Raw genomic sequence first — 56,052 nt, forward strand, 5'->3', positions numbered from 1 at the left:
GACTATCACTTAAATAAGTGATATTGGTTGTCTGGAGATTCAGGGGGCCAGTCTACACAGTATCCAGTGTATCAGCAGTACCAGCAGGTAATATCGTACTGAATACTAACTCTCAACTATTGGGCGTAGGTGACTTAGTACAGTTCACTAACCACACCAAACTATATCGAATCATTGACCGTACTAATACCAGTATTACAGTATTCCCAGCACTAAGAGCGGCAGTACAGGCAGGTGAAATCATCAAGTATAACAACCTAACACTATCGGCTGTACTGAATGCAGATAATGACTATACAGTACCTATTACTAACGTAATGATGATCAAACTAAAGGCGACGGAGAATTTATAATATGGATGATTTAAAAACAAATGCCAACCTCCTAAAATACTGGAACCTTACACGCGGTGGTAATCGTACATCTCTTACTATTCAGGAGATCATGAGTCTAGGGCAGCATGTAACATGTTTTGATGTTTTCCCCCGTGGACAAAATGCCATTCACTGGACTGATGCATTCATTAACATAAACCTAAATAGTGTAGTATACCAGTCCTTCCCAGATATTATACAGGATTCACTACCGAGCTTTAGTGAGGAAAAGGGAATTAGTAATAACTCTATCTCCTTTAAAGTTAGTAATATTGACAACTCAGTACAGATGCTTGCATTAGGTAATGGCCTATTCAAAGCGAAAGTTAATATTATTATGGTAATTCTAGATCCATACACTACTACACCAATCTATCAGATGTTGATGTTCTCTGGATTCATTGACTATTGTCAAGCAACAGCAGATCCAAACCAGAAAGTTACAGAACTAACGATTAACGTTAACAGTATCTACCAGAAGTTAGACGTACAAACGCGTACTATTGCTAGTGATTCAGTGTATCAATCGTATTACCCAGGCGATGCGTTTATGTCACTACTAGGACAGGTAAACCAAGCAAACCAAGAATGGAAGATGAAATAATGAATCTACACAACAGAATTATAAAACATATTGAAGATGCACTAGCTACAGACTACGCCTTCGGTACTAATGATTGCAATATCGTAGCTTTACGTATTGTTGATGAAATCAAAGGCACTAACTGGTCACAAGTTGCATCATATACATCACTAAAAGAAGGTGTAGCACAATTAAAAGAATTAGGATTCGAAAGTACACAAGATATTATTAGACAAGAATGCCAGGAAGTGAAAGTACCAGTCGATGGGGATATTTGGTTAGATCCAGAGAATCCATTAATTATGGCAATAGTAGTATCCGGTCGTATGTTAGGTATTAATTATGATCATACTTCTTTCGAACTAATCAATAAAAAGAAAATAGGCAAGTATTATAGGAGTGTTAAGAATGGGGAGTCAAAATAGTATTTTTGGTGCTCTAATAACTGCCGTGATGGTTGTAGCTGCCGTATATACGGGTGGGGCAACATTAACAGTAGCGGCATATTGGGGAGCGGCAGCAGGTGCACTATCATTAGTAGCTACCAGTATGCTGGGACAAGTAGGGGGACTAGCCGGATATTCCGATGTAGCAAGTGCATTACAGCGATCAACCAGTCCAACCAGTGGCCTACCTGTCATTTATGGCGGTAGTGCACCACACAAAAACGGCGTATCAGGCGGTAGCTTCGTATTAACGGGCGTAATCAATAACTGGTATAATGTCAAAGACGATAGCTCACAGTATTTCTTCAGTGAACAAGTAGTATCAATGTCCGGTACTGGAAATCACATTGAGCAGATTTACATGGATAACGAGCCAATTTTAGCAGTACCAGTTACTACCGATGGTATTATCCCAAAAGCTAATCTAGTTTCAAAATTCCAGCCATATCTACAAGTAGAAGTACGCTTTGGTGGTAATTACACAACTACAAAAGAACTAGCTAAAATATATGCGGGTCCGAAATGGACAGATAAATTCTTAGGTAAGGGTGTTGTATCAATCAGTACCGTAATATATAAAACCGAAGATTCTACTATGGATGGTATCTTAACAAATGATAACTTCAATATGACCGTAGAATTAAAAGGCCAGAAAATATATGATTTCAATTCCGGTACTGTATTTGCTACTTCATGTCCAGCAAGTCAGATTTATAATTATCTAACTGATACTACATATGGATTAGGACTTGAACCAGCTTTAGTAAATCAGGATTCATTCACTGAAGTAAGTCAGTATTGTTTTCAACAGGAATTATATTCTAATATAGGTATGTCTTATCAATCGACATATAAAGAGAATATAGAAACAATCCTACAATCATTTGGCGGTATTATGTATGTCCACGCAGGACAGGTACACGTAACAGTAGACCGTAAAACTCTATCAGTATATTCATTTGATGAAACTAATATCTATGGTGAAGCAAGTATTACAACTTCCGGTAATGCTGATTACTATAACGTAATTGATGCACAATATACGAACATCGATACACTCTATACTACAGATGTATTGCGTATTCCATCAAATATTAGTAATGACGATGTGGTTAATAGTGACGGACTGGTTATTACCTTATCCCGTGACTTTAAGGCCATCTATGATAAGGAAACCGTAGCACGTCTAGTTAACGCCGAACTACGTAAATCTAAGTTCGCCAAACGTACTGTAACCTTTACAACTGCCGAAGGTTGGGATCTTCGTGTCTGGGATAGTATCAATGTTAACTTTAAAGAATTAGCAGTCTCTGGAAAGTTCAAAGTATTATCTAAATCAGTTGCAACTGACCAACAGAACGTAGGCTATGTAACAGTAACTGCCGTAGAATATCCAGATGAAATCTTTGATGGTGATGATCTAGGTATATGGAGTCCAGGCGGTGTTATCTCTGGTGATGCACTACGTCAAATATTACCACCTTCAAACGTACAGATTACGCGTAAGGGTGATACTACTACTGGTAGTGTTGTTAATATTTCATGGGATGCAAGCCCGTCCGGTAACGTTCGCGGGTACTATGTCTATTATAAACTCAGTACAGCCCAAAACTGGACAATTGCAGGTCAAACGCCAGTAGGTAAACTTGAATTTGATCTATATGGTCTTGATACTGATTCACATTATGACTTTGCAGTTAGTGCATATAATATTCTAGGTGGTGTATCTGTCAAAGCTACTATCATGGGTATTAAACCAGAGTTTAACTTTACCCTACCTTCAATCACTGGACTAAAACTAGTTAACGCAACAAGTGGACTACTAATTACAAATGAAACAGATTTTAATCTACGATGGGATAGTCAGAAGAATTTAAAAGTAAATGGTAATTCATTTAGCGACTACTTCAAATATTACGTAATTAAGATTTACGACGGTGCGGTACTAAAAGATACTTTCTATACTCAGGAAAGTGGCTTTAATTTCTCACTGGACTTGAACAAGTACAAACTACGTAAACCAACTATTGGTATTATGGCACAGGGATTTTTATCTGGTACATTCTCTCAGGAAGTAACTATTACTCCCGAAAACTTGCAATGTGGTCTAGTACAGGGCGTAGAAGTTGGTGGCGGATTTGGTAACTTATTTGTTAGTTGGACTGAATCAACCGAACCAGATTATGCAGGTGCACACATCGTAATGCGTACTGATATTAACACTACTTCATATATTAGTAATAAACCAGAATTTGATAGTGTTCCAAATATTAAAGATGGTGACTATTGGGTAAAAGTGGGTCTATTCGATGCCTTCGGTATGGATGATATCCAGTACAGCCCAGAAGTGAATATTAATATTAAATCGAAGTATCAGTTTACTCAGGAAGACGCAGACGAAATCAATACAATCTTAGACCTTAATGATCGACTTGATGAAACATTGAACAATGCAGTAAATGAAAGTAATGAGTATACTAATACTAAGGTAGCAGTAGTACAGAATAGTGTAGATGGTAACACTGCAAAGATTACCACTCTTACACAGACAGTTGCAGATAACGATACGGCACAAACTACGGCAATCACTCAGCTTAAATCATCAACTGATGCAGGCTTTGCGAGTGTTAACCAGGAAATGAGTACAAAGGCAAATAAAGATTCTGTAAACGCTACGTATACATTATCCGTCAATGCTAACGGTACTGTAGCTGGTTTTAAATTAATTGCCGATGGTGCAACTAATACCAGTGCTGTGTATTTCGCCGCAGAAAAATTCGTAATATCTGGTACTTCAACTGCTACTGTAGGTGGTGCAGCACCCTTTACGGTGATAGGCGGTATTACTTATCTGAAAACTGCGATGATCCAGCAAGCTTCGATCGGCACCGGGTACATCGCTGACGCTGCCATCACCAATTTAAAGCTGGCTAATGGTTCAGTGAACACATTAAAGGTTGTTGACGGCACGATCACTACGGCCAAAATTGCAGATACTATTCAAAGTAATAACTATGTTCCAAATAGTCAGGGGTGGCAGATTAATAAAGCTGGTACTTTCTATATTAATGGATCTGGCGGTACTGGTCGCATGGTAATCAGTAATACTATGATTCAGGTTTTTGATGCAAATGGTACGTTACGTGTTCGTATGGGATTATGGTAATAAATAAAGGCGTAGGCGAGGGAATTATCCCCCGTCATTACTAAAGGATAATATTATGTTTCAATATCTAAAAGATGAAGACGGTACAATCAAAGCAATTCTACTTAATAATATTTGTGAAATTGCCGCATCTGGTGATGACTTTTTAATCATTAAATCAAATAACGTATCATGGGAAGAACTACCACAGCGACTAATGGTTAATATGGATGCACTATCAGGTAAAGATGAAGACATTCAGGAAGGGGATAAAGAGTAATGGCACAAGGTCTACAATGCTGGAATGCAGCAGGGCAGATAGTAGTAGATTTGGGCGATTATAATATGCGTTATATGGGGGCAACTTCATTAAGTATTGCATCCGGTACTACAAATACTTGGGGTGTTGCCTTCGGTGGTATGCGTACAACTGGCTGGTTAGCCGTTCCACGTTCCGTAGCGTGGGGTACTGAATTTTACTGTATTCCCGGTAATGACGCATTTACAGTACGTTATACACCTACTGGCTATATATCTGCCCGTACTGTTATTTTTGATGTTTACTCATTCGGATAAGGATTATCTATGTCAGGTTTTAATGTCTATAATGCATATGGGAAACTCACTGTAGATTCTGATAATAGAGCTACTCTAATTTCTCAAGTCAAAGATATGGGCGGTCTAATTGATGTCGGTGCTTTCAATATTCCATCTGCTTTTGGTAATGGCTCTACACTAGGTTATATTGGGCTTAATTTCTTTCCAGCCGATGGCCTACGCTGGTTTCAACTATACAGTGATGGTAGGTACTGCTTTCCGGGTGCATCACTCTATGAAGCTGGTACAGGCCGTTTTATGCTATCTAATAATACTAATGCAATGACGTCTGGTTATTTGGATGTGTTCAATACTGGTGGTGGTTTGATCTGGAGTGCTGCCAGTGCTGGTACTATGCCGCGTATACTGGACTTTTTCACAATTCCGGCTGGTCATGATCTGGCAAGTCCTATCACCTTCAATACTAACTTTGCTAATCCGTGGATCTGCATTAGTCAGTGTCCAGGTAACGTAACAGATGACGGTACTGTAGGTGGCTATTCCGGTATCATGATTCGTCGTAATAGTGCTACTTCATTTACAGTACAGTACGTTAATAAAAACCAGATGAACTACCCTACGGCAATGGGATCATCTCAGGTACAAATAGCCCTAGCTGCCTTTACTGGTTATTAACTGGTACTACCATCCAACCATAAATAAAAGTAACTATAAAATATAAAATAGGATCTATTATATGGCAGGATGGGAAAGTATAATTGCCGTCATAATAGCTTTGGGTGCTTTTATTTGGAATCTCATTAGAGATAAATCCGCAGACTTTAAAACACTTGAATCACGACTGGCTAAAATAGAATCAGATTTAGCACATACTAAATCGGACGTAGAAAGGTTAGAAAAGGGTCAGGATGATTTAGAATCAGCACTCAATGATTTACGTTCTCAGATTCATTCAATGGATCTAAAAATAGAACGAGTGATAGCAATATTAGAAAAAAAATAAGGGGCTTATTGCCCCTTTTCTTTTTGCTATTTGTTTACTAATTGATAAATCATATCTTTAACGCGGTTAGGTGTCTGACGATACCATAGACTATCTTTAGCCTGAATAATCGCCTCCTTCCAATCCTTGCGGTGTAGTGCTGCAATCATCTTCTTGAACTTCTTAACACCACCTAAACCCAACTGAAAGGCCATAATAACTAAGAAGTCTTGCCAGTCCTTCGGTAAGTCCAAGCCCAATGTTTTAACATCCTTGATAGTACGGTCAATATCCCATGCTAGTAGTAAATCTGCATCAATGGCACTGATACCGTTTTTAAATTTTTCACGCTCACTATCTAGGATCTTATGCCCATATCCCACTGTAGCGTACCCTTCGGTATCTACATATGGGTAGAACTTGTCTTGTCGATAGTATCCGCGTACTCGTTGGTATTCTTTAGTACCTTCATATAGTTTTAATCTTTCTTTAATGTCCATAAATAACCTTATAATAATAGTAATAGTTAAGGATATTTATGATATGGGATATGTTTGATCCAGAAGTCTGGAATATAAATGATGTAGATTCTGGCAACTATGCCGCATTTGTTTACTTGATTCAGTTTGAAAATTCTGGTTGGTATATTGGTATGAAGCAGATATATAAGGGCGTTAAAGATATTAAAAAATTAAAGTCCAGTACCAAACAATCGAATTGGAAGGACTACACATCAAGTAGTAAAACAGTAAATGCCTTAATTGACGCAGGGGAGAACTATAAAAAGTATGTTCTATGGTGTTTCCCTACTGCTAACCAAGCAGCACTAGTAGAAGCCACTCTAATCGGCTCATGTGGACTTAAACCGCATAATCTGAATAAAGCCATACTTGCAAAGGTGAGGCTGCCAGCGAGTGATACAGAGCGTTTAAAGCTATTTAAAATTGTAAAGGATCTAATAGGGACTCTCACATGAAAATCAATGCAAAAATAACTGGCCTATCCAGTGCAAAGGGCTATCTAAATCAACAGGGAAAATTATATGGTAATCAATTCCAAGATGAACTAATTAAACGTACTCGCCAACTAGCTAAGGAAATGCAAGCAGATTTAAATGATTCAATCGATAAAGGGGGCGTAGCCTTTACAAAGAATGCTGTACTGTACTTTTATAACAAGTCCGGTACTAGCGTAAGCTGTACTATCATGATTAAAGATATTCAAGCCGGATACCTTTATGATGTAATTGTACATCCCGATCCACTAAAGAAATTTGTACCTACATCTGCGGCACGTCTGACTAAACAGGGGAACATACCCCAGCTTAAAAGTAATATTGAAAAGGGTAAATATCGCGTAGTAGTTGAAAACGGGAAAAAGTACCTAATCGATACAACTAAGAAAGATACGAAGACAAAAACTAAACGTGTAATTGGTGTACGTGAAACGAAGAAGAGGAAGCTAATTTATGACTTCTATGAAGAAGCAGAAAAGGGAGTAACTACAATCGTTAGCGGCATGAAAGGACACTTTAAACTGAAGAAGGGGTAACATATGAATTTAGAAGATCATCACTATGGGGAAGAAGTTAACGAGATTACATTAGATGGGGTAACACCATTTGGTAACTCATATCAGTTCGAACTTTTTCAACTAGACAATAAGAAAATAAAAAAGAAAGTTAAAGCCTTTGCACCTGATATTAAAACTTATATGAATGTAGTTTTCTCCTATAAGCAATCACAGTGGACTGATGGGGATATACTAACATGGACGTATAAAGGTATACCCTTTGAAGTAGTGCTACTCGATTCACATTTTATCAGTGTTAAGGGTAAACATTTCTATCAATATGTAATAGGAGTAAAAAAATGATTAGTATCTTAGTAGAACTATTAAAATCTGGTATGGATTTTTTCATCAAGAAAAAAACAGTGGAAAAAGAAGTTCAGAAAACTAACGCCGAAGGTCAAATAGAAGTAAACAAAGAAGAAATTGAAAGAGTATCATTTCACTGGCGTAACACTCTTGGATTCGTGTTAACTATGATTGTAGCTTACAACTGGTTAATAGTACCGCTACTAGATGCGTTTGGAATTGTAGTTATTCAAGTCCCATTAGGGGAGCTTTTACAGGTGCTTTTGATTATGGTTGGTGGAAGCTAAGAAAGCCCCTTATGGGGCTTTTTTTATTCTACTGGTGGGGCATAAGAGAATGCACTTACGAAACGTTTATTTAATGCTCTGTGTTTTAATGAACATTTTGCTACTACTTTATCAAATTCGTCTTTAGATTTTATCCATGTTTTATGCCTAATGATATGACTCGTATGACCATCGATATCTAAATTAGATAGCTTTTCTTCAATAATTTCTCTTGCGTCCTCTAACACTTTTAAATATTTAACATATTCTTCTTGATAGTTGCACTTCATATCCCATGAGCTTAAGCTAAAAATTGCAACTAATAATTCAATTGCTTTTTTTCTGATATTAGTACATTGAACTAATAAGTTACTATGCTCTACTTTCATATTTTTTTGGAATTCTTTGTTTAGCTCAGATCCATCCATGTAATTCAAAGCAAAATTCTTATAATCTGACTGTAACTCAAATAATAGCTTGGTGATTAAATGCATACCGATTAATATTTCTTTTGCATGTTCAAAGCCTTTGTTTTTGACTTTATCTTTTAACCAGTTACGTACACTCCATGCGGCAAGTAATGCCGATGCGGCAATTACTGTATCCATAATTGCTGATACTGTACCACTATCAAATCCATGTAAGAATAGTACATCACAATATATTGGTATTAATACGCCAATGCATATGCACATTATATGTGAGAACCTTATTTTCATCATTATTTCTTTTATCTTCATTTTTATAGATACCTATACAACAACTGTACAAGGGTATTCTATGGTAAGAGTAACTAAAAAGAAATCACAACTACATTTGAAAGTAATGGAGTTAGTATATTCAGATAAGCAACTAACAGAAGATGATAAAGAGTTTATCTTCAATAACTACAAAGGTGATGGTATCGGTGCTATGGGGGCTTTGTTTACTTCCGAAATGCTAGCATGGGTTTTCATACCCCAGTGTGGGGATTGACACATCCATTTACCATGATGAATAGCATGGTACAGAGGTCATATGTGAATCAGTGATTGTCGATGATGGTGGTACTAATCTATAAAGCGTTCATAACCCATTGATTATTATAAATGTAAAAATATTCTCAACTTCTTCAAGCGTTGCGTACATAGTCATCACGACTCTCCCTTTGATTTGCTGAGGTGTTCAGGGAAAGAATAGCTGATTCTCCGCTTTTGCAAGTATGAAAGGCGAAAAATCAGTTCGATACCTGGGGGAGTCGGCGACGGCGCAGGCTGTTCCACGAATAGACCGTGTTAAACAAAACGACTCCGGCGGTAACCAGAAATACAGCACGAAAGCCGTAGTGTGCTGAAATAGCTGCGCCCATCAACGGCCCCGTAACGTTGCCAATATCGCGAAACGACTGGTTGTAGCTGAAAATGCGCCCGGCGATTTGGTTGGTCGAATTATAAACCAGCAACGTTTGTACGGCGGGGAGCAGAGCGCCGTCTGCGGCGCCGAGCAAAAAGCGTAAAATCCCCAGTTGCAGTGGTGTCTGGACATAAGACATTGGGATCAACAGCAGCACAGAAAAGATCAGCGCAGTTATCAGGATCTTTTCTGGCCCGATACGATCGCCAAGTTTACCGAGTCGTGGAGCACTTAGCAGTGCAGCCACGCCGGGCACGGAGGCGATCATGCCGCTAATAAAGGCGATATTACTGACATTTCCTGCCAGTTCGCGGACATACAGCGTCAGGATTGGCGCGATAGATCCAGTAGCAATCTGGATAATTAATGTTGTGACAAACAGGCTAAGTACCAGTTTCGGATTTTTAAGCGATGTTACGACTTCCCGCATGTGCAGCATCTCTTTTTTGCTGACGGGCTGGAATTTTTCTCTGATACAAAACAGGGTGACGAAAAAGCAGAGTATGAGCACACTGGCGGTAATAAAGAATACCGGACGTAAGCCGTAGTTATCAGCGAGTAAGCCACCAGCCATCGGGCCGAGCAACGCGCCGCTAACGCCGCCGGTGGAGAGCGTACCCAGCGCCCAGCCGCTTTTATTACGCGGTACTTGTGTGGCGATAAGAGCATTGGCGTTGGGGACAAATCCGCCAAGCAAACCAAGCAGCGCCCGCAGGATCAAAAACTGCCAGATATTTTGCGCCAGCCCCATCAGCACCATCACGATGCCCATGCCAAGAGCAGAGCGCAATAGCATGATTTTTCGGCCTTTGCGGTCGGCAAGTCCACCCCAGAAAGGGGAGGCGATAGCGGAAAATAAAAAGGTAATACTGAAGACAATTCCCGACCACATATTCAGCGCGCTGTGGCCAGTGACGCCAAGTTGCTCAACGTAGAGGGGTAAGAATGGCATCACCAGACTGAAGGCGGCACCGGTAAGAAAACAACCTAGCCAGGCAACGATCAGGTTTCGTTTCCAGTTTATGGGGGTGTCATTTTCACAGAGTGACATAGCAATCCGCTGTTGGTGCGCCAGGCGCGGTGAATAAAAGGAGAAAAAGTAAGCACACTAATTATGCGCCTGACTTATAGGTGACGCAATGTACAGAGCTTTTATCGCTAAATCAGGGGGGGGCAGCGGTAATGCCGGATGCAGTTCGAAACATCCGGCAAGGGAGATTTAATAGCGTGAAGGTACGCCTTCCGGGCGCGTTTTAAAGCGACGATGCAGCCACATGTACTGTTCCGGTGCCATCATGATGCATTTCTCGACCACTTTATTCATCCACGCTGCGGTGACTTCGGCGTTATCCAGAGGCGGTGAACACTCTGGCGGCAGCATGATCAACTGATAGCCTTTGCCGTCTGGCTTACGACGCGGAACAAACGGCACCAGGCACGCACCAGACATTCTCGCCAGCATCCAGGTGCCACTGGTGGTCGCCGCCTGCTCAACAGCAAACAGCGGCACGAAAACGCTCGAGCGCGGACCGTAATCGTGATCCGGCGCATACCAGACCACTTCGCCTTTCTTTAGTGCCCGGATCATGCCTTTTAAATCTTTGCGATCAAGCATCGACTTATTCGAACGCAGGCGCCCCCAGGTTTGCAGCCAGTCGAGCAACGGATTATCGTTTGGGCGATAGACGCCGATACCCGGCTCCTGCATACCAAATTGCCTTGCGCCCAGCTCCAGCGTCAGAAAATGGATGCCGACCAACAGAATGCCGCGCTTTTGCGCCTGCACGTCACGGATATGTTCCATGCCAATCACTTCCGTCCAGCGGGCAATTCGACGATCCGACCAGAACCACGCCATGCCGGTTTCCATCAACCCCATACCAACGGATTCGAAATTCTTCACCATCATTTCATGGCGTTCTTGTTCGCTCATCTCCGGGAAGCACAGTTCCAGGTTGCGATATACAATTTTGGCGCGACGTTTCATAACATGTAACGCCAGTCGTCCTGCCGCAATGCCAAGGCGGTAGATAATCGGGTAGGGTAACTGCACGACTAACCAAAGTACGCCAATACCCAACCAGGTTAACCAATAACGCGGATGAAGCAGTGCGGTGGAGAACTTGGGTAGATTCGTCATATCAATCCTGTCTTTCAACCTATACGGGCAATTGTATGTATTGTCGCATTTTTTCGTCCGCAACCAAAATTTGTGACCGAAGACTGGGCGAAATTACCGCGTATGTAAATCATTAATAATTTTTAATGCGCAAATGTAGCGTAAAATGTATGGATGTTAATTGTCGATAATTGCTATATCATGCTGCGGATTTTTACTTTCCCACCCCGCAGGAACCGTACACCATGCCAGTGTTACACAACCGCATTTCTAATGACGCGCTGAAAGCCAAAATGCTGGCCGAGAGCGAACCACGCACCACCATTTCGTTCTATAAATATTTCCACATTACCGATCCCAAAACGACCCGTGATGCTTTATATCAGCTATTTACCGCGTTGAATGTCTTTGGACGGGTCTATCTGGCGCATGAAGGGATCAACGCACAAATCAGCGTACCGGCGAGCAACGTAGAGACATTTCGCGCACAGCTTTATGCTTTTGATCCTGCTTTAAACGGTTTACGTCTGAATATTGCGCTGGATGATGACGGGAAATCCTTCTGGGTGCTGCGCATGAAGGTTCGCGACCGAATTGTTGCCGATGGTATTGACGATCCTCAATTTGATGCCAGTAACGTGGGGGAATACCTGCAAGCAGCGGAAGTGAACGCCATGCTTGATGATCCCGATGCGCTGTTTATCGACATGCGCAACCACTATGAATATGAAGTGGGGCATTTTGAAAACGCGCTGGAAATTCCGGCAGATACCTTTCGCGAACAACTGCCAAAAGCGGTTGAGATGATGCAGGCGCATAAAGATAAAAAGATCGTGATGTACTGCACCGGTGGTATTCGTTGCGAAAAGGCCAGTGCCTGGATGAAACATAACGGATTCAATAAAGTCTGGCATATTGAAGGCGGGATTATTGAATACGCTCGTAAGGCGCGTGAACAAGGTTTGCCTGTCCGCTTTGTTGGTAAAAATTTTGTTTTTGACGAGCGGATGGGCGAGCGGATCTCTGACGAAATTATTGCGCATTGTCATCAGTGTGGCACACCTTGTGACAGCCATACCAATTGTAGAAATGATGGCTGTCATCTGTTGTTTATCCAGTGTCCGGCGTGTGCCGAGAAATTCAAGGGCTGTTGTAGTGAGATTTGCTGTGAAGAAAGTGCATTACCGCCAGAAGAACAGCGCCGCCGTCGTGCTGGGCGAGAAAATGGCAATAAGATCTTTAATAAATCGCGTGGACGCCTGAACACGACGCTGATCATTCCTGATCCAACAGAATAAACATTCGTGCCGGATGTGCGTCATCCGGCAACATCTATGCATTACTTCTGCTGTACACCTTCCACCGAAATAATCAGATCAACCTCCTGCGAAGCTGAACCTAAATCAGTCTTAATGTTGAAGTCTTTCAGCTTAATTTTGCCTTCTGCCTCGAAGCCCGCACGTTTACCGCCCCACGGATCGTCACCCTGACCAATCAATTTTGCTTCCAGCGTTACTGGTTTGGTTACGCCATTTAGTGTCAGATCACCCGTAATATCCAGTTCATCACCGTCTTTCTTCACGCTGGTAGAAGTGAACGTCGCCTGCGGATATTTTGCGGTATTGAGGAAATCTGCGCTGCGAAGATGCTTATCACGTTCGGCGTGATTGGTATCGACGCTGGTGGTGTTAATTGTCACATTCACTTTATCAGCAGCTGGGTTCTTTTCATCAAAGGTAAAAGTACCGTCGAAATCTTTAAAGGTGCCATATAACCAGCTATAGCCAAGGTGCTGGATGCGGAAATTGACAAAGGCGTGCTGACCTTCTTTGTCAATTTTGTAATCGGCGGCGACAGCTGAACCGGCAGAGAACATCAGGGAAGCAAAGGTTAAAGCAAGCAGGCTTTTTTTCATTTTATACTCCATAGTCAGATGACGATTTTCCCAGCATACGCTTCAGGGTGTCGTCTTTATCGATGAAATGATGCTTCAGGGCCATAAATCCGTGCATAACGGACAGTACGACGACGCTCCACGCGAGCCAAAAATGCAGGGCACCGGCAAGGTCAGCCTGTGCGCCAGCATCGGCAAGGGTCGCGGGGATGTCAAACCAGCCAAAAATGCTGATCGGTTTGCCATCGGCGGTCGAGATGAGATAGCCGCTGATGCCAATGGCGAAGAGCAAAAAGTACAGCGCGAGATGTCCAATTTGTGCGCCGAGGCGCGTCATGGTCGAATAACTTTGCAACGGACCAGGCGGTGGGGATATAACGCGCCACAGAATGCGTATAACCAGCCCCATCATTAACAGAATACCGACGCTTTTATGCAGCTCTGGTGCTTTGTGATACCAACCATCGTAATAACTGAGCGTTACCATCCATAGTCCTAAAGCAAACATGCCGTAGATAATGATTGCACTCAGCCAATGAAAGGCCATCGATATAACACCATAGCGTTTGGGGGTATTTGTAAGGGGCATAAATGCATCCGAAACTTATTTGCGAAAGAATGAAAATGGCGCGTTGGAGAATGAATTGCAACTGAAAAATAACAATTCGAATGATATTTATTTTTATTTCAATAATTTTGATTTAATAATGAAAGAATCTTCATAAGTTTAGTGGTTTCAGGATGAGGTATGTCAGGGGAATGCTACCAGGACAGAAATAAAGTTATTCAATTTTTCACGCCAAATGAAAGAGAGATTAAGGTTTTGTCAATTTATGTCAGTGGGGTGCGGTTAAAAATAAAACACGTAGATCAGATCCATAATTGCCAATAATCCCCAGAGAAAAAGATATAGCATGAGATGCTCGCGGATATTATTAATGAGATAGTTCACCAGCCGACGCATTAAAAACTCCTATAAAAACGGCCTCATTTTTGAGGCCGTGATGATGATTATTTGAAGCGGGCAAGTCTGAATGGCGTCAAATCAAAATCGCTATTTATGCCTTGCGCAAAATCGGCGGCTATTTCCCCTAATACCGATGCAAATTTAAATCCGTGTCCACTCAGACCGGTAATCAGCAGCGTATTATCGTGACCGGGCAGGGTGTCGATAATAAAATCTTCATCAGGTGAATTATCGTAGGTGCAGGAAGCGCCGTACAGGCAGCAACCAATACCCGGCAGTATGCTACGTAAGAAGGGAAAGGCTTCAGAACCGTCACTGGCGATTTCAGCAAACGGAACGCGTTCATCTGCTGAATGAATCACCTGTCCACCATTGTGTTTGCCAATTTTCAGGGCGTCATTTTCGGCGGGAAAGCCGTAATATTGATCGCCATTGGGCAGCTCTCCGGTAAAGGCCGGAAATTTATTTTTCATACTATAACGACCATCGGCCTGATACCAGGCGAACACTTTGCGTACTGGCTGGACAGGGAGTTCTGGCAGCAGGTCTTTTACCCAGGTTCCCGCGCAGACGATCGCTTTTTTCGCCTGATACTCGCCGTCAGCTGTTGTAATGGTTACGCCGTTGTCATCATGGTGAATAGCGGTAACCGGGCAATTAAACAGTTGAGCACAGCCAGCTTCATTCGCCAGTTTGATCCAGGTTTTAATCGCCAGTTCGCTGCGCAGAAAGCCAGAATCAGCCTCAAACAAGCCGATGTAATTGTCAGGAACGCGTATTTCAGGCCAGCGAGCCATAATGGCCTGCGCATCCAGTTTTTCGACGTTGAGTTGCCATTGTTCCGCGCTGTGGGCGACATTGGCGAGGAATTCGGAGTCGGCAGAGCCGAGGTTGATGACGCCAGAGCGCACAAAAACGGGGTCTTCTTCGTTGTAACGGGTGAGTTCATCCCACAGGGTTTGCGCGCGAAGCACCAACGGAACATACTTTTCGCCTTCACCATAAGCATGGCGAATTAATCGTGTATCACCGTGGTGGCTGCCGTGTTGGTGCGGCGGCATATGGGCGTCGGTCATCAGCACTTTCAAACCGGCCCGAGTGGCATAATACCCGGCTGCAGCACCTACGGAACCGCTGCCAATAATGATGAGATCGTATTTCATTTTTTTCTCTCTGCTCTCATGATTTAAGCAGAGTAATTAAGTGAATGCAGATATACAACCCAGAAATAGTAAAGGCACCAATCTGGTGCCTTTTGGGTGGATGGTCATGTCAAGTTAATGACGACGATACTCATTTACATGGAAATCACCAGATTCAATTTTGGCTATTCCTGCTTCTAATATCGAAATAAATTGTCTGGCAACATCAGTAGTTAACCAGAGTGTCTGACCAACTTCAGTCCCTTCCTGCTCGGACTTATTTGGGGTCTGGTAGTGCAAACGCAACATCAGAGCATCATAGCTATCAACGGTGCTGATGTCCCACCCTACGAGCGGATGAGTCTGAATGACTTCATTGTTTTTTTCCATCATGGCCCCCTAATTCGTGTTACTAGACAACGTTATTCGAGGTTCAATGCATTTTTATCTGAAGCAACTTCAGTATACCAATAAGTAAGGGTATCCACAGAATTTTTAAAGGGGGAAAGAGATATTTTTTTGTTTTTAAGATTTATATGAACAATAAAACAGCATGTCATTCATATTTTTTTAGCATATCGTGCAATTATTTTGAGGAAGTGTAGAAATTTTGTGCTGAAAATAAAAAAGCCGGGGCGACCCGGCAAAAACAAACATTACTGCATATTATTCGCTAACGAACCAGTCATCTGCGCTTTCCCATGTTTCTTGCAGAATTTCGCTAATGCGCTGTTTATCTTCTTTTGTTGCGCCAATAACCGATAAATTATTGGCTGCGGCATAACGAACAGAAACATGACCTTCGTTATCAGGAAACGCATATTGAATACGGCGGGAAAGTTCACCGGCCAGGGCGTCAATGGCTCCGGCAGGTAATGGAGAAGTTTTTGCTATGGTGACTTCAATTCTCATAATAGCCCCCTGTTTTACATACTGGTTATTTATACAGGTAAAATAACCTAATGACAACAGGGAACTACGTTTTTTATTGTTTAACTGTCCAGCGTACCGTTTCTCCGGCCAGGAATGGCACCAACGTGTCGTCAGTCAGAGCGATGCTTTCAGCCACTTTCTGCTCTTCGCGTACCAGTTCAATAAACGATTCGTTGACCGGTAAACCATAGAACTGCGGGCCGTTTAAAGAACAGAACGCTTCAAAGTGCTGTAACGCATTCATTTCTTCAAAGACAGTGGCGTAACTGCCCAGCGCCGTTGGTGCATTAAAACAGCCGGCACAACCGCAACTACTCTCTTTGCGATGACGCGCATGTGGCGCGGAGTCAGTCCCAAGGAAAACGCGACTAAAGCCACTGGCGACCAGTTCACGCAGCGCCTGTTGATGCACATTACGTTTGAGAATGGGCAGGCAGTACAGGTGCGGACGTACACCACCAACCAGCATGTGGTTACGGTTAAACATCAAATGTTGAGGGGTAATGGTAGCAGCCAGTAGTTCATTACCATCACGAACATATTCAGCGGCATCTTTAGTCGTGATGTGCTCAAAAACCACTTTCAGCCCAGCCAGGCGTTGGCGTAGCGGTTCCATAACAGTTTCAATAAAGCGAGCTTCACGGTCAAAAATGTCAATGTCGGCGTGTGTCACTTCTCCGTGTACCAGCAGTGGCATACCCATTTTTTCCATTCGCTCCAGTACGGGCATGATAGCGTCAACCGACGTCACGCCGTGGCTGGAGTTGGTGGTCGCGTTTGCCGGGTAAAGTTTTGCAGCGGTGAACACGCCTTCGTTAAACCCTCGCTCCAGTTCGTCTGCATCCAGTGAATCAGTTAAGTAGCAGGTCATCAGCGGGGTGAAGTCGTGCCCGGCAGGGACGGCGTCAAGAATACGTTGACGATAAGCCACGGCAGCCTCAACGGTCGTCACGGGCGGTGCCAGATTGGGCATAACGATGGCCCGACCATAGGTTTGGCTGGTATACGGCACGACAGTTTTTAACATGTCGCCATCGCGGAGGTGAAGGTGCCAGTCGTCTGGGCGGCGGATCTTTAATACCTGGGATGGTGCAGTCATTAATCTCTATGCTCCGGCTGAAGGGATGTTTTTGCCGGACACAAAGGATAAGCGGAAACGTTTTCCTTTGCACGAAAAATAAAGGGCGCGAATGCGCCCTCGTGTTTAATCAGTAAACGGAATGACAATTTCGCCAGGTTTCACCTCAATACCTTTCGCCAGTTTTTTCGCCATTGCTTCACCTTTGCTGCCATCTTCGCGCAGAATGTAAGCCGGTTGCTGGTTAAAGTAGTTGCGTAATGTCTGATTCAAATAGGGGAGCAACGTTTGCATCACTGTCTGCATTTTTTCCGGTTGTACCGTCGCATCGACCACTTCCATTTCCTTCAGGAAGATAGCGCCTTTTTCTTTATCGAAAACCGGCAGTGCTTTCAGTTTTAGTTTCATGGTCGCTTTCTGGCTGCCGAACAGGGAGTTCATATCCAGATTTGCATCCCCGGTTAAGGTTATCTTATTCGGCTCTTCGCGACCAATTTGGCTGGTCAGGTTTGTCAGAACAATATGGGCGTCAGCTACGCCGGGCAAACCGATATCTTTCGAGAAATTATTATGTTTCTCAAGCGACTGGTTAATTTCTTGTTCGCTAATCGTGTACTGGGTGAGTTGATTACAGCCAACGAGCAGGCCGCTGACGAGCAATGCAGCGGCAAATAAAAACTTGTTCATGGTAGTCCTCGACATGAAATCTGCGTCAATATCCTGACACAACGCAGCATGTGCCACCAGCGTTAAACTCGCCAGCAGAAAAAACTGAATTCTGCGGCGGCTGGTAATAACAAGCTGTTAAGGCGCGTCAGGTTGACAGGACGAGCAATGGTAACAGAACGCATCGCGTTTTCAGGCATCGCGTTCCAGCAACCGACGCGCAGCGCGCTTCTGGCTAAATTGCCAACCCAGAGCAAGAAAGGTGATTATGCCAATAATGCCCAACATCATCCACGGTAGCTCTGGTTGTTGTGCCGACTTACCCAGATCAAACAGCCAACCGCCGCCGATATAACCGATAGCGCCGCCAATCGCCAGACCCAGACGACTAAACCCCATATAGCTGCCGCGCGCTCGCGCATCCGCCAGCGAGGCGCTTAAGGTTTCACGCGCAGGTTCGGCAATGATCGACCCGATATAAAACAGACAAATCAGGGTGAAGAGTTGTTGCAGACTGCTGACCATTCCAACTGGCATCATGCTTAACGACATGACTAACAGCCCAGCCATCAACCGATGTTCCAGACGAAAACGCTTTTCGCTCCAGCGAGCGATAGGGTAGAGCAAGGTTAAGGAGAGACATGCTTCAATGGCATACATCCATTTAACGGCAGAGGGTGCGCCAGCAACATCGTTGACCATAATCGGCAGCATCAGCATCACCTGAACGGCCAGCATGTAGTAGCCCGCCAGCGTCAGGACGTAAGTGACAAAACGTTTATCACGCATCACGCGAGCCATGCCTTCGCGGACTGGCGTGCGCACGGTAGAGAGTTTCCACGCCGGTAACAACCAGGCATTAAATGCTGCACACAGCACAAACAGAATCGCCCCCGTGGCGCAGACCAGGCGGAAATCATATTGCAACAGCCAGCTCCCCAACAATGCGCCAATGACCGCACCGGCACTGTCCTGCATCATTAACAACGAGAAAAAGCGGCCACGCTGCTGCGGGCGAATCAATTTGACCACCAGCGCCGAACGCGGCGGATCGAAAAGAGTGCCGCCAAGACCTGAGAGAAGGCAGGAAAACCACAGTAGCCAGGGCTCCTGAGCGATGCCCATGGTGGCGAATCCGGCGGCGCGCATCAGCATACCGGTGACAATCATCGGTTTAGCGCCAAAGCGGTCGGCAATTGCGCCGCCAAAAATACCCAACCCCTGCTGAATGAACTGACGCAGACCGAGGGCAATACCGACCATCACGGCGGCCCAGCCCATTTGATCAACGAAGCGGATGGAGATCAGCGGAAAGACAACAAAGAACCCCAGCACGACCAGCATATTATCGATGAGCAGGAAATATTTACCCAGGTTCCTCGCCTGCGACACGCGCGACATTTCCCCTCCCGGGAAATAAAAGATGAGCACTTTCTATTCTGCATGGTCGCTAATACTTTTCCCACAATTCCCGGGACAATATTTTTTTATCGAAAGCCCTCTTTGATAGAGAGTTTTTATCAAATATGTGAATAATGCAGGAAATGGTATTTGGGACTTTTCACAGGCTCTGGTTGCGCAGGTATAGTAATACTTACAGCGTATTAAAGACGTTACGGGAAGGAGTAGGTATAGAATGTTTGGCTATCGCAGTAACGTGCCAAAAGTGCGCTTAACCACGGACCGACTGGTCGTGCGTCTGGTGCATGATCGTGATGCCTGGCGGCTGGCGGACTATTACGCAGAGAATCGCCATTTCCTCAAGCCCTGGGAGCCAGTGCGCGACGAAAGCCACTGTTATCCTTCAGGCTGGCAGGCCAGGTTAAGCATGATTAATGAATTTCATAAACAAGGTTCTGCATTCTATTTTGGGTTGTTCGACCCGGATGAGAAAGAGATTATTGGCGTTGCCAATTTTTCTAATGTGGTGCGAGGATCTTTTCATGCCTGCTATCTCGGTTATTCAATTGGGCAAAAATGGCAGGGCAAAGGGCTAATGTTTGAAGCCCTGACCGCCGCCATTCGTTATATGCAGCGCACCCAACATATTCATCGCATTATGGCCAACTATATGCCGCACAATAAACGCAGCGGTGATTTACTGGCGCGACTGGGTTTTGAAAAAGAAGGCTATGCGAAAGACTATCTGTTGATTGATGGACAATGGCGCGATCACGTACTGACGGCATTAACCACCCCAGACTGGACGCCCGGCCGCTAAGGAGAATCTCATGAAATATCAACTTACTGCACTGGAAGCCCGCGTGATTGGCTGCTTGCTGGAAAAACAGGTGACAACGCCGGAGCAATATCCGCTTTCTGTAAATGGTGTAGTAACGGCCTGTAATCAGAAAACGAACCGTGAACCGGTAATGAATCTGAGTGAATCCGAGGTGCAGGAGCAGCTGGATAATCTGGTCAAACGTCATTATTTACGCACGGTGAGCGGTTTTGGTAATCGGGTCACCAAATATGAGCAACGCTTTTGTAATTCAGAATTTGGCGATCTAAAACTGAGCGCCGCAGAAGTGGCGTTGATAACCACTTTGCTGTTACGCGGTGCCCAGACGCCAGGCGAATTGCGCAGCCGCGCGGCGCGGATGTATGAATTTAGCGATATGGCGGAAGTGGAGTCCACGCTGGAACAACTGGCTAATCGTGAAGACGGTCCTTTTGTGGTTCGCCTGGCTCGCGAACCGGGTAAACGTGAAAGCCGCTATATGCATCTTTTCAGCGGTGAGGTTGAGGATCAGCCGGTGTTAACGGAGCCGTCGAACGCGGTTGACGGCGATTTACAGGCTCGTGTCGAAGCACTGGAAATCGAAGTGTCAGAACTGAAACAGCGTCTTGATTCATTGCTGGCCCATCTGGGAGATTAAAGTGAAAAAATTACGTATCGGCGTAGTGGGATTAGGCGGCATCGCGCAAAAAGCGTGGTTACCGGTGCTGGCGGCAGCATCAGACTGGACGTTACAAGGCGCGTGGTCGCCAACGCGTGAGAAAGCTCTGCCAGTTTGTGAAAGCTGGCGCATTCCCTACGCTGATTCGTTATCCAGCCTCGCCGCCAGTTGCGATGCAGTTTTCGTGCATTCAAGCACTGCCAGCCACTTTGAGGTTGTCAGTGCGCTGTTAAATGCGGGGGTGCATGTTTGTGTCGATAAACCGCTAGCGGAAAATCTGCGTGATGCCGAGCGGCTGGTGGAACTGGCAGCACGGAAAAAACTCACCCTGATGGTCGGTTTTAACCGCCGTTTCGCACCGCTCTACTGTGAGTTAAAAACGCAACTCGCTACGGCGGCCTCGCTAAGAATGGATAAGCATCGTAGCAATAGCGTCGGCCCGCACGATCTTTATTTCACGTTGCTGGATGATTATCTGCATGTGGTGGATACCGCGCTGTGGTTGTCTGGCGGCAAAGCCTCCCTGGATGGCGGCACGTTACTGACTAACGATGCTGGCGAAATGCTGTTTGCCGAGCACCATTTTTCTGCGGGTTCTTTGCAGATTACTACCAGTATGCATCGCCGTGCCGGAAGTCAGCGTGAAGCCGTGCAGGCCGTGACTGACGGTGCGCTCATCGACATTACGGATATGCGTGAATGGCGTGAGGAGCGCGGGCAGGGGGTAGTGCATAAACCGATTCCAGGCTGGCAGAGTACCCTTGAACAGCGTGGATTTGTTGGTTGCGCACGTCACTTCATTGAATGCGTGCAAAATCAGACAGTTCCGCAAACCGCCGGTGAACAGGCTGTGCTGGCGCAGCGCATCGTTGACAAGATCTGGCGCGACGCTATGAGTGAATAAACCCTGTAACATCTGGCGGTAGCAATTCACCATAATCCAGGTAGACTATTCGCCTCTTTCAGCGCCTGCCTTGCAGGCGTTTTGCCCGTGGGTCTGGATTAGAACACCGATGAATTTATTAAAATCGCTGGCCGCCGTCAGCTCGATGACCATGTTTTCGCGTGTGCTTGGCTTCGCACGTGACGCAATTGTCGCCAGAATCTTTGGCGCAGGGATGGCAACCGACGCCTTTTTTGTCGCTTTTAAACTGCCTAACTTGTTGCGCCGTATCTTTGCCGAAGGGGCATTTTCCCAGGCGTTTGTACCAATTCTGGCGGAATATAAAAGCAAGCAGGGTGAAGACGCCACGCGGGTCTTTGTCTCTTATGTTTCTGGTCTGCTGACTCTCGCGCTGGCGGTTGTGACGGTTGCCGGGATGCTCGCCGCGCCGTGGGTAATCATGGTGACCGCGCCGGGCTTTGCTGATACTGCCGACAAATTTGCCCTGACTACCCAGCTATTACAGATTACTTTTCCCTATATTTTGCTGATCTCCCTGGCGTCGCTGGTGGGGGCGATTCTCAATACCTGGAACCGTTTTTCGATTCCGGCATTTGCCCCGACGTTACTTAACATCAGCATGATTGGTTTTGCGCTGTTTGCCGCGCCGTACTTTAATCCGCCGGTGCTGGCGCTGGCGTGGGCTGTAACGGTGGGCGGTATCCTGCAACTGGTTTATCAGCTACCGCACCTCAAGAAGATAGGCATGTTGGTTTTGCCACGCATTAACTTCCACGATGCGGGTGCGATGCGCGTGGTGAAACAGATGGGACCGGCGATTCTTGGCGTCTCTGTCAGTCAGATCTCCTTGATCATCAACACCATTTTTGCTTCGTTTTTGGCATCCGGTTCAGTCTCCTGGATGTATTACGCTGACCGTTTAATGGAGTTCCCGTCTGGCGTACTGGGCGTGGCGCTTGGCACCATTTTGCTACCATCGCTGTCGAAAAGTTTTGCCAGCGGCAATCACGATGAATACAACCGCTTGATGGACTGGGGGCTGCGTCTTTGTTTCTTGCTGGCGCTGCCAAGCGCGGTGGCGCTGGGTATCCTTTCCGGGCCGTTGACCGTTTCACTGTTTCAATACGGTAAATTTACCGCCTTTGATGCGCTGATGACCCAGCGGGCGTTAATTGCTTACTCGGTGGGTTTGATTGGCCTGATTGTGGTGAAAGTGCTGGCTCCGGGCTTTTATTCCCGACAGGACATTAAAACACCGGTAAAAATAGCCATCGTCACGCTGATCCTGACGCAATTGATGAACCTGGCGTTTATCGGCCCTTTGAAACATGCCGGATTGTCGCTTTCCATTGGTCTGGCGGCTTGTCTGAATGCTTCGTTGCTGTACTGGCAGTTGCGTAAGCAGAAAATCTTCACCCCGCAGCCCGGCTGGACTGCGTTTCTGCTGCGTTTGTTGGTAGCCGTATTGGTGATGTCTGGCGTGCTGTTAGGCATGTTACACATCATGCCAGAGTGGTCATTGGGCACTATGCCCTGGCGCTTACTACGCTTGATGGCGGTTGTTGTCGCGGGGATCGCGGCATACTTTGCCGCGCTGGCGGTGCTGGGCTTCAAAGTTAAAGAGTTTGCCCGTCGGACGGTGTAATAATGCGTTCCGGCCTGCATTGCAGGCCGGAGAAAATCTTCAGATAGATATCTTTTTACTGCCGCGATAGGACGTTGAGGTTTGACCGTTAGCCCCGTACAGCGTCGGTTCCTGATGCGGTTTCAGCATCTCCAGCGCCTGTTGATTGCGCTCAATCTGTCCTTCCAGTAACCAGCCGTTATGTTGATTTAACTGGCGCAGTTTCTGCGTTTTCACGGTAATTTCCCGCCAACGCTGCGCGATATCGTCGCTGTTTGCAGTATCCAGTGTTTGCCGACGTAACTGCTCAAGGTAATCCAGCGTTGCCAGCAGTGAGCTTTTTTGTTCTGTAATCCATTGCAACTGGCTGCCGTTGATCTGCCCCATAGAGAGATGTTGTTGCTCTTGATCCATCACCATTTTAAGCTCGTTAAGCACTGCGGACATCTGGTCGAGGATCTCTGCAAGACGCGTCATAAGCCTATTTACTCAGTAAGTCTTGTTGTACTTCGCTGATCAGTGCGTCGGCAATTTTGCCGATATCCATTTTTAGCTCGCCGTTACGAATCGCCTGTCTCAACGCTTCTACGCGTTCAAGATTGATATCACTGCTGCCTGGTTGCATCAGTTTTGCCTGCGCATCGCTTAACGTGACGCTGGTGCTGGTGGCTGCGGTCGTTTTAGTCGAGCGGGTATTGGCTACCGGCGCGTCAGTGTTTTCGCGTGGCTGAACGGTGCTTACGGGCTTCAGAGGTGAAGTGCGGTCAATACTCATGGTTTATTCCTCATTGAGGGCGCTTTTATCATTTGTTGCTTATTTATCGGCAATAGTCGGTCAATCTTTAATAGCTTACAGGTTTATAAGAATATTCCCATCAGCATCCACCACGCCACTGACCACCTGACCCGACACCATGCGGACACGAGCATTTTGCGCGACGGCGGCATTGTTCAGTGCCTGACCTTCAGCATTGGCGCTGAATCCCTCGCCGCTGGCAATCACATTGACGCGTTGACCGGCTTTGACTCGCCAGGCCTGGCGCAGCATGGTTAGCTGTACAGGCTGTTCGGGCGCCAGATCGCGCAGGCTGACGGCATCAACAAGTTGATTGACATCCAGCACAGTACGCGGCGGTAAGGTATCCAGCCGTCCGCGCTTTAGTTTGACACTGCCAGATTCCAGCTTTCCTCCCCGCACAACGGGCATCGCAGCAACCACATAATTTCCCGTGGCCTGCACATTAACCTGCAAATATCGTTTGTCGTTGCCGCAGCGCGCCAGCACATTCACATTGCCCCACAGGCGAGAATTGCTGGTCATCGACAGCAACGGCTGTTCACACGGAGGCAGTAAATGGGGCGCAGTACGAATAGAGACCCGGACTTCATCACTCAACCCTGCCAGTTGTGCGGCAAAAAAGGTTTGCAATTGTGATGTGAGATCGCCAGCCGCACTCAGCGGACTGAACAGTATCGCGATGATCGCCATACAACGCTTCATTGCCAGCATTTTCGCCTCCAGCCATTTCTACGGGCCAAATTGTACCCGCGCGCTGTGACCATCAACGGCATAAATAGCGACCCATTTTGCGTTTATTCCGCCGATAACGCGCGCGTAAAGCCTTTAAGCTGACGGCAGAATTTTGATACCTGCGGAGGAGATATGCTCGACAAGCTCGATGCCGCCTTACGTTTTCAACAAGAGGCGCTCAATCTGCGCGCCCAGCGTCAGGAAGTGCTGGCGGCAAACATCGCCAATGCCGATACCCCTGGTTATCAGGCGCGCGATATAGATTTTGCCAGCGAACTTAAAAAAGTGATGCAGCGTGGACGGGATGAAACCAGCGTGGTCGCCCTGACTATGACCTCAACGCAACACATTCCGGCGCAGGCGCTGACGCCTCCTACCGCAGAACTGCAATACCGTATTCCGGACCAGCCTTCGCTGGACGGTAATACCGTCGATATGGATCGCGAACGTACCCAGTTTGCCGATAACAGCCTGCAATACCAGATGAGCCTTAGTGCGTTGAGCGGGCAAATCAAAGGCATGATGAACGTTTTACAGAGCGGAAATTAACGGATGGCACTGCTGAATATTTTTGATATCGCCGGATCGGCGTTAACTGCTCAGTCCCAGCGTCTGAACGTGGCGGCCAGTAATCTGGCGAATGCTGATAGCGTGACCGGTCCCGATGGACAGCCGTATCGGGCAAAACAGGTGGTGTTCCAGGTGAATGCCGCGCCAGGCGCTGCAACGGGCGGCGTAAAGGTTGCCGATGTTATTGAAAGTCAGGCTCCGGACAAACTGGTTTATGAGCCGGGTAATCCTCTGGCGGACGCGAAGGGCTACGTGAAAATGCCAAACGTTGATGTTGTCGGGGAAATGGTTAACACCATGTCGGCGTCGCGCAGCTATCAGGCCAACGTGGAAGTGCTCAACACGGTGAAAAGCATGATGCTGAAAACCCTCACGCTCGGTCAATAAAGGAGAAAGCCATGTCCATTGCGGTAACCACCACCGATCCGATAAATACCGGCGTCAGCACTACCAGCAGTAGTTCGATCACGGGCAGCAACGCCGCAGATTTACAAAGCAGTTTTCTGACTTTGCTGGTGGCACAGCTGAAAAACCAGGATCCGACCAATCCAATGGAAAACAACGAGCTGACGTCGCAACTGGCGCAAATCAGCACGGTCAGCGGGATTGAAAAACTCAATACAACGCTCGGTTCGATTTCCGGGCAGATAGACAACAGTCAGTCGCTACAGGCCAGTAACCTGATTGGTCATGGTGTGATGATCCCCGGCACCACCATTCTTGCCGGAACCGGCAGTGAAGAAGGCGCGGTAACCACGACCACACCGTTCGGTGTTGAACTGCAACAGGCGGCAGATAAAGTCACTGCCACTATCACTGATAAAAACGGCGCGGTTGTGCGCACTATTGATATCGGTGAACTGACCGCCGGCGTCCACAGTTTCACCTGGGACGGCACGTTAACTGACGGCACAACCGCTCCAAATGGTTCTTATAACGTGGCGATTAGCGCCAGTAACGGTGGTTCGCAGTTAGTGGCTCAACCGCTGCAGTTTGCTCTGGTGCAGGGCGTGATTCGCGGCAACAACGGGAACACGCTGGATCTTGGTACTTACGGCACCACCACGCTCGACGAAGTACGGCAGATAATCTAAGCCTTCACATTTCAGGAGTCAGTCATGGCCTTTTCTCAAGCGGTAAGCGGATTAAACGCTGCCGCCACCAACCTCGATGTCATTGGCAACAATATCGCCAACTCCGCCACCTATGGCTTTAAATCCGGCACGGCTTCATTTGCTGATATGTTCGCGGGTTCTAAAGTGGGACTGGGGGTAAAAGTTGCCGGTATCACCCAGGATTTTACCGATGGCACGACCACCAATACCGGACGTGGTCTTGACGTTGCTATCAGCCAGAACGGTTTTTTTCGCCTGGTAGACAGCAACGGCTCGGTGTTTTACAGCCGTAACGGGCAATTCAAACTCGATGAAAACCGCAACCTGGTGAATATGCAAGGTTTGCAATTGACGGGCTATCCGGCAACCGGTACGCCACCGACCATTCAGCAAGGGGCGAATCCGACCAATATTTCGATTCCAAATACCCTGATGGCGGCAAAAACCACCACCACGGCGTCGATGCAGATCAACCTGAACTCCAGTGATCCGCTTCCGTCAGTGACTACCTTCGATGCCAGTAATGCGGATAGCTATAACAAAAAAGGCTCGGTGACTGTTTTCGATAGTCAGGGCAATGCTCACGACATGAACGTCTTTTTTGTGAAGACCGGGGATAATAACTGGGATGTTTACACCCAGGACAGCAGTGATCCAACAGGCACAGCGAACCACGCAACGACGCTAGCGTTTAATGCCAATGGCATATTGACTTCGGGGGGGACAGCGAACATTACCACTGGCGCAATTAACGGCGCAGATCCTGCCTCATTCTCGTTAAGTTTCCTCAATTCTATGCAGCAAAACACCGGCGCGAACAACATTGTGGCAACCACCCAGGATGGCTACAAACCTGGCGATTTGGTGAGCTATCAAATCAACGATGACGGCACGGTAGTCGGTAACTATTCCAACGAACAAACCCAGTTGCTAGGGCAGATTGTACTGGCGAACTTCGCTAACAACGAAGGTCTGGCATCCGAAGGCGATAACGTCTGGTCTGCGACACAATCTTCTGGCGTGGCGCTGCTGGGCACTGCCGGAACGGGTAATTTTGGCAGTCTGACCAACGGCGCGCTGGAAGCGTCCAACGTCGATCTCAGCAAAGAACTGGTCAATATGATTGTCGCCCAGCGTAACTATCAGTCTAACGCCCAGACCATCAAAACCCAGGATCAGATCCTTAACACGCTGGTTAACTTACGCTAATCGCTGACGGGATAGCTCAATGGATCACGCAATCTATACCGCAATGGGCGCCGCCAGCCAGACGCTGAATCAACAGGCGGTAACCGCCAGTAATCTGGCCAATGCCTCTACGCCCGGTTTTCGCGCGCAGTTAAACGCCTTGCGCGCAGTGCCGGTGGAAGGGCTTTCTCTGCCCACGCGCACGTTGGTAACGGCGTCAACGCCGGGTGCAGACATGACACCCGGCAAGATGGATTACACCTCGCGCCCGCTGGACGTTGCATTACAGCAGGACGGCTGGCTGGCCGTGCAGACTACTGACGGCAGCGAAGGGTATACGCGTAATGGCAGCATTCAGGTTGATCCCACCGGGCAACTGACTATTCAGGGGCATCCGGTGATTGGCGAAGCGGGGCCAATTGCTGTGCCGGAAGGGGCAGAAATCACTATTGCCGCCGATGGCACTATTTCGGCGCTGAATCCCGGCGATCCGGCAAATACCGTCGCGCCAGTGGGTCGTCTGAAACTGGTGAAAGCCACGGGCAGTGAAGTACTGCGTGGTGATGACGGTATTTTTCGTTTAAGTGCGGAAAGCCAGGCAACGCGTGGCACGGTGCTGCAGACGGACCCGACGTTGCGCGTGATGTCGGGCGTACTGGAAGGCAGTAACGTCAATGCCGTTGCGGCAATGAGCGACATGATTGCCAGTGCGCGGCGTTTTGAAATGCAGATGAAGGTGATCAGCAGCGTCGATGATAACGCAGGCCGTGCCAACCAACTGCTGTCGATGAGTTAATTGAACGATTGATGACATTGCAATAAAAGCGCGCGGACTGTTCCCTCGCCCCTTTGGGGAGAGGGTTAGGGAGAGGGGAAATTCGCACCGCCGCGTGCTTTTGCTCTGCTTGTCAGCAATCCACCACAGGACATTTTATGATCAGTTCATTATGGATCGCTAAAACGGGTCTCGACGCCCAGCAAACCAATATGGACGTTATTGCCAACAACCTGGCAAACGTCAGCACCAACGGTTTTAAGCGCCAGCGGGCGGTGTTTGAAGATCTGCTTTATCAAACTATTCGCCAGCCTGGCGCACAGTCTTCCGAACAAACTACCTTACCATCCGGGTTGCAAATTGGCACCGGTGTGCGTCCGGTCGCCACTGAGCGTTTACACAGTCAGGGCAATCTGTCGCAAACCAATAACAGCAAAGATGTTGCCATCAAAGGGCAGGGTTTTTTTCAGGTCATGCTGCCGGATGGTTCATCAGCCTATACCCGTGACGGCTCTTTCCAGGTGGATCAGAACGGGCAACTGGTGACGGCCGGTGGCTTTCAGGTGCAGCCAGCAATCACCATTCCGGCGAATGCGTTAAGTATCACCATTGGTCGTGATGGCGTGGTAAGCGTTACCCAGCAAGGTCAGGCCGCTCCGGTTCAGGTTGGGCAACTCAATCTCACTACCTTTATGAACGACACCGGGCTGGAGAGTATTGGTGAAAACCTCTACACCGAAACGCAATCCTCCGGCGCGCCGAATGAAAGCACGCCAGGCCTGAACGGTGCAGGGCTGTTGTATCAAGGGTATGTTGAAACGTCTAACGTCAACGTGGCGGAAGAACTGGTCAATATGATTCAGGTGCAACGCGCTTACGAAATCAACAGTAAAGCGGTATCCACCACCGATCAGATGCTGCAAAAACTGACGCAACTCTAAGGCATAACCGGTGGCAGGTTCACCGGTTTACTGATTTTTGAAGATGATAGCCATGCAAAAAAACGCTGTGCACACTTACGCCATTTCCAGCTTGTTGGTGCTTTCACTATCCGGCTGTGCCTGGATACCATCCACGCCGCTGGTACAGGGGGCGACCAGTGCACAGCCGGTTCCCGGACCGACGCCCGTTGCCAACGGTTCTATTTTTCAGTCTGCCCAGCCGATCAACTATGGCTATCAACCGCTGTTTGAAGATCGCCGGCCGCGCAATATTGGTGACACGCTGACCATTGTGTTGCAGGAGAACGTCAGCGCCAGCAAGAGTTCCTCCGCTAATGCCAGCCGCGATGGCAAAACCAGCTTCGGTTTTGATACCGTGCCACGCTATTTGCAGGGACTGTTTGGTAACGCCCGCGCCGATGTCGATGCCTCTGGCGGCAATAGTTTCAACGGCAAAGGCGGTGCTAATGCCAGCAATACCTTTAGCGGCACATTAACAGTGACGGTCGATCAGGTACTGGTCAACGGTAACCTGCATGTAGTGGGCGAAAAACAGATCGCCATTAATCAGGGCACCGAATTTATTCGCTTCTCCGGCGTGGTCAATCCACGCACCATCAGCGGCAGCAATACCGTACCGTCTACTCAGGTGGCGGATGCGCGCATTGAGTACGTGGGTAACGGCTACATTAACGAAGCGCAAAATATGGGCTGGTTACAGCGTTTCTTCCTTAACCTGTCGCCAATGTAAGTGAGGCTGTGGTGATTAAATTTCTCTCTGCGTTCATTCTTCTGCTGGTTGCGACGGTGGCGCAGGCCGACCGTATTCGCGATCTCACCAGCGTTCAGGGCGTACGGCAAAACTCGCTGATCGGTTATGGCCTGGTCGTTGGCCTGGATGGTACAGGCGACCAGACGACCCAGACGCCGTTTACCACTCAAACGCTTAATAACATGCTCTCGCAGTTGGGAATTACCGTTCCGACTGGTACCAATATGCAACTCAAAAACGTGGCTGCGGTAATGGTGACGGCGTCGCTTCCGCCATTTGGTCGCCAGGGGCAAACCATTGACGTGGTGGTTTCCTCTATGGGGAACGCCAAAAGTTTGCGTGGCGGCACGTTGTTAATGACCCCGCTTAAGGGCGTTGATAGCCAGGTGTATGCGCTGGCGCAGGGCAACATTCTGGTTGGCGGCGCGGGCGCATCGGCGGGAGGCAGCAGTGTCCAGGTTAACCAACTGAACGGCGGACGGATCACTAATGGTGCGATTATTGAGCGCGAATTGCCCAGCCAGTTTGGCGCTGGCAATACCCTCAATTTGCAGCTCAATGAGGAAGATTTCACCATGGCGCAGGAAATTGCCGATACCATCAACCGCACACGTGGATACGGTAACGCTACGGCGTTAGATGCGCGAACCATTCAGGTGCGCGTGCCGAGTGGCAACAGTTCCCAGGTGCGTTTCCTTGCCGAAATCCAGAATATGCAGGTTAATGTCATCCCGCAGGACGCCAAAGTGATTATTAACTCGCGTACTGGTTCAGTGGTGATGAACCGTGAAGTGACGCTGGACAGTTGCGCGGTAGCGCAGGGGAATCTCTCGGTTACGGTAAATCGTCAGGCTAACGTGAGCCAACCAGACACACCGTTTGGTGGCGGGCAGACCGTGGTAACGCCACAAACCCAGATCGACTTACGCCAGAGCGGTGGTTCGCTGCAAAGCGTACGTTCCAGCGCCAGCCTCAATAACGTGGTGCGCGCGCTCAATGCGCTGGGCGCTACGCCGATGGATCTGATGTCCATACTGCAATCAATGCAAAGCGCGGGATGTCTGCGGGCAAAACTGGAAATCATCTGATGATTAGCGACAGCAAACTACTGGCGAGTGCCGCCTGGGATGCGCAATCGCTTAACGATCTGAAAGCGAAAGCGGGCGAAGATCCTGCGGCAAATATTCGCCCGGTTGCCCGCCAGGTGGAAGGGATGTTCGTGCAGATGATGCTGAAAAGTATGCGTGAAGCCCTACCGAAAGAGGGGCTGTTCAGCAGCGAGCACACTCGCCTCTACACCAGTATGTATGACCAGCAGATTGCCCAACAGATGACGGCGGGAAAAGGTCTGGGACTGGCGGAGATGATGGTTAAACAGATGACGCCAGAACAACCACTGCCAGATGAAGCGACGCCAGCGGCACCGATGAAATTCCCGCTCGAAACCGTGGTGCGTTATCAAAATCAGACGATTACGCAGCTGGTGCAAAAAGCCGTGCCACGCAACTACGATGATTCGCTGCCTGGCGACAGTAAAACATTCCTTGCCCAACTCTCATTGCCCGCCCAACTGGCAAGCCAGCAAAGTGGTGTGCCACATCATCTGATCCTCGCCCAGGCTGCGCTGGAATCAGGCTGGGGTCAACGGCAAATTCGTCGTGAAAATGGTGAACCAAGCTATAACCTGTTTGGCGTCAAAGCCTCCGGCAACTGGAAAGGACCGGTGACTGAAATTACCACCACCGAATATGAAAACGGCGAAGCGAAAAAAGTGAAGGCGAAGTTTCGGGTTTACAGCTCTTATCTTGAAGCATTGTCGGATTATGTTGGACTGTTAACGCGTAATCCGCGTTACGCTGCCGTGACGACCGCCGCAAGCGCCGAGCAGGGGGCGCAGGCATTACAGGACGCGGGCTATGCTACCGATCCTCACTATGCCCGCAAACTCACCAATATGATTCAACAGATGAAATCGGTAAGCGACAAGGTGAGTAAAACCTACAACATGAGTATCGATAATCTGTTCTGAACAACTCAAGTCCGGCGGGTGTCTGCCGATAATGCTCTGTAATTGAAAGCTTATAAGGAACCTCCATGTCCAGCTTGATCAATAACGCCATGAGCGGACTTAACGCGGCTCAGGCGGCGTTAAATACGGCGAGTAATAATATTTCCAGCTATAACGTTGCCGGATATACCCGTCAAACGACCATTATGGCGCAGGCCAATAGCACTTTGGGTGCAGGCGGCTGGGTTGGCAATGGCGTCTACGTTTCTGGCGTGCAGCGTGAGTACGACGCCTTTATTACCAACCAGTTACGTGCGGCGCAGACCCAGAGTAGCGGCCTGACTTCCCGCTATGAACAGATGTCGAAAATCGACAATATGCTCTCTGGTAGCACCACGTCGCTGGCAACACAGATGCAGGACTTCTTCACCAGTCTGCAAACGCTGGTCAGCAACGCGGAAGATCCAGCAGCACGTCAGGCGCTGATTGGTAAATCAGAAGGGCTGGTGAATCAGTTTAAAACCACCGATCAGTATCTGCGCGACCAGGACAAACAGGTCAATATCGCGATAGGTGCAAGTGTTGACCAGATCAACAATTACGCTAAACAAATCGCCAGCCTGAACGATCAAATCTCACGCCTGACAGGTGTAGGGGCAGGGGCGTCACCCAACGATCTCCTGGATCAACGCGATCAACTGGTTAGTGAATTAAACCAGATTGTTGGTGTAGAAGTCAGCGTTCAGGATGGCGGCACTTATAACATCACGATGGCCAATGGTTACTCGCTGGTACAAGGTAGCACGGCGCGCCAGCTTGCGGCAGTACCGTCCAGCGCCGATCCTTCTCGTACCACTGTCGCTTATGTTGATGGGACAGCAGGCAATATTGAGATCCCGGAGAAGTTACTGAATACCGGGTCGCTGGGCGGCATTCTGACATTCCGTTCTCAGGATCTTGACCAGACGCGCAATACGCTCGGGCAACTGGCGCTGGCATTTGCCGAGGCTTTCAATACCCAACATAACAAGGGATTTGATGCCAATGGTAAGGAAGGCCAGGATTTCTTTGCCGTCGGGAAGCCGGCTGTACTGGAGAATACTAAAAACCAGGGTAACAGCGCGATTAGCGCCACCGTGACCGATGGCTCCGCCGTGCTGGCGACAGATTACAAAATCTCCTTTAGCAACGATCAGTGGCAGGTCACCCGCCTTGCCAGCAATACCACTTTTACGGTGACGCCTGATGCTGACGGTAAAGTCACGTTTGATGGTCTGGAGTTGACGTTTACTGGCACACCAGACGCTAACGACAGCTTTACGCTGAAACCGGTAAGCGATGCCATCGTCAACATGGATGTTTTAATCACCGATGAAGCAGAAATCGCCATGGCGAGTGATAAAACGGCTGGTGAGAGCGACAACCGCAATGGTCAGGCGCTGCTGGATTTGCAAAGCAACAGTAAAACGGTGGGCGGGGCGAAATCCTTTAACGACGCCTATGCCTCGTTGGTCAGCGACATCGGTAATAAAACCGCTACCTTGAAAACCAGCAGTACTACGCAGGGTAATGTGGTGACGCAGCTTTCTAATCAGCAGCAATCTATTTCCGGCGTCAACCTCGACGAAGAGTACGGCAACCTGCAACGTTTTCAACAGTATTACCTGGCGAATGCGCAGGTTTTGCAGACGGCGAACGCCATTTTTGATGCGCTGATTAACATTCGCTAAGGGAGAGAAAAAATGCGTTTCAGTACTCAAATGATGTACCAGCAGAATATGCGCGGTATCACCAGTTCTCAGGCTGAATGGATGAAGTATGGCGAACAGATGTCGACGGGTAAGCGAGTCGTTAACCCTTCAGATGATCCCATTGCTGCATCACAAGCCGTAGTGCTCTCACAAGCGCAGGCGCAAAACAGCCAGTACACGCTGGCGCGTACTTTTGCCACTCAAAAAGTGTCACTGGAAGAGAGTGTGCTTAGCCAGGTGACCACTGCTATCCAGAATGCTCAGGAGAAAATTGTCTATGCCAGCAACGGCACCTTGAGTGACGATGACCGGGCATCGCTGGCAACGGATATTCAGGGGCTACGTGACCAGTTGTTGAATCTGGCGAATACTACTGACGGTAACGGGCGCTACATTTTTGCGGGTTATAAAACAGAAACCGCGCCGTTTAGCGAAGAGAAAGGTAAATATGTCGGCGGAACAGAAAGTATTAAGCAACAGGTCGATGCTTCGCGTTCGATGGTGATAGGGCATACCGGCGACAAAATTTTTAATAGCATTACCAGTAATGCTGTAGCGGAACCAGACGGTAGCGATTCTGAAACCAATCTTTTTGCCATGCTGGATAGCGCCATTGCGGCGCTTAAAACACCGATTGCGGATAGTGAAGCGGATAAAGAAACCTCCGCTGCGGCGTTAGATAAAACCAACCGTGGCCTGAAAAACTCGCTGAATAATGTGCTCACCGTACGCGCGGAATTAGGCACACAGCTGAACGAGCTGGAGTCGCTTGATTCTTTAGGTAGCGATCGCGCTTTAGGCCAAACGCAGCAGATGAGTGATTTGGTTGATGTGGACTGGAACGCGACTATTTCATCTTACATCATGCAGCAAACGGCGTTGCAGGCCTCGTACAAAGCGTTTACTGATATGCAGGGGTTATCACTTTTCCAGCTCAACAAATAAGCACTTTTTCAAACATATCATGAAACTGGGTATGTTTTGTCTGCCTGCTCTGGGATCGCCGGGGCGGGCATTTTTTTGCCTGATTTGAGTAGTTGGCTAGCAAGAATGCCATTTGATGAATTTGAATCTGTTGATTCAAAGATGAAATAAAAAGCCCCAGCGATTGCCAGGGCTTGATTACTTTGAGCTAATGATTACTCAACAGGTTGCGGACGCGCAGGAGCGGCAGAGGCATGATGCGTTGCCGTATGACCACCTGCGGCACCTTTACCTTCGAAGGCAAAAGTAGGGCGCTGCCAGTCACTGTGACGCGGTGCTTCCGGAACATATTCCGGAGCCGGAGCGCGTGTCATCGGCGCGGTAGCGTGGTTATGCTCAGCTGCGACCTCAGGTTCAACAGCGGCTACCGTTTCAACTTCTGCTGCGACTTCAGCGACCACAGGTGCGGCAGGTTGAGCGACAACTTCAGGTTCGGCAACCACAACCTCGGCAGTTTCAGCCACTTCTTCAATATCTGCCGTCTCTTCCTGTGGTTCAACCACTGGCTCCGCATGTTCTGCAACGTCCTGTGCTACAGCAACATCAGCCTCGGCAATCACCTGTGGCTGTTCAGTTACCGCTGCGGCAATCACTTCAGGATGCGTCGTTTCAACCACTTCCGGTTGCGCTTGCGCAACCTGAACTGGTGCTTCTACGGTTTCGGTCACTTCTTCAATAACCGGCGCAGTAACGACGGGTTCGACGGCGGCGGCGACAGGAACTTCAGTCACCATCGGCTGCATCTGTACTTCTTCCTGTTCGCGTTGCTCTTCAACCTGTACATCTTGCGGACGTACTACCGGATAGCGAATCCAGACTTTGCCAGAGGCCAGTTCAGGAGACGCACACGCTACGGTTAATGGCATTGGTGACTGAACCGGATAACGCTCATCACGATAGCGGCGACGACGCTGACCACTCACGCGCAGGTGGCGCGGCGAGCGGCGAGAACGACGCGGCATACCACCGTTGTCACGGTTATCGGCATTGTTCTCTTCTTGTTGTTGTTCCGGCGCAGTTTGTGCAACGACTGGCAATGGTACTTTCACCAGTTCAGTACGCTGGGCAGGCGCTTCCGGCATAACAGGTTCGGCGGCGACGGTTTCTTCAACCACCGGTGCGGCTACTACTTCTTCCGCAACGCTTTGCTCGTAACGCACTTTCTGATTTAGCTGGCGCTGTTTACGACGCGGCTGAACCGGACGTACACGCTCCTCCTGTTCGGTTTCCTGAACAGATTGCTCTTCAACATTCAGTGCCTTCGCTTCTTGTTGTACCTGACGTTTATCATCGTTGCGGCGACGACTACGCTCACGACGCGGTGCTTGTTGCTCGTCGGTGGTACGCGCTTTTTCTGTTACATCAGTCTGCTGACGGCTCTCTCGAGTTTCGGCAGTCTGCTGTTGCGCCTGGCGACGATTACGACGGTTCTCTTCGCGATTATCGCTACCCTCTGTACGTTCGCTACGGGTGTCGCGGCGTTCATTACGGTCACGGCGATTATTCTGACGAGGCTTACGGCGATCCTGTTGACGTTCCGGTTTCGCTTCTGCTTTCGGTGCAGGCTGCTCGGTTGGTTTGGTTTCTTCACCACCGCTGAACAGCGATTTCAGGGCGCTGAATAGACGGCTTAACAGGCCTGGTTGGGCAGGAGCCGCAGGCGTAGTCGGCGCTGCTTTAGGCGCCGGAGCTGCTGCAGGTGCTACAGGTTCAGCCGGGGCTGGAGCAGGTGGCACATCCGGCATGGCAAAAGTTGCCAGTGCAGGTTGTTCCGGACGTTTACGCTCCGCAAACTCTTCTTCTGACGGCAGCGCCATTGCTTCTTCATGCAGCTTCGGCAGCATGTAGCTTAAGGTCGGCGTCTCTTCCCCTTTACGCACGCGCAGTACGTGGTAGTGCGGAGTTTCCATCTGATCGTTTGGTACAATCACACAGCGCACGCCGTCCTGACGGGTTTCAATTGCATTTACCGCAGAACGTTTTTCGTTCAGCAGGTAAGAGGCAATAGGGACAGGAACAATAGCGTGGACTTCCTGAGTGTTCTCTTTTAGGGCTTCTTCTTCAATCAGACGCAGAATAGAGAGCGACAGGGATTCATTATCACGCACGGTGCCAGTACCAGAGCAACGCGGGCAGACGTGATGGCTGGATTCACCCAGCGACGGGCTCAGGCGCTGACGGGACATCTCCAGCAGGCCAAAGCGAGAGATATGACTGATTTGAATACGCGCACGATCCTGACGTACTGCTTCACGCAGACGGTTTTCTACTGCACGCTGGTGGCGTACTGGCGTCATGTCGATGAAGTCGATAACAATCAGACCGCCGAGGTCACGCAGGCGTAGCTGACGAGCAATTTCATCGGCAGCTTCCAGGTTGGTGTTAAACGCGGTTTCTTCGATATCGCCGCCGCGAGTTGCACGAGCGGAGTTGATGTCGATGGCGGTTAACGCTTCGGTGCTGTCGATAACAATGGAGCCACCAGACGGCAGACGGACTTCACGCTGGAAAGCGGACTCGATCTGCGATTCGATCTGGTAGTGGCTGAACAGTGGAATTTCACCCGTGTACAGTTTGATTTTGCTGCTGAAATCCGGGCGACCTAATGCAGCGATATGCTGACGCGCCAGTTCGAGTACTTTCGGGTTATCGATAAGGATTTCGCCGATGTCCTGGCGTAAGTAATCGCGGAATGCGCGAACGATAACATTGCTCTCCTGATGGATCAGGAACGGAGCAGGGCGACTTTCAGCGGCTTTTTTGATTGCTTCCCAGTGTTTCAGACGGAAGCTTAAATCCCATTGCAGCGCCTCAGCAGATTTGCCGACGCCTGCGGTGCGCACGATAAGCCCCATGCCTTCAGGCAGTTCGAGGCTCGCCAGTGCTTCTTTTAATTCGGTACGGTCGTCGCCTTCAATACGGCGAGAAATGCCACCCGCGCGCGGGTTGTTCGGCATCAGAACCAGATAGCTACCCGCCAGACTGATAAAGGTGGTTAATGCCGCGCCTTTGTTGCCGCGCTCTTCTTTATCGATCTGAACAATGACTTCCTGACCTTCACGCAACACATCTTTAATGTTGGGACGACCATGAGCACTGTAGTTAGCAGGGAAATATTCGCGGGCAATTTCTTTTAGTGGGAGGAAACCATGACGTTCAGCGCCGTAATCAACAAAAGCAGCTTCCAGACTCGGTTCAATGCGGGTGATTTTACCTTTGTAGATGTTCGCCTTTTTCTGTTCATGCCCTGGACTTTCGATATCCAGATCATACAGACGCTGCCCATCTACAAGGGCAACGCGCAACTCTTCCTGCTGAGTTGCGTTGATTAACATTCTTTTCATCGTAACTTACTCATTATTCTTACATTGACGACTAAGCTGCGGGCAAAGTAACGCCTTTCCGGGTGTGAACCGATGGCCTCGTGTCTAGTCGCGTCGCCAACCTCACGGTTATCGTCAGCTCAAAGAGGCGCAGAGTGTCGGTTGCCCGTTTTTCATGCGGAAAAACAGCGCAATTATCAGAGAAACAGACTGGGTATTACTCTCCAGAAATATTTCCATCTACCGGTAAGGACTGCAACCCGCAGCCCGCTAACTGCCTGAAAGATCAATACGTCTTACGCCATTGCTGCGTTGATGATCGGTCGGGCAAAATGGGGTATTCCGTAAAATTTCTTGTTTTAACAAGGTTGGACACGGAAACGTTCTCATTATTCCACTGCAAGCCTTGTTATAGCAAGATGACTTTTACCATTTATCACCCACTTACTCACAGTTTTTTCACTTCTTGCTGGCGATTGGTTTAATAACCATCAATTAAGTGATTGCACTGGGAAGTAATAAGGTGCAGAACTAAATATAAGCATAGAAAAATGAGTGGCGCGAATCCTGTTGGCTATTTAGAATCGCCCACCATGAAAACAGAGACTCCATCCGTAAAAATCGTTGCTATTACCGCTGATGAAGCGGGGCAACGTATCGACAACTTTTTGCGCACCCAATTGAAAGGCGTACCAAAAAGTATGATTTACCGTATTTTGCGTAAAGGCGAAGTGCGGGTGAACAAAAAACGTATTAAGCCTGAATATAAACTCGAAGCTGGTGATGAAGTGCGTATTCCACCGGTTCGCGTTGCCGAACGGGAAGAAGAGGCTGTTTCGCCGCATCTGCAAAAAGTGGCGGCGCTGGCGGACGTCATCTTATATGAAGATGATCATATCCTGGTGCTCAATAAACCCTCAGGTACGGCGGTGCATGGCGGCAGTGGTTTGAGTTTCGGCGTTATTGAAGGGCTGAGGGCGTTGCGCCCGGAAGCGCGGTTCCTTGAACTGGTGCATCGACTCGACCGGGACACTTCAGGTGTATTGCTGGTAGCGAAAAAACGTTCGGCGTTACGTTCTCTGCATGAGCAATTACGTGAAAAAGGGATGCAAAAAGATTATCTGGCGCTGGTGCGCGGTCAGTGGCAGTCACACGTGAAGAGTGTCCAGGCTCCGCTGCTGAAGAATATTCTGCAAAGCGGCGAACGTATTGTGCGTGTGAGCCAGGAAGGTAAACCGTCAGAAACACGCTTCAAAGTGGAAGAACGCTATGCGTTTGCCACGCTGGTTCGTTGCAGTCCGGTTACCGGACGTACACACCAGATCCGTGTGCATACTCAATACGCTGGTCATCCGATTGCGTTTGATGATCGTTACGGCGATCGTGAGTTTGATCAACAGCTCACTGAGACCGGAACGGGGCTGAAGCGTTTGTTCCTGCACGCGGCAGCGTTGAAGTTTACCCATCCGGGAACGGGTGAGGTGATGCGTATCGAAGCGCCGATGGATGATGGTCTGAAGCGTTGTTTGCAGAAACTGCGTAATGCGCGTTAATACAAACATATAAGCCAGATATAATGGGTGGTAGACCTGATAAGGTGTTTACGTCGCGTCAGGCTGCCAGAACCGATTGCCGGATGCGGCGTAAATGCTTTATCCGGCAGACAAAACTACCCCATCAGCGGGTTTTTCCCTTCCCGACGTAACATCTGACAGAGCGCGATGAGCGGTAAACCAACCAGCGTGTTAGGGTCACGTCCTTCTAAACGTTCGAATAGCGTAATGCCAAACCCTTCACTCTTAAAACTGCCAGCGCAGTGCAGGGGATGTTCTTTACGCACGTAATTATCAATCTCCGCCTCGCTTAAGTGGCGGAAATGAACGTCAAAAGGTTCCACTTCCGTTTGCAGATGCCCGCTCGCCGAATTAAACAGCGCCAGCCCAGTATAGAAGGTGACAATATTGCCGCTGGCTTTGCGTAATTGCAGACGCGCATTTTCTTCCGTTAACGGTTTACCGGTGATTTCGCCATCAAGAACACACACCTGGTCTGAACCGATAATTAAATGAGAGGGATAACGTGATGCTAAGGATTGCGCTTTTTCTTGCGCCAGCCGGAGCACCAGCTGGCGCGGCGATTCATCGCTATGCGGGGTTTCGTCGACCTCCGGAGCGGCACATTCGAAAGAGATTTGTAGTTTTTCAAGTAAGGCGCGGCGCCAGGGCGAAGTGGAGGCTAAAATAAGTTTAGACATATTTTTTTCCATCAGATATAGCGTATTGATGATAGCCATTTTAAACTATGCGCTTCGTTTTGCAGGTTGATGTTCGTTATCAGCACTGAACGAAAATAAAGCAGTAACCCGCAATGTGTGCGAATTATTGGCAAAAGGCAACCACAGGCTGCCTTTTTCTTTGACTCTATGACGTTACAAAGTTAATATGCGCGCCCTATGCAAAAGGTAAAATTACCCCTGACTCTCGATCCGGTTCGTACGGCTCAAAAACGCCTTGATTACCAGGGTATCTATACTCCTGATCAGGTTGAGCGCGTCGCCGAATCCGTAGTCAGTGTGGACAGTGATGTGGAATGCTCCATGTCGTTCGCTATCGATAACCAACGTCTCGCAGTGTTAAACGGCGATGCGAAGGTGACGGTAACGCTCGAGTGTCAGCGTTGCGGGAAGCCGTTTACTCATCAGGTCTACACAACGTATTGTTTTAGTCCTGTGCGTTCAGACGAACAGGCTGAAGCACTGCCGGAAGCGTATGAACCGATTGAGGTTAACGAATTCGGTGAAATCGATCTGCTTGCAATGGTTGAAGATGAAATCATCCTCGCCTTGCCGGTAGTTCCGGTGCATGATTCTGAACACTGTGAAGTGTCCGAAGCGGACATGGTCTTTGGTGAACTGCCTGAAGAAGCGCAAAAGCCAAACCCATTTGCCGTATTAGCCAGCTTAAAGCGTAAGTAATTGGTGCTCCCCGTTGGATCGGGGATAAACCGTAATTGAGGAGTAAGGTCCATGGCCGTACAACAGAATAAACCAACCCGTTCCAAACGTGGCATGCGTCGTTCCCATGACGCGCTGACCGCAGTCACCAGCCTGTCTGTAGACAAAACTTCTGGTGAAAAACACCTGCGTCACCACATCACTGCCGACGGTTACTACCGTGGCCGCAAGGTCATCGCTAAGTAATCACGCATCTGCGTGATGAAGCTTAGTGAGGATTTTCCCCAGGCAACTGGGGAAAGACCAAACCGGGCGGCGACGATACCTTGACACGTCTAACCCTGGCGTTAGATGTCATGGGGGGCGATTTTGGCCCTTCTGTGACAGTGCCTGCAGCTTTGCAGGCACTGAACTCTAATTCGCAACTCACTCTTCTTTTAGTCGGTAACCCCGACGCCATCACGCCATTACTTGCTAAAGCTGATTTTGAACAACGTTCGCGTTTGCAGATTATTCCTGCGCAGTCAGTTATCGCCAGTGATGCCCGGCCTTCGCAGGCTATCCGCGCCAGTCGCGGTAGCTCAATGCGCGTGGCGCTGGAGCTGGTGAAAGAGGGTCGAGCGCAAGCCTGTGTTAGTGCTGGCAATACCGGGGCGCTGATGGGGCTGGCTAAATTATTACTCAAGCCCCTGGAGGGGATTGAGCGCCCGGCGTTGGTGACGGTGTTACCGCATCAACAAAAGGGCAAAACGGTGGTTCTCGATTTAGGAGCCAACGTCGATTGTGACAGCACAATGTTGGTGCAATTTGCCATTATGGGCTCAGTTTTGGCTGAAGAGGTGGTGGAAATCCCTAACCCTCGCGTGGCGTTGCTCAATATTGGTGAAGAAGAAGTAAAGGGTCTCGACAGTATTCGGGATGCCTCAGCGGTGCTTAAAACAATCCCTTCTATCAATTATATCGGCTATCTTGAAGCCAATGAGTTATTAACTGGCAAGACAGATGTGTTGGTCTGTGACGGCTTTACAGGAAATGTCACATTAAAGACGATGGAAGGTGTTGTCAGGATGTTCCTTTCTCTGCTGAAATCTCAGGGAGAAGGGAAAAAACGGTCGTGGTGGCTACTGTTATTAAAGCGTTGGCTACAAAAGAGCCTGACGAGGCGATTCAGTCACCTCAACCCCGACCAGTATAACGGCGCCTGTCTGTTAGGATTGCGCGGCACGGTGATAAAAAGTCATGGTGCAGCCAATCAGCGAGCTTTTGCGGTCGCGATTGAACAGGCAGTGCAGGCGGTGCAGCGACAAGTTCCTCAGCGAATTGCCGCTCGCCTGGAATCTGTATACCCAGCTGGTTTTGAGCTGTTGGACGGTGGCAAAAGCGGATCTCTGCGGTAGCAGGACGCTGCCAGCGAACTCGCAGTTTGCAAGTGACGGTATATAACCGAAAAGTGACTGAGCGTACATGTATACGAAGATTATTGGTACTGGCAGCTATCTGCCCGAACAAGTGCGGACAAACGCCGATCTGGAAAAAATGGTGGATACCTCTGACGAGTGGATTGTCACTCGTACTGGCATCCGCGAACGCCACATTGCCGCGCCAAACGAAACCGTTTCTACCATGGGCTTCGAAGCGGCGACGCGTGCAATTGAAATGGCGGGCATTGATAAAGACCAGATTGGCCTGATCGTTGTGGCAACAACTTCTGCCACGCACGCCTTCCCGAGCGCAGCATGTCAGATTCAAAGCATGTTGGGCATCAAAGGTTGCCCGGCGTTTGACGTTGCTGCAGCCTGTGCAGGTTTCACCTACGCGCTGAGCGTAGCCGATCAATATGTGAAATCTGGTGCGGTGAAGTATGCTCTGGTCGTCGGTTCCGATGTACTGGCGCGCACCTGCGATCCAACAGATCGCGGGACCATTATCATTTTTGGCGACGGCGCGGGCGCTGCGGTGCTTGCTGCCTCTGAAGAGCCTGGAATTATCTCCACGCATCTTCATGCCGATGGCAGTTATGGTGAATTGCTGACATTGCCTAACGCCGACCGTGTGAATCCAGAAAATTCAATTCATCTGACCATGGCGGGCAACGAAGTCTTCAAGGTTGCGGTAACTGAGTTGGCGCACATCGTTGATGAGACGCTGGCGGCAAATAACCTTGATCGTTCCCAACTGGACTGGCTGGTTCCGCATCAGGCGAACTTGCGTATTATCAGCGCGACGGCGAAAAAACTCGGCATGTCGATGGACAATGTCGTCGTGACGCTGGATCGACACGGTAATACCTCTGCCGCTTCTGTGCCTTGTGCACTTGATGAAGCTGTACGCGACGGGCGTATTAAGCCTGGACAGCTGGTTCTGCTTGAAGCCTTTGGCGGTGGGTTCACCTGGGGCTCCGCGCTGGTTCGTTTCTAGGATAAGGATTTAAAGATGACGCAATTTGCATTTGTGTTCCCTGGACAGGGCTCTCAAACCGTTGGAATGCTGGCTGATATGGCGGCGAGCTATCCCATTGTCGAAGAAACGTTTGCTGAAGCCTCTGCGGCGCTGGGCTACGACCTGTGGGCGCTGACCCAGCAGGGGCCTGCCGAAGAACTGAATAAAACCTGGCAAACCCAGCCTGCGCTGTTGACTGCATCTGTTGCGTTGTACCGTGTGTGGCAGCAGCAGGGCGGTAAAACACCGGCGATGATGGCCGGTCACAGCCTGGGTGAATACTCCGCGCTGGTTTGCGCTGGTGTGATTGATTTTGCTGATGCAGTGCGTCTGGTTGAGATGCGCGGCAAGTTCATGCAGGAAGCTGTACCGGAAGGGACAGGCGCAATGGCGGCAATCATCGGTCTTGATGATGCGTCTATTGCTAAAGCTTGCGAAGAAGCTGCAGAAGGTCAGGTGGTTTCTCCGGTAAACTTTAACTCTCCGGGGCAGGTCGTTATTGCCGGTCATAAAGAAGCGGTTGAGCGTGCAGGTGCTGCCTGTAAAGCTGCGGGCGCAAAACGTGCGTTGCCGTTGCCAGTGAGCGTACCGTCTCACTGTGCGCTGATGAAACCGGCTGCCGATAAACTGGCTGTTGAATTGGCGAAAATCACCTTCAATACCCCAACCGTCCCGGTTGTGAATAACGTTGATGTGAAATGCGAAACTAATGGCGATGCTATCCGTGATGCGCTGGTACGTCAGCTGTATAATCCGGTTCAATGGACGAAATCTGTTGAATACATGGCAGCGCAAGGCGTTGAACATCTTTATGAAGTGGGACCAGGCAAAGTGCTTACTGGCCTGACAAAACGCATTGTCGACACCCTGACCGCCTCGGCGCTGAACGAACCTTCAGCGATGGCAGCGGCGCTCGAGCTTTAAAAGAGGAAAAACATGAATTTTGAAGGAAAAATCGCACTGGTAACCGGTGCAAGCCGTGGGATTGGTCGCGCAATTGCGGAAACGCTCGCAGCTCGTGGCGCGAAAGTTATCGGTACTGCGACCAGTGAAAGCGGCGCTCAGGCGATCAGCGATTATTTAGGTGATAACGGTAAAGGTCTGATGTTGAATGTGACCGACCCGGCATCTATCGAATCTGTTCTGGAAAAAATTCGCGCAGAATTTGGTGAAGTCGATATCCTGGTCAATAATGCCGGTATCACTCGTGATAACCTGTTAATGCGAATGAAAGATGATGAGTGGAACGATATTATCGAAACCAACCTTTCATCTGTTTTCCGTCTGTCAAAAGCGGTAATGCGCGCTATGATGAAAAAGCGTCATGGTCGTATTATCACTATCGGTTCTGTGGTTGGTACCATGGGAAATGGCGGTCAGGCCAACTACGCTGCGGCGAAAGCGGGCTTGATCGGCTTCAGTAAATCCTTGGCGCGCGAAGTTGCGTCACGTGGTATTACTGTAAACGTTGTTGCTCCGGGCTTTATTGAAACGGACATGACACGTGCGCTGAGCGATGACCAGCGTGCGGGTATCCTGGCGCAGGTTCCTGCGGGTCGCCTCGGCGGCGCACAGGAAATCGCCAACGCGGTTGCATTCCTGGCATCCGACGAAGCAGCTTACATCACGGGTGAAACTTTGCATGTGAACGGCGGGATGTACATGGTCTGACCGCGATTTGCACAAAATGCTCATGTTGCGCGCAGTCTGCGTGGTTATGAGTAATAATTAGTGCAAAATGATTTGCGTTGTTGGGGGGTATGGCCTCAAAATAACGTAAAATCGTGGTAAGACCTGCCGGGATTTAGTTGCAAATTTTTCAACATTTTATACACTACGAAAACCATCGCGAAAGCGAGTTTTGATAGGAAATTTAAGAGTATGAGCACTATCGAAGAACGCGTTAAGAAAATTATCGGCGAACAGCTGGGCGTTAAGCAGGAAGAAGTTACCAACAATGCTTCTTTCGTTGAAGACCTGGGCGCGGATTCTCTTGACACCGTTGAGCTGGTAATGGCTCTGGAAGAAGAGTTTGATACTGAGATTCCGGACGAAGAAGCTGAGAAAATCACCACCGTTCAGGCTGCCATTGATTACATCAACGGCCACCAGGCGTAAGTGAACATCTCCAGGCGGTCGTTCGACCGCCTGAGTTTTATCTTTTTGTCCCACTAGAATCATTTTTTTCCCTCCCTGGAGGACAAACGTGTCTAAGCGTCGTGTAGTTGTGACCGGACTGGGCATGTTGTCTCCTGTCGGCAATACCGTAGAGTCTACCTGGAAAGCTCTGCTTGCCGGTCAGAGTGGCATCAGCCTAATCGACCATTTCGATACTAGCGCCTATGCAACGAAATTTGCTGGCTTAGTAAAGGATTTTAACTGTGAGGACATTATCTCGCGCAAAGAACAGCGCAAGATGGATGCCTTCATTCAATATGGAATTGTCGCTGGCGTTCAGGCCATGCAGGATTCTGGCCTTGAAATAACGGAAGAGAACGCAACCCGCATTGGTGCCGCAATTGGCTCCGGGATTGGCGGCCTCGGACTGATCGAAGAAAACCACACATCTTTGATGAACGGTGGTCCACGTAAGATCAGCCCATTCTTCGTTCCGTCAACGATTGTGAACATGGTGGCAGGTCACCTGACTATCATGTATGGCCTGCGTGGCCCAAGCATCTCTATCGCGACCGCCTGTACTTCCGGCGTGCACAACATTGGTCATGCTGCGCGTATTATCGCGTATGGCGATGCTGACGTGATGGTTGCAGGTGGCGCAGAGAAAGCCAGTACGCCGCTGGGCGTTGGCGGTTTCGGCGCGGCACGTGCATTATCTACCCGCAATGATAACCCGCAAGCGGCTAGCCGCCCGTGGGATAAAGAGCGTGATGGTTTCGTACTGGGCGATGGTGCCGGTATGCTGGTGCTCGAAGAGTACGAACACGCGAAAAAACGCGGTGCGAAAATTTACGCTGAACTCGTCGGCTTTGGTATGAGCAGCGATGCCTATCATATGACGTCGCCGCCGGAAAATGGCGCAGGCGCAGCTCTGGCAATGGCAAATGCTCTGCGTGATGCAGGTATTGAAGCGAGCCAGATTGGCTACGTTAACGCGCACGGTACTTCAACGCCTGCTGGCGATAAAGCCGAAGCGCAGGCAGTGAAAACCATCTTCGGTGAAGCTGCAAGCCGTGTGCTGGTAAGTTCCACGAAATCCATGACCGGTCACCTGTTAGGTGCGGCGGGTGCGGTAGAGTCTATCTACTCCATCCTGGCGCTGCGCGATCAGGCTGTTCCGCCGACCATCAACCTGGATAACCCGGATGAAGGTTGCGATCTGGATTTCGTACCGCATGAAGCACGTCAGGTCAGCGGAATGGAGTATACCCTGTGTAACTCCTTCGGCTTCGGTGGCACTAATGGTTCTTTGATCTTTAAAAAGATCTAAGTTGCTATTTCCCACCTGTATAAAAGGTCCGCTTGCGGGCCTTTTTTCTTAGGTTTTATTCAGACTTGTTCCGCAGTGAACATGCTGCCACACTAACAATCCTCTGATAAGGAGCCGGTATGTTCTTAATTAACGGTCATAAACAGGATTCGCTGGCAGCAAGCGATCGGGCAACGCAATTTGGCGATGGTTGTTTCACCACAGCCAGAATTATCGACGGTGAAGTCAGTTTGTTATCCGCGCATATACAGCGACTACAGGAAGCCACTCAGCGGTTAATGATCGCCTGTGATTTCTGGCCGCAGCTTGAGCAAGAGATGAAAACGCTGGCAGCAGCACAGCAGAACGGTGTGCTGAAAGTGGTGATCAGTCGCGGCAGTGGTGGGCGAGGATACAGCACATTGAACAGCGGTCCGGCAACGCGCATTCTCTCCGTTGCGGCTTACCCTGCACATTATGACCGCTTACGCAAAGAGGGCATTACTCTGGCGCTAAGTCCAGTACGCCTTGGACGCAATCCTTATCTCGCAGGTATTAAACATCTTAATCGGCTTGAGCAAGTGCTAATTCGCTCTCATCTTGAGCAGACAAACGCCGATGAGGCGCTGGTTCTTGACAGCGAAGGGTGGGTTACGGAATGCTGTGCGGCTAATTTGTTATGGCGCAAGAGCAACGTAGTTTATACGCCGCGACTGGATCAGGCAGGTGTTAACGGCATTATGCGACAATTCTGTATCCGTTTACTGGCACAATCCTCTTATCAGCTTGTCGAAGTACAAGCCTCGCTGGAGGAGGTGATGCAGGCAGATGAGATGGTAGTTTGTAATGCGTTGATGCCAGTGATTCCCGTGCGTGCCTGTGGCGAGGCCTCCTTTTCGTCAACAACGCTATATGAATATTTAGCCCCACTTTGTGAGCACCCGAATTAGTCATGAAAAAAGTGTTATTGATTGTTTTGTTATTGCTGGTGGTACTGGGTATCGCCGCTGGTGTGGGCGTCTGGAAGGTTCGCCACCTCGCCGACAGCAAATTACTTATTAAAGAAGAGACGATATTTACTCTGAAACCAGGGACCGGACGTCTGGCGCTCGGTGAACAGCTTTATGCCGATAAGATCATCAATCGCCCACGGGTATTTCAATGGCTGCTGCGTATCGAGCCGGATCTTTCTCATTTCAAAGCCGGGACTTACCGCTTTACACCGCAGATGACCGTGCGTGAGATGCTGAAATTGCTGGAAAGCGGTAAAGAAGCACAGTTTCCACTACGCCTGGTGGAGGGGATGCGTCTGAGCGATTACCTCAAGCAATTGCGTGAGGCCCCGTATATCAAGCATACGCTGAGCGACGATAAGTACGCCACCGTAGCGCAGGCACTTGAACTGGAAAACCCGGAGTGGATTGAAGGTTGGTTCTGGCCAGACACCTGGATGTATACCGCCAATACCTCCGATGTCGCGTTACTCAAGCGAGCGCACAAGAAAATGGTGAAAGCGGTCGATAGCGCCTGGGAAGGGCGTGCGGACGGTCTACCTTATAAAGATAAAAACCAGCTGGTGACGATGGCATCAATTATCGAAAAAGAAACCGCCGTTGCCAGTGAACGCGATCAGGTTGCCTCGGTATTTATCAACCGCTTACGCATTGGTATGCGCCTGCAGACCGACCCGACGGTGATTTACGGGATGGGAGAGCGTTATAATGGCAAACTTTCTCGTGCAGATCTGGAAACGCCGACAGCGTATAACACCTACACCATAACTGGTCTGCCGCCAGGCGCGATTGCTACGCCGGGGGCAGATTCGCTGAAGGCTGCTGCGCATCCGGCGAAAACGCCGTATCTCTATTTTGTGGCCGATGGTAAAGGTGGTCACACGTTTAATACCAATCTTGCCAGTCATAACAAGTCTGTGCAGGATTATCTGAAAGTGCTTAAGGAAAAAAATGCGCAGTAAGTATATCGTCATTGAAGGGCTGGAAGGCGCAGGCAAAACCACCGCACGCAACGTGGTGGTTGAGACGCTTGAGCAACTGGGTATCCGCGACATGGTTTTCACTCGGGAACCCGGCGGTACGCAACTTGCCGAAAAGTTAAGAAGCCTGGTGCTGGATATCAAATCGGTAGGCGATGAAGTCATTACCGATAAAGCCGAAGTGCTGATGTTTTATGCCGCGCGTGTACAACTGGTAGAAACCGTCATCAAACCGGCACTGGCAAACGGCACATGGGTGATTGGTGATCGCCACGATCTCTCCACTCAGGCGTATCAGGGCGGTGGTCGTGGTATTGACCAGCATATGCTGGCAACGTTGCGTGATGCCGTTCTTGGGGATTTTCGCCCTGATTTAACGCTCTATCTCGATGTTACTCCAGAAGTCGGCCTTAAGCGCGCGCGTGCGCGCGGCGAGCTGGATCGCATTGAGCAAGAGTCTTTTGATTTCTTTAATCGCACCCGCGCTCGCTACCTGGAACTGGCTGCACAAGATAAAAGCATTCACACTATTGATGCAACACAATCGCTGGAAGATGTCATGGACGCGATTCGCACCACCGTGACTCACTGGGTTAAGGAGCAGGGCGAATGAGATGGTATCCATGGTTACGACCTGATTTCGAAAAACTGGTAGCCAGCTATCAGGCCGGAAGGGGTCACCATGCGCTGCTCATTCAGGCATTACCTGGCATGGGCGATGATGCCTTAATCTACGCTCTGAGCCGTTATTTACTTTGCCAACAACCGCAGGGCCACAAAAGCTGTGGTCATTGTCGCGGATGCCAGTTGATGCAGGCGGGGACGCATCCCGATTATTACACTCTTACTCCCGAAAAAGGGAAGAATGCTCTGGGCATTGATGCCGTGCGTGAAGTCACCGAAAAGCTTAATGAACACGCACGATTGGGCGGTGCGAAAGTTGTCTGGGTCACCGATGCTGCCTTGCTGACCGATGCCGCTGCCAATGCTTTGCTGAAAACACTGGAAGAGCCTCCAGCGGAAACCTGGTTTTTCCTCGCTACACGAGAACTTGAACGCTTACTGGCAACACTGCGCAGCCGTTGTCGCTTGCATTATCTTGCACCGCCGCCGGAACAGTACGCAGTGAGCTGGCTTGCGCGTGAAGTGACAATGTCACAAGAGGCTATGCTAACCGCATTGCGCCTGAGCGCCGGTTCGCCTGGCGCGGCATTGGGGCTGTTTCAAGGGGATATCTGGCAGGCACGTGAGACACTTTGTCAGGCGTTGGCACACAGCGTGCAATCTGGCGACTGGTATTCGATGTTGTCGGCACTTAACCACGAACAAGCTCCGGCGCGTCTGCACTGGTTGGCAACTTTGTTGATGGATGCGCTCAAACGCCATTATGGCGCTTCACAAGTCACCAATGTTGATGTTCCTGGCGTTGTCGCCGCGCTGGCAAACCAGCTTTCTCCCTCTCGCCTGCAGGCTATACTGGGGGATGTTTGCCAAAGTCGTGAGCAGTTAATTTCTGTCACAGGCGTAAACCGCGAGCTTGTCATTACCGATCTTTTACTGCGTATTGAGCATTACCTGCAACCGGACGTTGTGTTACCGGTTCCTCATCTTTAAGAGAGACATTATGTTTTTAGTCGACTCACACTGCCATCTCGATGGTTTGAATTATGAATCTTTACACAAGGACGTGGATGACGTTCTGGCGAAAGCCGCCGCGCGCGATGTGAAATTTTGTCTGGCGGTCGCCACGACATTGCCCGGTTACCTGCATATGCGGGATCTGGTTGGCGAACGTGACAACGTCGTTTTTTCTTGCGGTGTGCATCCGCTAAACCAGAATGATCCCTACGATGTGGAAGATTTACGCCGTCTGGCAGCAGAAGAGGGCGTTGTTGCGCTGGGTGAAACCGGGCTGGATTATTATTACACGCCGGAAACAAAAGTCCGTCAGCAAGAATCCTTCATTCATCATATCCAGATTGGTCGCGAACTGAACAAGCCGGTTATCGTCCATACGCGTGACGCCCGCGCCGATACGCTGGCTATTCTGCGTGAAGAAAAAGTGACGGATTGTGGTGGCGTACTACACTGTTTTACAGAGGACAAAGAAACGGCGGGCAAGTTACTGGATCTCGGATTTTACATCTCCTTTTCCGGCATTGTGACCTTCCGTAATGCGGAACAACTGCGCGATGCCGCGCGTTATGTCCCGCTGGATCGGCTACTGGTGGAAACTGACTCGCCTTACCTGGCGCCAGTGCCACATCGAGGAAAAGAGAATCAACCTGCAATGGTTCGTGACGTTGCAGAATACATGGCTGTGTTGAAAGGTGTTGCCGTTGAAGAACTGGCGCAGGTAACCACCGATAACTTCGCCCGTCTGTTTCACATCGACGCTTCCCGCCTGCAGTCCATCAGTTGAATGAATTTTTTTTAAGCTCGTAATTAATGGTTAAAACGAGTAAAGTTCACCGCCGCAAATTGGGCGGTGGCTAACCATGTTTGAAACATCTTGACATATGTTTTGTCAAAATGTGCAACTTCGCTAAAGACCTGAAGTTGAAACGTGATAGCCGTCAAACAAATCGACACTGAATTATTTTACTCTGTGTAATAAATAAAGGGCGCTTAGATGCCCTGTACACGGCAAGGTTCTCCCCCCTTGCCACGCGTGAGAACGTAAAAAGCACCCATACTCAGGAGCACTCTCAATTATGTTTAAGAATGCATTTGCTAACCTGCAAAAGGTCGGTAAATCGCTGATGCTGCCGGTATCCGTACTGCCTATCGCAGGTATTCTGCTGGGCGTCGGTTCCGCGAATTTCAGCTGGCTGCCAGCCGTTGTATCGCATGTTATGGCAGAAGCAGGCGGTTCCGTCTTTGCAAACATGCCACTTATTTTTGCGATCGGTGTCGCCCTTGGCTTTACCAATAACGATGGCGTATCCGCTCTTGCCGCAGTAGTTGCCTATGGCATCATGGTAAAAACCATGGCTGTGGTCGCGCCGCTGGTACTGCATTTACCTGCTGAAGAAATTGCCGCTAAACATCTGGCGGATACTGGCGTACTTGGGGGGATCATCTCCGGTGCGATTGCAGCGTACATGTTTAACCGTTTCTACCGTATTAAGCTGCCTGAGTATCTTGGCTTCTTTGCCGGTAAACGCTTTGTACCGATCATTTCTGGTCTGGCTGCCATCTTTACTGGCGTTGTGCTGTCCTTCATTTGGCCGCCGATTGGTTCCGCAATCCAGACTTTCTCCCAGTGGGCTGCTTACCAGAACCCGGTAGTTGCGTTTGGTATTTACGGCTTCATCGAACGTTGTCTGGTGCCGTTTGGTCTGCACCACATCTGGAACGTACCTTTCCAGATGCAGATTGGTGAATACACCAACGCAGCAGGTCAGGTCTTCCACGGCGATATTCCGCGTTATATGGCGGGTGACCCGACTGCGGGTAAACTGTCTGGCGGCTTCCTGTTTAAAATGTACGGTCTGCCGGCTGCTGCGATTGCTATCTGGCACTCTGCTAAACCAGAAAACCGCGCTAAAGTTGGCGGTATCATGATCTCCGCTGCGTTGACCTCGTTCCTGACCGGTATCACCGAGCCGATCGAGTTCTCCTTCATGTTCGTTGCGCCGATCCTGTACATCATCCACGCTATTCTGGCTGGTCTGGCATTCCCAATCTGTATTCTGCTGGGAATGCGCGACGGTACGTCGTTCTCGCACGGCCTGATCGACTTCATCGTACTGTCTGGTAACAGCAGCAAACTGTGGCTGTTCCCGATTGTCGGTATTGGTTATGCGATTGTTTACTACACCATCTTCCGTGTGCTGATTAAAGCTCTGGATCTGAAAACGCCGGGCCGCGAAGACGCAACTGAAGATGCGAAAGCAACCGGTACTAGCGAAATGGCTCCGGCTCTGGTTGCCGCATTTGGTGGTAAAGAAAACATCACTAACCTCGACGCATGTATTACTCGTCTGCGCGTCAGCGTTGCTGATGTGTCCAAAGTGGATCAGGCTGGCCTGAAGAAACTGGGCGCAGCGGGCGTAGTGGTTGCTGGTTCTGGTGTTCAGGCGATTTTCGGTACTAAATCCGATAACCTGAAAACCGAGATGGATGAGTACATCCGCAACAACTAATCAGTAGAATGTTGGGGAGACTAAGGCAGCCGAATGGCTGCCTTTTTTACAGGTGTTAATCAGAATTGATACGTGCCAGTAATACTGAAATTACGTGGTGCGCCGTAGACGATAGAACCTTCCACATTGGTATCGTAGGTTTTGTCGAACAGGTTATTGACGTTCCCCTGCAACGAGAAGTTTTTCGTCACCTGGTAGCGGGTGAACAGATCCACCAGCGCGTAGCTACCTTGCTCGGCGCGGAAGGTGCCATACGGTGTCACGGTGTCGGTATACACCCGATTTTGCCAGTTAACGCCGCCGCCGACCGTCAACTCTGGCATGACAGGCAACCGATAGCTGGCAAACATTTTAACCGTGGTACGTGGCAGATTCGGATTAACGGCATTCCCCTCGTTATCTTCCGCCACATAGCGCGTTGCGCCAAACGTCAGCTGCCAGTTGTCGGTAATTGCGCCGTTAAGTTCAAATTCCACGCCTTTACTTACTGTCCCATCCACCGCTTTATAGGCGGTTTCGCCGTTACTGCCCGGGATAGGCATTCCGGTGGACTGGGCGACATTATCCTGCTCAATACGGAAGATGGCTAACGTGGTGGTCAGACGGCTATTCATCCAGTCTGATTTTAGACCCAGTTCGTAGTTGTTACCGGTGATTGGCGCCAGATATTTGCCCGAACTGTCGCGATCATTTTGCGGCTGGAAAATAGAGGTATAGCTGGCATAGGTCGACCAGTTGTCATTGATGTCAAACACCAGACCCGCATAAGGCGTAGTGTGGTTTTTCTCCATGCTGTAAGTCAGCGTATCAACCCGCCAGTTGGTATAACGTGCGCCGAGGATCAGATGCAGCGGATCGGCAAGGGTGACACGAGTGGCGGCATATAACGATTTCATATGTGTGGTATCGTCCTGCGCCAGGCTTTGCGGCGCCCAGTTAGTCTGCGGGAAGTTACCGTTGAAGTTGTAGAAACTGCCAATTTCATTGGGGAAAACGTTAGTCCAGGAGCTGAAATAGCGGTTGTTTTGTTTACTGTAGCTACCGCCGAGCATCAGATTGTGCTGGCGACCAAATAATTCATAACTGCCGTCGGCAAACAGATCCAGCGCGTCAACTTTACGTTTGCCACTGTTCCAGCCAGTGCCGCCAACATAATCAAATCCGGGGCCATAGCTGCCATATGGTCCCACCAGCGTTCCATCTGCTTTATTTACGTAGGCATCGACATACATCATTTTGCTGTCAAATTCGACTTCGGAATGGGTAGCATTCAGCGTCGCCTGCCAGGTATCGGCAAATCGCTGCTTCAGTGACAAAAAGACTTTGTTGATCTCTTTGTCGTTATACGCCCAGTCAGGCGCGGTACTGCGGGCGCGATCGTAACTGTTGCTGCTGCCATCGGTATTCCAGCGTGGCAGGCCGCCCCAGGTCGGGCTGTTAACATCAATACGTTGATATTCATAACCGGCAGAAAATGTGGTCAGCTCGCCCAAATCAGCATCCACAATGCCGGAGAAGAAAGTTTTTTCGCTATTGTAGCGATCCAGCCATAAATCGTTGTTCTGATAGCCGCCAACAATTCGTGCGCGGACTTTACCATCTTCCGTGAGCAGACTTTGTAAATCCGCCACATAACGTTCTTTGTTCCAGCTACCGTATTCCGCCGAGACATCGCCTTTAAATTCACGGCTGGTGGCGTGTTTGCGGACCATATTAATCGCCGCAGAAGGATTGCCGGTGCCGGTCATTAGCCCGGTCGCGCCACGCACCACTTCTATACGCTCGAACAGCGCCATATCCGTGAGTGCGTCGCCCAGATTCCAGCGCGATTCAAAATAGGTGGGGAGGCCATCGACCATATAGTTATCGATCTGGAATCCACGCGAATAATAGAGGGTGCGGTCGGAGTCGGCCTGGCTTTTGCTTATCCCCAGAGTGTTTTCCATCACTTCGCCCAGCGTTTGCAGTTGCTGATCTTCCATTCGCTGCTGGCTGACAATAGTGACCGACTGTGGAATATCACGTTGGGTCATCTGCATTTTAGTACCTACAGAGGTAGACGTTACGCTGTAATCATTTTCGTCATCAACTGGAGCATTGGCAGCCCCTTCAACAATCACTGTTTCTTCGGCGGTTGGCACGGCCAGTGTAGCGGAAGGAAATAAAGCCAGAGCAATGCAGGCTGCGAGCAGCGACGGCGTGGCTGCGGCTTGATGCTGATTATCCCTGTTAAATTGTGTCGAAAGCATCTGAAATCTCTTGATTTATGTTGTAGTCAGGCTC

At 49.1% G+C, this 56,052-nt stretch carries 62 protein-coding genes; 43 read left to right on the top strand and 19 right to left on the bottom strand.

The genetic code is table 11. From position 1 onward, the window contains the following. Positions 1-354 precede the first annotated feature (354 nt). From HEN21_RS12160 to HEN21_RS12190, 7 genes are all read left to right on the top strand, one after another. Positions 355-978, top strand: coding sequence for a DUF2163 domain-containing protein (locus HEN21_RS12160; protein WP_000342239.1), 624 nt, complete (start codon positions 355-357; stop codon positions 976-978). After that, positions 963-1,382, top strand: a complete 420-nt coding sequence (locus HEN21_RS12165; RefSeq protein WP_001352475.1) for a DUF6950 family protein — start codon at positions 963-965, stop codon at positions 1,380-1,382. Before HEN21_RS12160 ends, HEN21_RS12165 begins: the two co-directional genes overlap by 16 nt. After that, a complete protein-coding gene (locus tag HEN21_RS12170) occupies positions 1,366-4,569 on the top strand; it encodes a phage tail tip fiber protein (protein ID WP_024186062.1) in 3,204 nt (1,067 codons plus the stop codon). Before HEN21_RS12165 ends, HEN21_RS12170 begins: the two co-directional genes overlap by 17 nt. Positions 4,570-4,624: 55 nt before the next feature. Continuing rightward, positions 4,625-4,828, top strand: coding sequence for a hypothetical protein (locus HEN21_RS12175; RefSeq protein WP_000488017.1), 204 nt, complete (start codon positions 4,625-4,627; stop codon positions 4,826-4,828). Next, positions 4,828-5,124, top strand: a complete 297-nt coding sequence (locus tag HEN21_RS12180) for a hypothetical protein (RefSeq protein ID WP_024186061.1) — start codon at positions 4,828-4,830, stop codon at positions 5,122-5,124. Before HEN21_RS12175 ends, HEN21_RS12180 begins: the two co-directional genes overlap by 1 nt. 9 nt (positions 5,125-5,133) lie before the next feature. Further along, the gene (locus HEN21_RS12185; RefSeq protein ID WP_000012755.1) at positions 5,134-5,781 is read left to right on the top strand and encodes a hypothetical protein; all 648 of its coding nucleotides are present in this window, start codon (positions 5,134-5,136) and stop codon (positions 5,779-5,781) included. Positions 5,782-5,842: 61 nt separating this feature from the next. Continuing rightward, positions 5,843-6,109, top strand: coding sequence for a hypothetical protein (locus HEN21_RS12190; protein ID WP_151329330.1), 267 nt, complete (start codon positions 5,843-5,845; stop codon positions 6,107-6,109). 26 nt (positions 6,110-6,135) lie between these two features. On the opposite strand, the gene HEN21_RS12195 is transcribed toward HEN21_RS12190, so the two are convergent. Then, a complete protein-coding gene (locus tag HEN21_RS12195) occupies positions 6,136-6,588 on the bottom strand; it encodes a glycoside hydrolase family protein (RefSeq protein WP_000351735.1) in 453 nt (150 codons plus the stop codon). 50 nt (positions 6,589-6,638) lie between these two features. Between HEN21_RS12195 and HEN21_RS12200 the strand changes: the two genes are divergently transcribed. The 4 genes from HEN21_RS12200 to HEN21_RS12215 are packed head-to-tail and all read left to right on the top strand — an operon-like array spanning position 6,639 to position 8,253. Next, complete coding sequence (locus tag HEN21_RS12200) at positions 6,639-7,064, top strand: GIY-YIG nuclease family protein (RefSeq protein WP_250951649.1); 426 nt, start codon at positions 6,639-6,641, stop codon at positions 7,062-7,064. Beyond that, positions 7,061-7,639 (top strand): hypothetical protein, encoded by a 579-nt coding sequence (locus HEN21_RS12205; protein WP_000700039.1) that lies wholly within the window; start codon positions 7,061-7,063, stop codon positions 7,637-7,639. Before HEN21_RS12200 ends, HEN21_RS12205 begins: the two co-directional genes overlap by 4 nt. A gap of 3 nt (positions 7,640-7,642) precedes the next feature. Next, positions 7,643-7,963: a hypothetical protein gene (locus tag HEN21_RS12210; protein ID WP_001047145.1), complete on the top strand. Its 321-nt coding sequence runs from the start codon at positions 7,643-7,645 to the stop codon at positions 7,961-7,963. Next, positions 7,960-8,253, top strand: a complete 294-nt coding sequence (locus HEN21_RS12215; protein ID WP_000623549.1) for a hypothetical protein — start codon at positions 7,960-7,962, stop codon at positions 8,251-8,253. Before HEN21_RS12210 ends, HEN21_RS12215 begins: the two co-directional genes overlap by 4 nt. A gap of 23 nt (positions 8,254-8,276) precedes the next feature. On the opposite strand, the gene HEN21_RS12220 is transcribed toward HEN21_RS12215, so the two are convergent. Then, the gene (locus HEN21_RS12220; protein ID WP_148713390.1) at positions 8,277-8,972 is read right to left on the bottom strand and encodes a hypothetical protein; all 696 of its coding nucleotides are present in this window, start codon (positions 8,970-8,972) and stop codon (positions 8,277-8,279) included. A 40-nt stretch (positions 8,973-9,012) separates the two neighbouring features. Between HEN21_RS12220 and HEN21_RS12225 the strand changes: the two genes are divergently transcribed. After that, positions 9,013-9,207: a hypothetical protein gene (locus HEN21_RS12225; RefSeq protein ID WP_049595139.1), complete on the top strand. Its 195-nt coding sequence runs from the start codon at positions 9,013-9,015 to the stop codon at positions 9,205-9,207. 241 nt (positions 9,208-9,448) lie between these two features. On the opposite strand, the gene mdtG is transcribed toward HEN21_RS12225, so the two are convergent. Together mdtG and lpxL are read right to left on the bottom strand one after the other, a co-directional pair. Next, positions 9,449-10,675 carry a multidrug efflux MFS transporter MdtG gene (mdtG, locus tag HEN21_RS12230; protein WP_176252531.1) on the bottom strand — a complete coding sequence of 409 codons (1,227 nt, stop codon included), beginning with the start codon at positions 10,673-10,675 and terminating at the stop codon, positions 9,449-9,451. Between the two features lie 168 nt (positions 10,676-10,843). After that, positions 10,844-11,764: a kdo(2)-lipid IV(A) lauroyltransferase gene (lpxL, locus tag HEN21_RS12235; RefSeq protein ID WP_010351771.1), complete on the bottom strand. Its 921-nt coding sequence runs from the start codon at positions 11,762-11,764 to the stop codon at positions 10,844-10,846. A 224-nt stretch (positions 11,765-11,988) separates the two neighbouring features. Here lpxL and trhO point away from each other — a divergent pair, with 224 nt between their 5' ends. Continuing rightward, positions 11,989-13,041 (top strand): oxygen-dependent tRNA uridine(34) hydroxylase TrhO, encoded by a 1,053-nt coding sequence (trhO, locus tag HEN21_RS12240; RefSeq protein ID WP_105284902.1) that lies wholly within the window; start codon positions 11,989-11,991, stop codon positions 13,039-13,041. A 41-nt stretch (positions 13,042-13,082) separates the two neighbouring features. On the opposite strand, the gene HEN21_RS12245 is transcribed toward trhO, so the two are convergent. From HEN21_RS12245 to mdtH, 9 genes are all read right to left on the bottom strand, one after another. Beyond that, the gene (locus tag HEN21_RS12245; protein WP_176252530.1) at positions 13,083-13,658 is read right to left on the bottom strand and encodes a YceI family protein; all 576 of its coding nucleotides are present in this window, start codon (positions 13,656-13,658) and stop codon (positions 13,083-13,085) included. A gap of 1 nt (position 13,659) precedes the next feature. Continuing rightward, positions 13,660-14,226 carry a cytochrome b gene (locus HEN21_RS12250; RefSeq protein WP_176252529.1) on the bottom strand — a complete coding sequence of 189 codons (567 nt, stop codon included), beginning with the start codon at positions 14,224-14,226 and terminating at the stop codon, positions 13,660-13,662. 261 nt (positions 14,227-14,487) lie between these two features. Continuing rightward, the gene (locus HEN21_RS12255) at positions 14,488-14,601 is read right to left on the bottom strand and encodes a YceO family protein (RefSeq protein WP_001253739.1); all 114 of its coding nucleotides are present in this window, start codon (positions 14,599-14,601) and stop codon (positions 14,488-14,490) included. Positions 14,602-14,648: 47 nt separating this feature from the next. Continuing rightward, complete coding sequence (gene solA, locus HEN21_RS12260) at positions 14,649-15,767, bottom strand: N-methyl-L-tryptophan oxidase (RefSeq protein ID WP_176252528.1); 1,119 nt, start codon at positions 15,765-15,767, stop codon at positions 14,649-14,651. Between the two features lie 114 nt (positions 15,768-15,881). Continuing rightward, on the bottom strand, positions 15,882-16,136 hold the full coding sequence (gene bssS, locus HEN21_RS12265; RefSeq protein ID WP_000414435.1) for a biofilm formation regulator BssS: 255 nt from the start codon (positions 16,134-16,136) through the stop codon (positions 15,882-15,884). A 276-nt stretch (positions 16,137-16,412) separates the two neighbouring features. Continuing rightward, on the bottom strand, positions 16,413-16,658 hold the full coding sequence (dinI, locus tag HEN21_RS12270; RefSeq protein WP_001217754.1) for a DNA damage-inducible protein I: 246 nt from the start codon (positions 16,656-16,658) through the stop codon (positions 16,413-16,415). 73 nt (positions 16,659-16,731) lie between these two features. Next, the gene (pyrC, locus tag HEN21_RS12275; RefSeq protein ID WP_000126575.1) at positions 16,732-17,778 is read right to left on the bottom strand and encodes a dihydroorotase; all 1,047 of its coding nucleotides are present in this window, start codon (positions 17,776-17,778) and stop codon (positions 16,732-16,734) included. Positions 17,779-17,883: 105 nt separating this feature from the next. Next, positions 17,884-18,444 (bottom strand): lipoprotein, encoded by a 561-nt coding sequence (locus HEN21_RS12280; protein WP_176252527.1) that lies wholly within the window; start codon positions 18,442-18,444, stop codon positions 17,884-17,886. Positions 18,445-18,615: 171 nt separating this feature from the next. Continuing rightward, positions 18,616-19,824: a multidrug efflux MFS transporter MdtH gene (gene mdtH, locus HEN21_RS12285; protein WP_000092223.1), complete on the bottom strand. Its 1,209-nt coding sequence runs from the start codon at positions 19,822-19,824 to the stop codon at positions 18,616-18,618. Between the two features lie 235 nt (positions 19,825-20,059). Between mdtH and rimJ the strand changes: the two genes are divergently transcribed. The 4 genes from rimJ to murJ all read left to right on the top strand — a co-directional run bounded on the left by rimJ (position 20,060) and on the right by murJ (position 23,872). Continuing rightward, positions 20,060-20,644, top strand: coding sequence for a ribosomal protein S5-alanine N-acetyltransferase (rimJ, locus tag HEN21_RS12290; protein WP_000468197.1), 585 nt, complete (start codon positions 20,060-20,062; stop codon positions 20,642-20,644). A 10-nt stretch (positions 20,645-20,654) separates the two neighbouring features. After that, the gene (locus HEN21_RS12295) at positions 20,655-21,302 is read left to right on the top strand and encodes a YceH family protein (protein WP_105287135.1); all 648 of its coding nucleotides are present in this window, start codon (positions 20,655-20,657) and stop codon (positions 21,300-21,302) included. Between the two features lies 1 nt (position 21,303). Continuing rightward, a complete protein-coding gene (locus HEN21_RS12300; protein ID WP_000736172.1) occupies positions 21,304-22,227 on the top strand; it encodes a Gfo/Idh/MocA family protein in 924 nt (307 codons plus the stop codon). Between the two features lie 109 nt (positions 22,228-22,336). Continuing rightward, positions 22,337-23,872, top strand: a complete 1,536-nt coding sequence (murJ, locus tag HEN21_RS12305) for a murein biosynthesis integral membrane protein MurJ (protein ID WP_001050689.1) — start codon at positions 22,337-22,339, stop codon at positions 23,870-23,872. Positions 23,873-23,911: 39 nt separating this feature from the next. Here the strand turns inward: murJ and flgN are convergent, their stop codons facing one another. The 3 genes from flgN to flgA form a co-directional block, all read right to left on the bottom strand. Continuing rightward, complete coding sequence (gene flgN, locus HEN21_RS12310; protein WP_105284895.1) at positions 23,912-24,328, bottom strand: flagella biosynthesis chaperone FlgN; 417 nt, start codon at positions 24,326-24,328, stop codon at positions 23,912-23,914. A gap of 4 nt (positions 24,329-24,332) precedes the next feature. Then, positions 24,333-24,626, bottom strand: coding sequence for a flagellar biosynthesis anti-sigma factor FlgM (flgM, locus tag HEN21_RS12315; RefSeq protein ID WP_000020871.1), 294 nt, complete (start codon positions 24,624-24,626; stop codon positions 24,333-24,335). A gap of 75 nt (positions 24,627-24,701) precedes the next feature. Then, complete coding sequence (gene flgA, locus HEN21_RS12320; protein WP_000880636.1) at positions 24,702-25,361, bottom strand: flagellar basal body P-ring formation chaperone FlgA; 660 nt, start codon at positions 25,359-25,361, stop codon at positions 24,702-24,704. A gap of 153 nt (positions 25,362-25,514) precedes the next feature. On the opposite strand from flgA, the gene flgB reads away from it, so the two are divergent. The 11 genes from flgB to flgL all read left to right on the top strand — a co-directional run bounded on the left by flgB (position 25,515) and on the right by flgL (position 35,447). Beyond that, on the top strand, positions 25,515-25,931 hold the full coding sequence (flgB, locus tag HEN21_RS12325; protein WP_000884707.1) for a flagellar basal body rod protein FlgB: 417 nt from the start codon (positions 25,515-25,517) through the stop codon (positions 25,929-25,931). Positions 25,932-25,934: 3 nt separating this feature from the next. Next, positions 25,935-26,339 carry a flagellar basal body rod protein FlgC gene (flgC, locus tag HEN21_RS12330; RefSeq protein ID WP_001196460.1) on the top strand — a complete coding sequence of 135 codons (405 nt, stop codon included), beginning with the start codon at positions 25,935-25,937 and terminating at the stop codon, positions 26,337-26,339. An 11-nt stretch (positions 26,340-26,350) separates the two neighbouring features. Next, complete coding sequence (gene flgD, locus HEN21_RS12335; protein ID WP_176252526.1) at positions 26,351-27,046, top strand: flagellar hook assembly protein FlgD; 696 nt, start codon at positions 26,351-26,353, stop codon at positions 27,044-27,046. 24 nt (positions 27,047-27,070) lie between these two features. Further along, positions 27,071-28,276, top strand: a complete 1,206-nt coding sequence (flgE, locus tag HEN21_RS12340) for a flagellar hook protein FlgE (protein ID WP_000885863.1) — start codon at positions 27,071-27,073, stop codon at positions 28,274-28,276. A gap of 19 nt (positions 28,277-28,295) precedes the next feature. Continuing rightward, positions 28,296-29,051, top strand: a complete 756-nt coding sequence (gene flgF / locus HEN21_RS12345; RefSeq protein ID WP_000349337.1) for a flagellar basal-body rod protein FlgF — start codon at positions 28,296-28,298, stop codon at positions 29,049-29,051. A 137-nt stretch (positions 29,052-29,188) separates the two neighbouring features. Further along, positions 29,189-29,971, top strand: a complete 783-nt coding sequence (gene flgG / locus HEN21_RS12350; protein WP_000625837.1) for a flagellar basal-body rod protein FlgG — start codon at positions 29,189-29,191, stop codon at positions 29,969-29,971. A 52-nt stretch (positions 29,972-30,023) separates the two neighbouring features. Further along, on the top strand, positions 30,024-30,722 hold the full coding sequence (flgH, locus tag HEN21_RS12355; RefSeq protein ID WP_010351791.1) for a flagellar basal body L-ring protein FlgH: 699 nt from the start codon (positions 30,024-30,026) through the stop codon (positions 30,720-30,722). A gap of 11 nt (positions 30,723-30,733) precedes the next feature. Continuing rightward, positions 30,734-31,831, top strand: coding sequence for a flagellar basal body P-ring protein FlgI (gene flgI, locus HEN21_RS12360; protein ID WP_176252525.1), 1,098 nt, complete (start codon positions 30,734-30,736; stop codon positions 31,829-31,831). Continuing rightward, on the top strand, positions 31,831-32,772 hold the full coding sequence (gene flgJ, locus HEN21_RS12365) for a flagellar assembly peptidoglycan hydrolase FlgJ (RefSeq protein WP_176252524.1): 942 nt from the start codon (positions 31,831-31,833) through the stop codon (positions 32,770-32,772). Before flgI ends, flgJ begins: the two co-directional genes overlap by 1 nt. Before the next feature lie 65 nt (positions 32,773-32,837). Further along, the gene (gene flgK / locus HEN21_RS12370) at positions 32,838-34,481 is read left to right on the top strand and encodes a flagellar hook-associated protein FlgK (protein WP_016158061.1); all 1,644 of its coding nucleotides are present in this window, start codon (positions 32,838-32,840) and stop codon (positions 34,479-34,481) included. Positions 34,482-34,493: 12 nt separating this feature from the next. After that, entirely contained in the window at positions 34,494-35,447 is a 954-nt protein-coding gene (gene flgL / locus HEN21_RS12375; protein WP_001212794.1) for a flagellar hook-associated protein FlgL, read from the top strand. Positions 35,448-35,641: 194 nt separating this feature from the next. Here flgL and rne read toward each other — a convergent pair whose 3' ends face one another. Next, positions 35,642-38,830, bottom strand: a complete 3,189-nt coding sequence (gene rne / locus HEN21_RS12380; RefSeq protein ID WP_105287131.1) for a ribonuclease E — start codon at positions 38,828-38,830, stop codon at positions 35,642-35,644. 572 nt (positions 38,831-39,402) lie between these two features. Between rne and rluC the strand changes: the two genes are divergently transcribed. Next, positions 39,403-40,362, top strand: a complete 960-nt coding sequence (gene rluC, locus HEN21_RS12385; RefSeq protein ID WP_024191101.1) for a 23S rRNA pseudouridine(955/2504/2580) synthase RluC — start codon at positions 39,403-39,405, stop codon at positions 40,360-40,362. Positions 40,363-40,478: 116 nt separating this feature from the next. Here the strand turns inward: rluC and yceF are convergent, their stop codons facing one another. Then, positions 40,479-41,063 (bottom strand): 7-methyl-GTP pyrophosphatase, encoded by a 585-nt coding sequence (yceF, locus tag HEN21_RS12390; RefSeq protein ID WP_010352275.1) that lies wholly within the window; start codon positions 41,061-41,063, stop codon positions 40,479-40,481. Positions 41,064-41,261: 198 nt separating this feature from the next. Here yceF and yceD point away from each other — a divergent pair, with 198 nt between their 5' ends. From yceD to ptsG, 14 genes are all read left to right on the top strand, one after another. Then, positions 41,262-41,783 carry a 23S rRNA accumulation protein YceD gene (gene yceD, locus HEN21_RS12395; protein ID WP_001174481.1) on the top strand — a complete coding sequence of 174 codons (522 nt, stop codon included), beginning with the start codon at positions 41,262-41,264 and terminating at the stop codon, positions 41,781-41,783. Positions 41,784-41,834: 51 nt separating this feature from the next. After that, positions 41,835-42,008, top strand: a complete 174-nt coding sequence (gene rpmF, locus HEN21_RS12400) for a 50S ribosomal protein L32 (RefSeq protein ID WP_000290727.1) — start codon at positions 41,835-41,837, stop codon at positions 42,006-42,008. Positions 42,009-42,088: 80 nt separating this feature from the next. Continuing rightward, positions 42,089-43,159 carry a phosphate acyltransferase PlsX gene (plsX, locus tag HEN21_RS12405; RefSeq protein ID WP_000197577.1) on the top strand — a complete coding sequence of 357 codons (1,071 nt, stop codon included), beginning with the start codon at positions 42,089-42,091 and terminating at the stop codon, positions 43,157-43,159. Between the two features lie 67 nt (positions 43,160-43,226). After that, positions 43,227-44,180 (top strand): beta-ketoacyl-ACP synthase III, encoded by a 954-nt coding sequence (gene fabH, locus HEN21_RS12410; RefSeq protein ID WP_000288127.1) that lies wholly within the window; start codon positions 43,227-43,229, stop codon positions 44,178-44,180. 15 nt (positions 44,181-44,195) lie between these two features. After that, positions 44,196-45,125: an ACP S-malonyltransferase gene (fabD, locus tag HEN21_RS12415; protein ID WP_105284893.1), complete on the top strand. Its 930-nt coding sequence runs from the start codon at positions 44,196-44,198 to the stop codon at positions 45,123-45,125. 12 nt (positions 45,126-45,137) lie between these two features. After that, on the top strand, positions 45,138-45,872 hold the full coding sequence (gene fabG, locus HEN21_RS12420; protein WP_001008544.1) for a 3-oxoacyl-ACP reductase FabG: 735 nt from the start codon (positions 45,138-45,140) through the stop codon (positions 45,870-45,872). 210 nt (positions 45,873-46,082) lie between these two features. Continuing rightward, positions 46,083-46,319, top strand: coding sequence for an acyl carrier protein (gene acpP / locus HEN21_RS12425; protein ID WP_000103754.1), 237 nt, complete (start codon positions 46,083-46,085; stop codon positions 46,317-46,319). Positions 46,320-46,407: 88 nt separating this feature from the next. Next, the gene (gene fabF / locus HEN21_RS12430) at positions 46,408-47,649 is read left to right on the top strand and encodes a beta-ketoacyl-ACP synthase II (protein ID WP_000044679.1); all 1,242 of its coding nucleotides are present in this window, start codon (positions 46,408-46,410) and stop codon (positions 47,647-47,649) included. 119 nt (positions 47,650-47,768) lie between these two features. Continuing rightward, positions 47,769-48,578 (top strand): aminodeoxychorismate lyase, encoded by an 810-nt coding sequence (gene pabC / locus HEN21_RS12435; RefSeq protein ID WP_000478661.1) that lies wholly within the window; start codon positions 47,769-47,771, stop codon positions 48,576-48,578. A 2-nt stretch (positions 48,579-48,580) separates the two neighbouring features. Continuing rightward, positions 48,581-49,603: a cell division protein YceG gene (yceG, locus tag HEN21_RS12440; RefSeq protein WP_176252523.1), complete on the top strand. Its 1,023-nt coding sequence runs from the start codon at positions 48,581-48,583 to the stop codon at positions 49,601-49,603. Further along, positions 49,593-50,234 (top strand): dTMP kinase, encoded by a 642-nt coding sequence (gene tmk / locus HEN21_RS12445; RefSeq protein ID WP_001257009.1) that lies wholly within the window; start codon positions 49,593-49,595, stop codon positions 50,232-50,234. Before yceG ends, tmk begins: the two co-directional genes overlap by 11 nt. Beyond that, complete coding sequence (gene holB / locus HEN21_RS12450) at positions 50,231-51,235, top strand: DNA polymerase III subunit delta' (protein WP_176252522.1); 1,005 nt, start codon at positions 50,231-50,233, stop codon at positions 51,233-51,235. Before tmk ends, holB begins: the two co-directional genes overlap by 4 nt. Positions 51,236-51,245: 10 nt before the next feature. After that, complete coding sequence (locus HEN21_RS12455) at positions 51,246-52,043, top strand: metal-dependent hydrolase (protein ID WP_000480283.1); 798 nt, start codon at positions 51,246-51,248, stop codon at positions 52,041-52,043. A gap of 292 nt (positions 52,044-52,335) precedes the next feature. Further along, positions 52,336-53,769 carry a PTS glucose transporter subunit IIBC gene (gene ptsG, locus HEN21_RS12460; RefSeq protein ID WP_000475698.1) on the top strand — a complete coding sequence of 478 codons (1,434 nt, stop codon included), beginning with the start codon at positions 52,336-52,338 and terminating at the stop codon, positions 53,767-53,769. 59 nt (positions 53,770-53,828) lie between these two features. Here the strand turns inward: ptsG and fhuE are convergent, their stop codons facing one another. Continuing rightward, positions 53,829-56,018 carry a ferric-rhodotorulic acid/ferric-coprogen receptor FhuE gene (gene fhuE / locus HEN21_RS12465; protein WP_176252521.1) on the bottom strand — a complete coding sequence of 730 codons (2,190 nt, stop codon included), beginning with the start codon at positions 56,016-56,018 and terminating at the stop codon, positions 53,829-53,831. Between the last annotated feature and the right edge of the window lie 34 nt (positions 56,019-56,052).

It is taken from the genome of Escherichia sp. 93.1518 (assembly GCF_013368915.2).
Classification (GTDB): domain Bacteria; phylum Pseudomonadota; class Gammaproteobacteria; order Enterobacterales; family Enterobacteriaceae; genus Escherichia; species Escherichia ruysiae.

What these genes read in the sequence shown, in the direction of transcription:
- flgM (WP_000020871.1), bottom strand. Translation starts at nt 24,626, where the DNA reads ATGAGTATTGACCGCACTTCACCTCTGAAGCCCGTAAGCACCGTTCAG.
- yceF (WP_010352275.1), bottom strand. Translation starts at nt 41,063, where the DNA reads ATGTCTAAACTTATTTTAGCCTCCACTTCGCCCTGGCGCCGCGCCTTA.
- mdtG (WP_176252531.1), bottom strand. Translation starts at nt 10,675, where the DNA reads ATGTCACTCTGTGAAAATGACACCCCCATAAACTGGAAACGAAACCTG.
- fabD (WP_105284893.1), top strand. Translation starts at nt 44,196, where the DNA reads ATGACGCAATTTGCATTTGTGTTCCCTGGACAGGGCTCTCAAACCGTT.
- HEN21_RS12220 (WP_148713390.1), bottom strand. Translation starts at nt 8,972, where the DNA reads ATGAAGATAAAAGAAATAATGATGAAAATAAGGTTCTCACATATAATG.
- flgC (WP_001196460.1), top strand. Translation starts at nt 25,935, where the DNA reads ATGGCACTGCTGAATATTTTTGATATCGCCGGATCGGCGTTAACTGCT.
- HEN21_RS12225 (WP_049595139.1), top strand. Translation starts at nt 9,013, where the DNA reads ATGGTAAGAGTAACTAAAAAGAAATCACAACTACATTTGAAAGTAATG.
- HEN21_RS12455 (WP_000480283.1), top strand. Translation starts at nt 51,246, where the DNA reads ATGTTTTTAGTCGACTCACACTGCCATCTCGATGGTTTGAATTATGAA.
- pabC (WP_000478661.1), top strand. Translation starts at nt 47,769, where the DNA reads ATGTTCTTAATTAACGGTCATAAACAGGATTCGCTGGCAGCAAGCGAT.
- murJ (WP_001050689.1), top strand. Translation starts at nt 22,337, where the DNA reads ATGAATTTATTAAAATCGCTGGCCGCCGTCAGCTCGATGACCATGTTT.
- HEN21_RS12245 (WP_176252530.1), bottom strand. Translation starts at nt 13,658, where the DNA reads ATGAAAAAAAGCCTGCTTGCTTTAACCTTTGCTTCCCTGATGTTCTCT.
- HEN21_RS12195 (WP_000351735.1), bottom strand. Translation starts at nt 6,588, where the DNA reads ATGGACATTAAAGAAAGATTAAAACTATATGAAGGTACTAAAGAATAC.
- pyrC (WP_000126575.1), bottom strand. Translation starts at nt 17,778, where the DNA reads ATGACTGCACCATCCCAGGTATTAAAGATCCGCCGCCCAGACGACTGG.
- HEN21_RS12280 (WP_176252527.1), bottom strand. Translation starts at nt 18,444, where the DNA reads ATGAACAAGTTTTTATTTGCCGCTGCATTGCTCGTCAGCGGCCTGCTC.
- HEN21_RS12185 (WP_000012755.1), top strand. Translation starts at nt 5,134, where the DNA reads ATGTCAGGTTTTAATGTCTATAATGCATATGGGAAACTCACTGTAGAT.
- HEN21_RS12295 (WP_105287135.1), top strand. Translation starts at nt 20,655, where the DNA reads ATGAAATATCAACTTACTGCACTGGAAGCCCGCGTGATTGGCTGCTTG.
- fhuE (WP_176252521.1), bottom strand. Translation starts at nt 56,018, where the DNA reads ATGCTTTCGACACAATTTAACAGGGATAATCAGCATCAAGCCGCAGCC.
- trhO (WP_105284902.1), top strand. Translation starts at nt 11,989, where the DNA reads ATGCCAGTGTTACACAACCGCATTTCTAATGACGCGCTGAAAGCCAAA.
- HEN21_RS12160 (WP_000342239.1), top strand. Translation starts at nt 355, where the DNA reads ATGGATGATTTAAAAACAAATGCCAACCTCCTAAAATACTGGAACCTT.
- flgD (WP_176252526.1), top strand. Translation starts at nt 26,351, where the DNA reads ATGTCCATTGCGGTAACCACCACCGATCCGATAAATACCGGCGTCAGC.
- yceG (WP_176252523.1), top strand. Translation starts at nt 48,581, where the DNA reads ATGAAAAAAGTGTTATTGATTGTTTTGTTATTGCTGGTGGTACTGGGT.
- flgJ (WP_176252524.1), top strand. Translation starts at nt 31,831, where the DNA reads ATGATTAGCGACAGCAAACTACTGGCGAGTGCCGCCTGGGATGCGCAA.
- HEN21_RS12250 (WP_176252529.1), bottom strand. Translation starts at nt 14,226, where the DNA reads ATGCCCCTTACAAATACCCCCAAACGCTATGGTGTTATATCGATGGCC.
- acpP (WP_000103754.1), top strand. Translation starts at nt 46,083, where the DNA reads ATGAGCACTATCGAAGAACGCGTTAAGAAAATTATCGGCGAACAGCTG.
- flgE (WP_000885863.1), top strand. Translation starts at nt 27,071, where the DNA reads ATGGCCTTTTCTCAAGCGGTAAGCGGATTAAACGCTGCCGCCACCAAC.
- flgL (WP_001212794.1), top strand. Translation starts at nt 34,494, where the DNA reads ATGCGTTTCAGTACTCAAATGATGTACCAGCAGAATATGCGCGGTATC.
- fabH (WP_000288127.1), top strand. Translation starts at nt 43,227, where the DNA reads ATGTATACGAAGATTATTGGTACTGGCAGCTATCTGCCCGAACAAGTG.
- HEN21_RS12205 (WP_000700039.1), top strand. Translation starts at nt 7,061, where the DNA reads ATGAAAATCAATGCAAAAATAACTGGCCTATCCAGTGCAAAGGGCTAT.
- rne (WP_105287131.1), bottom strand. Translation starts at nt 38,830, where the DNA reads ATGAAAAGAATGTTAATCAACGCAACTCAGCAGGAAGAGTTGCGCGTT.
- HEN21_RS12215 (WP_000623549.1), top strand. Translation starts at nt 7,960, where the DNA reads ATGATTAGTATCTTAGTAGAACTATTAAAATCTGGTATGGATTTTTTC.
- yceD (WP_001174481.1), top strand. Translation starts at nt 41,262, where the DNA reads ATGCAAAAGGTAAAATTACCCCTGACTCTCGATCCGGTTCGTACGGCT.
- rpmF (WP_000290727.1), top strand. Translation starts at nt 41,835, where the DNA reads ATGGCCGTACAACAGAATAAACCAACCCGTTCCAAACGTGGCATGCGT.
- HEN21_RS12180 (WP_024186061.1), top strand. Translation starts at nt 4,828, where the DNA reads ATGGCACAAGGTCTACAATGCTGGAATGCAGCAGGGCAGATAGTAGTA.
- tmk (WP_001257009.1), top strand. Translation starts at nt 49,593, where the DNA reads ATGCGCAGTAAGTATATCGTCATTGAAGGGCTGGAAGGCGCAGGCAAA.
- bssS (WP_000414435.1), bottom strand. Translation starts at nt 16,136, where the DNA reads ATGGAAAAAAACAATGAAGTCATTCAGACTCATCCGCTCGTAGGGTGG.
- flgN (WP_105284895.1), bottom strand. Translation starts at nt 24,328, where the DNA reads ATGACGCGTCTTGCAGAGATCCTCGACCAGATGTCCGCAGTGCTTAAC.
- fabG (WP_001008544.1), top strand. Translation starts at nt 45,138, where the DNA reads ATGAATTTTGAAGGAAAAATCGCACTGGTAACCGGTGCAAGCCGTGGG.
- flgA (WP_000880636.1), bottom strand. Translation starts at nt 25,361, where the DNA reads ATGCTGGCAATGAAGCGTTGTATGGCGATCATCGCGATACTGTTCAGT.
- rluC (WP_024191101.1), top strand. Translation starts at nt 39,403, where the DNA reads ATGAAAACAGAGACTCCATCCGTAAAAATCGTTGCTATTACCGCTGAT.
- HEN21_RS12200 (WP_250951649.1), top strand. Translation starts at nt 6,639, where the DNA reads ATGTTTGATCCAGAAGTCTGGAATATAAATGATGTAGATTCTGGCAAC.
- HEN21_RS12210 (WP_001047145.1), top strand. Translation starts at nt 7,643, where the DNA reads ATGAATTTAGAAGATCATCACTATGGGGAAGAAGTTAACGAGATTACA.
- HEN21_RS12175 (WP_000488017.1), top strand. Translation starts at nt 4,625, where the DNA reads ATGTTTCAATATCTAAAAGATGAAGACGGTACAATCAAAGCAATTCTA.
- flgF (WP_000349337.1), top strand. Translation starts at nt 28,296, where the DNA reads ATGGATCACGCAATCTATACCGCAATGGGCGCCGCCAGCCAGACGCTG.
- HEN21_RS12170 (WP_024186062.1), top strand. Translation starts at nt 1,366, where the DNA reads ATGGGGAGTCAAAATAGTATTTTTGGTGCTCTAATAACTGCCGTGATG.
- holB (WP_176252522.1), top strand. Translation starts at nt 50,231, where the DNA reads ATGAGATGGTATCCATGGTTACGACCTGATTTCGAAAAACTGGTAGCC.
- flgK (WP_016158061.1), top strand. Translation starts at nt 32,838, where the DNA reads ATGTCCAGCTTGATCAATAACGCCATGAGCGGACTTAACGCGGCTCAG.
- flgB (WP_000884707.1), top strand. Translation starts at nt 25,515, where the DNA reads ATGCTCGACAAGCTCGATGCCGCCTTACGTTTTCAACAAGAGGCGCTC.
- HEN21_RS12165 (WP_001352475.1), top strand. Translation starts at nt 963, where the DNA reads ATGGAAGATGAAATAATGAATCTACACAACAGAATTATAAAACATATT.
- flgG (WP_000625837.1), top strand. Translation starts at nt 29,189, where the DNA reads ATGATCAGTTCATTATGGATCGCTAAAACGGGTCTCGACGCCCAGCAA.
- rimJ (WP_000468197.1), top strand. Translation starts at nt 20,060, where the DNA reads ATGTTTGGCTATCGCAGTAACGTGCCAAAAGTGCGCTTAACCACGGAC.
- HEN21_RS12190 (WP_151329330.1), top strand. Translation starts at nt 5,843, where the DNA reads ATGGCAGGATGGGAAAGTATAATTGCCGTCATAATAGCTTTGGGTGCT.
- dinI (WP_001217754.1), bottom strand. Translation starts at nt 16,658, where the DNA reads ATGAGAATTGAAGTCACCATAGCAAAAACTTCTCCATTACCTGCCGGA.
- ptsG (WP_000475698.1), top strand. Translation starts at nt 52,336, where the DNA reads ATGTTTAAGAATGCATTTGCTAACCTGCAAAAGGTCGGTAAATCGCTG.
- HEN21_RS12255 (WP_001253739.1), bottom strand. Translation starts at nt 14,601, where the DNA reads ATGCGTCGGCTGGTGAACTATCTCATTAATAATATCCGCGAGCATCTC.
- solA (WP_176252528.1), bottom strand. Translation starts at nt 15,767, where the DNA reads ATGAAATACGATCTCATCATTATTGGCAGCGGTTCCGTAGGTGCTGCA.
- flgH (WP_010351791.1), top strand. Translation starts at nt 30,024, where the DNA reads ATGCAAAAAAACGCTGTGCACACTTACGCCATTTCCAGCTTGTTGGTG.
- lpxL (WP_010351771.1), bottom strand. Translation starts at nt 11,764, where the DNA reads ATGACGAATCTACCCAAGTTCTCCACCGCACTGCTTCATCCGCGTTAT.
- mdtH (WP_000092223.1), bottom strand. Translation starts at nt 19,824, where the DNA reads ATGTCGCGCGTGTCGCAGGCGAGGAACCTGGGTAAATATTTCCTGCTC.